Source organism: Paenibacillus sp. J31TS4, assembly GCF_018403265.1.
In the GTDB taxonomy this organism is placed as follows: Bacteria; Bacillota; Bacilli; order Paenibacillales; family NBRC-103111; genus J31TS4.
In genome coordinates this window covers 1-57,671 of record NZ_BOSI01000003.1, presented here as the reverse complement: position 1 = coordinate 57,671, position 57,671 = coordinate 1, and the positions used below count along the sequence as shown (strand labels likewise).

The window sequence follows — 57,671 nt, the reverse complement described above, 5'->3', positions numbered from 1 at the left end:
GGAGACTTTGAAGGGGTCTCAGCAAGATCGGTAAACACGACGCTTCCCAATAAATCAGGGATATCGTTTCCGTTATAGGCCTGAACCCCAGTGAGTGCAGTCCCTCCAAACTTGTTGGGACGAGGATCTTCATGATAATAATTCGTTAGCGGCGGAAGACGCAGCGCTGAAGTTTCCAGGGCTTCATGGAAATAGGAAATCGTTTTCTCATTCAAACCTGTATTTGCAGGACAGCCTCTTCCTACAGAAGTAGGGAAAGCACCTTCCCACCCTCGCCAGCCAAAGTTAATAAATCCTTCTTGGTCGGTCTCAGACCCCGCAATAGATGCTCGGATAAGCTGAGAAACCGGTATTGGCCTATAACGAACGAATGAAAAAATCGATTCTACCAGATCTTGTCCGACATTCCCTACGTATTTATTATAATGATTATGGTACCTCTGATAGGAAATGCCCGTTATATTGCGTACCCCTTTTGCAATGACCGTGAGCATGTTCTGAATAGAATCAGGTAGTTCATTAAACCGTGTAACCGCAGGCGGATGATCAATAAACGAATGCATGCCTACATCAATTTCAATTATTTTACCTGCGATTTCCATCATATCTTGACTTAAATTAAACGGGTCATATGCAGCTCCGCCATCCCCGGTCGTTAAAACAAGTTTTCCTGTTTCAGGCGAAAAGTTTAAGCTATTGACCCCATTGTGATTTAAAAAGGGCCTTCTTATATTTAGTAAGGTACGCCGTCTTTGAGGCTGTCCATTCGATCGTAGAATCCATTCTTCAACGGTATCGATATGATCATAGTTTCTTTCTCTATCGACCCACTTTAGGTTTAAAGTTCGGGGATCACACGGGTTAGGCTTAAAGGATTCCGAAAAAGCAACGGGACCTTGGGTTCCAGCTAATGAGTAATGAAGATAAAACAATCCGTTGTAGGAAAATTCGGGATGAAAAGCTAGCCCTATCAGCCCTCGTTCATCGTATCCGCCTCTTGAGCCACCCAGTTTTAAGATTCGCTGGCGAATATCTAAAAAAGTCCCTATAGCCCCGTTTCTAATAGAAAAGATCTCTCCGACCTGTGTTGCGATGATTATGCTTTCGATGGAATCACCCGGAAGGAATGTTGTTTTTAATACAGTAGGTAAGTTTATGTTACTCACAACAGGCCGTAGCCTAACTTTAACTTTACTCAACTAAATCCCACCCTGGTTGAAGTAATCTTTTTTAAACTATGATGAGGGTTGTTTTATTAGCACCAATTGAGGCTAGCATGTATACTTAAGATTGACTTTGCAATTAGAATGGGTGGGTCTTTATTCATGGGAAAACCAGACCGGAGAACATTTCATACACGGCTGAAGCGGATGGTGTCCGATCTGCGCAACCGCATCACCGCCGGCGAATATGCACAGGGAGACTTCCTTCCGTCCGAGCTGGCGCTGAAGGAGCAGTACGAGTTGAGCAAAAACTCCGTTCGCATCGGGCTCGACCAGCTGACCGCCGAGGGGCTGATCGTCAAGATCCCGCGCGTCGGCACGCAGGTGGCGGTGCAGGCGGAGCCACGAACGGTTATCCGGTTTGGCGTATACCCGTCGATGTTCGAGGAAGCCGAGATGGAGGAGCTCATCGCCAGGTTTCAGGAAAAGCATCCAGGCATTCGGGTGGAGACGCTGGTGCTCCCCTACACCCGAGCAGACGATATTGAAAAAATTCTGGCGCTCGGCATCGTCGATGCGTTCACAGTGAACCTATTCAATCTGTACCAACTTGAGGACCGGGGAAGCCTGCGGTTATTCGAGAAGCAAGAGACGAAAGAGGAGACCCATCCGTTCCTTAGGCGTCAGTTCGCTTGCGATGCGGCAGAGTCCGTTGCCCAGCCGTTCGCCTATTCGCCGGTCATTCTTTGCTATAACAAGGAGCATTTCCAGGAACGGCGCTTATTCGAGCCGGACAGCAGCTGGACGTGGAACGACTTATTCGATGCAGTTCGGAAGCTCAAGGCGCCGGGCCGGTTTGGGTTGGCATTCAATCTGTACTCCTTTAACCGCTGGCCGCTGTTCCTGCTTCATCATGAAACCCATTTCCTCCGGGGCGAGGATGGGGCGGTGAACTCGCTTTCGCCAGACGGACTCGGGCTGCTTCGGCGGGTTCGGGATACGCTTCGCGAGGAAGGCGTGTTTCCTCTCGCCTTGGCGAGTGTTGAGGGAGAGGCCGAGAAGCTGTTTGTGGAGCAGAAAGCTTCCGTGATCTTAACGACCTACTATTCGTTGAACCGGCTCAGGGAAGCGAAGTTTGCCTTCGATGTGGCGCAGCTGCCCGGCGAGGTCAACAATGACTCCCTGCTGCTCGCGACCGGCATCGCCGTCAACGCGCTATCGAAATGTAAGGAAACGGCGAGTCGCTTGGCTGACTTCCTGACTTCGGAGGAGGCCCAGTCCCTTGTGCGACGGCGGACGTACACCCTGCCGGCGAACAAATATGTATCCGAGACCATCGAACCGGAGCTGCCCCGAAAGCCGTCCCGGCTCGAGCTGCACCGCGAACTCATTCCGAAATACGCAACCTACCGCAAGCTAGGCATCTCCATGAACGAGCTCATGGCAATGGAAGATTGCGTGAAGCAATATATCGCTTCCCTCGTCGACGAACAAGGCTTCGTAGAGCTTCTGAACGCGAAGTTGAAATAAACGCGCCGGGTTCTGATGAACGGCGCTGCCTACGGGCAGCGCCGTTTTTATTTTTATGTTAAGAACCACGAAAGTACCAATTGACACCATTTTATAGCTGTGATACGGTCGAAGTTGTAAAATATTGGTTAGATAAGTACCACAAATGCGAAATGAATCATAATCAGGAGGTGAATAAGTACCAACCAAAGAACTAGATTCGACAATGATGTACTGCGGAAGTCGTAGGTTGTTGTTGAAATATGTCGCTTCGTTAAAACCATGGAAGGTGGAGTGAACTTGATACCATTTTTGAAGCATGGGAAGAAGGGGCTGGTACTTTGTCTCGCCTTCGCGATTTCGCTTGGAACGGCCGTTATGCAGCCAGAACAAGCGTCAGCCCGAGTCGATAAGACGTTCAGCGAACCGATCGAGGTCGGATCGCCGATTGAAAGTATCGCTATCTATGATGCAGCTTTCGGAAAAGAAGACGGCCGCGACGTCATGTACACGACAGCTTCGGGGAAGCCGGCCATTTTCCAAGTGATCGATTTGGCCAGTAAAGAGGTGCTTCGTAAGTTCCCGCTGACAGGAAGCGAAAGTTCTTGGACGCATATGACGATGCCGGATGGTACGGTTTATATCGGGGGGAACGGGACTCTGTACTCGTATTCGCCCGTGACGAAGCAGGTGACGACGCTCGGCGGCATCGGGGAAAGCGTCGTGTACGGACTGAGCCATGACGAGCAGGGGCGCGTCTACTTCGGCTCCTACCCGAATGCAAAGGTGGGGCGGTACGACCCGGCTACGCGTCAGATGAAGGATTACGGCAACGTAGCGCCCGGTGATAACTATTCTCGTGGAACCGCTTACTTGAATGGATACGTGTATGCGGGGATCGGCATTAAAGGCAGCCTCTCGAAGATCAATGTGGAGACCGGTGCAGTCGAACGGATCGCATTGCCGACCTATGGTGGCGCCGTCCAGCTGTCCGACGTCTACCAGTTGAACGCGGCAGGGAAATATATCGTAGCCGGGCTTGGCGGCGGCAATAAGGCGTTATTGTTCTATGATACGGAGACGGGGAAGTGGGCGGACCAATACTTCCTCGATAACAAGGGGATCCAATTGTCTTACGGCAAGCCCGGAAGCAACAAAGTGTATTTCGTGCAAAACAATCGCCTCATGGAGGTGGATTTGGGCACGTTGACGGCGGTGGACACCGGCGTGACGTTCGGAACGTACCTGCGCCATACCGCTTGGGTCGATGTGCCGAACGATCCGGATCTGCCGGGATCTTCGCTTGCGACGGTCATGTTCGGCGGCACTGTCGCTTATATGAACCTGGAAACGAAGGTAACGAAAACAGTTACCTTGCCGGTATCAGGCAATCCGATCCCGATTCAGGCGCTCGAGAAGGGTCCCGACGGCAAGCTGTATATGAGCGGATATCCGGGTGGCAAGGGCGCCGCGTATTCTCCGGAGACGGGGGCTATGCAATCGTTCGCGCTCAGCCAAGTCGAAGGGATGGGTTCCCTCGGCAACAAGCTGTATATGGGCGCGTATACGGGTGCGGTCATCTATGAGCTTGATGTGACGCAGCCGATTGTCGACAATAAGAACCCGAAAGTGTTCTACGATATCCCGCATGAGGACCGCCCGTTCATGATTACTTCAGGTGAAGGAAAGCTGTTTATCGGCACGATTCCGGATTATGGCGTGCTTGGCGGCGCGTTAACGGTATACGACCCTAGCTCGGGCACCGAACCGGTCGTCTATCCGAATGTCATCGACAAGCAATCCATCGTAGGTTTAGCGGTGCACAACGGCATGCTGTACGGATCGACGACGGTCGCCGGCGGATTGGGAATCGATCCGAGCGAACCTGCGGCGAAGATGTTCGTATGGGATATTGCTACGAACACCAAGGTCCGCGAGATTGTTCCGACCATCCCGGGTGTTACGGTCCAGCCGAAGATGATCAGCGGCCTCAGCTTCGGCCCCGACGGTCTCTTATGGGGGACGGCGGACGGCACGATTTTCGCCATGAATCCGCAGACGCTGGAGGTCGTGAAGAGCAAAAACATCTATCCGACGGTGACCGATTTCGGCAGATGGCGCCCAGTTTACATCCGCTGGGGCTCTGACGGACTGATGTATACGACGTTGGCCGGTAAGCTGACCGTCATCGACCCGAGTGATTTGGACTCCGTTGCGCTTGCGACGACGTCTCTGATGACGCTCGGCAACGACGGAAATATCTATTATGCTGCCGACACGAAGCTGATGAAGGTCGAAGTGGCGAAGGGCAGCGGTGAACTTCCAATCGACATCCAAGTTCCGATTCGGAACGGTTCCTTCGATATGGGGAAAGAAGACGGGACGATCCCGGGCTGGAGCTCCATGTTCGCCGTGACGCCGAATGTGTCCTACGGCATTAGCAGCGAGCGTTATGCTTCCGCTCCGAGCAGTCTTAAAATTACGGATGCAGCGACGACCGAGACGGTGGCCGTGTGGTCGGATCCGATTCCGGTGGTGCCGGGTACGGAATACACGGCGAACGCGCAATTGTACTTGCAGAGTGGACGTACGCTGGCTTCGTTCAACTTCTACGATGCGAACGGGAAGCAGCTTGACAGTGCTTCCCTGCAAATCACGACGGGTGCCGGCAAGTGGCAGCCGCTTACGATGACGAAGACGGCGCCGGCAGGAGCAGCTTACGCGAAGGTCGTCTTGTTCTGTTCCAACCTCTGGACGACGACCGCCTTCTACGATGACGTATCTGTGTCTTACATCGCGAAGTTCTCGCCAAGCGGCTTGTTGGCCGAAATCGAAGCGGCGGAGCAAATCGGCGGGCTTAGCCATTCGGTCGCCATGCAGTTGACGAACGCGGTTAAGCAGGGCATTCATCACAAGGAAGGCGGGCGTCAAGAGCAGGCCGTCAAGCATCTTGGCGACGCGCTGAAGCACCTGGAGCGGGCGAAATCGTCCGATGCGAGCGAAGCAGCTCGTTCGCTGATCTCGCAAATTCTTGCGGCTTTTATCGAAGAATGGTCTTAAGTGAATAAGCAAGGAAGCGGATCCCAAGAGTGATAGGCTCCCCTTCCAGTAGACAGGTTGAATCATAAACCTTCTGCTGGGAGGGGAGCTTTTTCCTATCTAATGTGCGTTATGGTTCATCAGAGTCAGAACCCTTCCAACATGGCGGAAGGGTTCCTTTGTTTGTATGGGGTATCCTCCACGTATATCAAAAAGATTAAGCCCTTATAGGTTTTTCATAGTTTTATTATAGAGAGCCACATGCTAACCTATACTAATGCAGATAGAGAGGGGACGGGGAGTCCGTTCCCGTTTTATGGTTTTTATCAATTCGAGATAGGTGAACATAATTGTTAACTAAGTCAGCGTTTCCCTTACTGCTCTTGAACATGTTTCTCGCCAATCTAAGTATAGGTCTTGTCATTCCGATCGTGCCGGAACTTCTCGAGGAGTTTACGGCAAGCGGACAGGCTGCGGGATATTTGGTTTCCTGCTTCGGCCTGACTCAGTTTCTATTCTCCCCCCTTGCAGGCAATTTGTCCGATCGATACGGCCGTAAACCAATGATTCTCATAGGGTTGGTCTTGTTCGCCATCTCCAACCTGCTCGCAGCGTTAGCAAGCGATCTCACTTTCTTGTTCGTCTCGCGATTGATTGGGGGAATAGGCTCAGCCGCCTTAATCCCGTCCATCATTGCGTATATTGCCGATATTACAGAAAATGATCAGCGCAGCAAGGCGATGTCATGGCTAGGTGCCTCGATGACATCTGGGTTTATTATAGGTCCGGGAGTCGGCGGATTGCTTGCGGAATGGGGCATCAAGATGCCATTCTACGTATCCGCCTGTGTAGGAGTGCTGGCGATGGTTTGCAGTCTGTGGGGATTGCCGGAATCGCTGTCGGCGAACATTCGCCAGATGCGTCGTCAAGTGAAGGAAAAGAGGGACAATGTGTTCCGGCAAATCGTGCTTTCGGTTCGGTCCCGCTATTTTGTCCTGCTGCTCATTGTTTTCGCCATGACCTTCGGGTTAACGCATTTTGAAGCGATTTTTCCGCTGTTTGTCGTACAGGGTTACGGGTTCACGACGCGTCAAATCGCTATCCTGCTTACCGTATGTTCACTCATCGGCACGTTGAATCAGCTGTTGTTGACGGAGCGGATGACACGCCGTTTCGGGGAAAAACCGGTACTTGTTGCCATGCTGCTGTTATCGGCGGTTTCTCTTGTCTTCTTATTATTCTCTGGCGATTTCTACTATGTCATGGTCATCACGATGCTATTCTTTACGTTCAATAATATTTTGCGCCCCACCATCAATACGCTGCTGTCCAAAGTGGCGGGGGATGAACAAGGGTTCGTAGCAGGGATGAATAATGCCTATACGAGTCTCGGTACGATATTTGGACCGATGCTGGCAGGGATTTTGTTTGAAGTCCATGTGAACTTGCCCTATCTGTTTGGTGGATTCGTCCTGCTAGTGAGCAGTATCTTCACGGGAATTCGATTGAGAACCAGGGAGTCTTCCGAACGTGGCTGATGGGATATACGAAAAACATATAGAAAACCAATTAATTATATATTTTTCATTTAGCTTTCTTGGTGGTAGCATCTTTCTTAAAAAAGATAAGGAGGATAAAGCTTATGAAAAAAGCTTCTACAAAGCTGGCTGCCCTGGTGCTGGCGGCGTCGCTGGGAGTAACGGCTCTTCCATTTGGCGCGTTGCAAGCAAATGCTGCCTCTCTGAAACTCTCGGCAGAAGAAATCCAGCAGGCTATCATCGAACTTTCCGGTCTCCGTGTCATGCAAGGGTATGAAGACGGCTCGCTGAGAGTTGGCAATCAGGTTAGTCGTGCAGAGCTGGCGAAAATGGTTGTAAAGACTTTCGATCTGCAAGGCGAAGCAGAAACGCCTGCCACTTTTCAGGATATCCAGCCTGGGGCATGGTACTATGAATATGCTGCGGATCTGGTTGGACTAGGTAATATGCTGGCGCAAGATGGACAATTTCATCCGTGGGACAGCGTGTCCAATACGGAACTCCTACAAATCCTATCTAGAGCATCCCATCTTGATGTCGATACGTTGAAATCCCTCGCAAGACACTTTTATGTGGAAGGCGGCCAAGCAGTGCGTGGGGAAGTTGCCTACCTGTTGAACAAGGTGCATAAAGCAGTTCACGCACCGAACGCCAAGCTCACCAAAGGTCAGAAAATGGCCGACATTCTGAGCAGCACAGACTGGCAGGGGACAAGAGTCTATGATAAGAATCATCAGGACCTGACGAAGGAAAATGCCAACTTCATTGGTCTGGCCAAATACGAGGCAAAAACCGGACGATATGAATTTTTCGATGCAAAAACCGGCGCAAGCCGTGGGGATAGAGGAACCTTCTTCGTTACAAACGATGGAGAGAAGAGAATCCTGATCTCGGAATCGATGAAATACCAAGCAGTTGTCGATATGACACAGCTGAATAAAAATATCTTCACCTATAAAAGAATGGGGAAGGATGCCGGGGGCAACGACGTGGAAGTATTCGTCGAGCATGTTCCGTATAAAGGAAAAGAACTTGCTTTCACAGAGCCGGATAAATCACTGAATACAACGACTGGCGATATTGTGAAAAACGTCGATGGAGATCAAATTTTGGGCAGTACGCTTTGGCATGGCACAAAGGTGCTGGACGAAAAAGGAAACGACGTCACGGCATTCAACACCAACTTTATCAGCCTGGCTAAATTTGATGACAAGACGAACAAATATGAGTTCTTCAATGTTAGTACGGGTGTAAGCCGTGGCGATTATGGTTACTTTGATGTGTTGCATGGCAACAAAATCAGAGCCCACGTTTCGATTGGAACGAACAAGTATGGGATCGCTGTTGAAATTACCGAGCTGAATAATCATAAATTTACGTATAAAAGAACGGGTAAAGACAAAGAGGGCAAAGAGATAACCGTATTCGTGGAGCATGAACCCTATAAAGACAAGTTTAACCCTTCCTTTACTTTTTAAAGAATTCCGTCCTATTCAAAAAGATCCCGGATCGTCATGAGCCGAGGGTCTTTTTGGTTTCCGTATTCCACAAAAAAATGAACTCCATACTACGGCTTAACTCCCATCAATCCATTTCCTTCTGCACACGATCCAGCAGATATCTTCCTTCTTTTTTGAATAAGTCAATAAAATTCTGGGCCGTATTGGATAAGCGGTGATTTTTTAGCCATATTAGCCCCAGTGGAGAAGACATCCCGACGGTAGGAGAAATTTTATACGCATGAATCGGAAACCCCTTATGCCGATGAAGCAATGTTTCCGGAACGATCGACGAACAAAAGTCCGTGGAAACCAAATCCATCAAAAGCATAATGTCGGAGCACTCACCGATAACAGGGGGATCCAGACCGAGCCTGGAATACGCTTCTAAAATGGAATAATGGACACCTAATCCCTGTGTGCTTGGCAATAAGAGCCGCTCATTCGTCATGTCCGCGAGCGTAACCTCCTGTTCCAACCGTTTCTGTTTCTGGGATGTAATTAAATAAAAGGGTTCGGTATACAGGTGAAGGACGGAAAAATCGTCCAATTCAAGCGGCAACCGGATGAAGGCTAATTCGATAGCCCGATCCCGGACTAACTGACAAAGATGAGCGGACTCATTTTGCTGGATTTTGTACGTCACCTTTGGATAGTGCTGTTGAAATTGAAGCAGGACTTCAGGCAGATCAGCAACCGAAAAGGTATTCACCCCCATCGTCAATTTGCCGTTTACCCCATTTCCGACCTCACTTACCTCCATTTTAGCCTCTTGCATTAATTGATCCATCTGCAAGGCATAGGAATATAACGTTTTTCCCGCATCCGTTACTTCCATATATTTTCCGCTTCTTTCTAGCAAGGTTACGCCCAGTTCCTCTTCCATTGCCCTCAATTGTTGGCTTAATGGCGGTTGAGAAAGATGAAGTCTTCTCGCCGCGGCCGATATGCTCCTTTCCTCCACGATCGCAATAAAATAGCGAAGCTGTCTGATATCCATCCTCTATAGACTCCTTTCTCCTATATGGGAAACGTATATATAACCTATTTAATATATATTTTTCGTTTGGTCGTCTTCATGTTAGCATAGTTGTAAAGAACGATAAAGGAGGCCCTGCGATGCCTCGTCTCTTGCTGATTGTCATGGTTGTCTTATTGGTTGGGTGTCAAGCCGATTCCGGCTCCTCGCAGCGTTTATCCAACGAATCCAAGTTTGATGAAAAGAGGGTGGAAGAGATGAACCAGGACCTTATTTCTTCAGCGGAAAAGGGCAATACCGATGACGTTCTGAAGCTGCTTCAAGACGGAGCGGACATCGATGCAACGGATGAACGCGGTAGAACGGCCGTCATGGCAGCAACTTATAACAATCAAGCAGATACGGTAAAGGCACTTATTGAAAAGGGTGCAGACATTAACATTCGCGACCACAGCCTAAATAATGTTCTCTTATATGCCGGAGCGGAAGGGTTTCTCGAAATCGTCAAGCTCGCGATTGATGCTGGTGCCGACACGAAACTGACGAACCGGTTCGGGGGAACGGCGCTGATTCCCGCTTCGGAACGCGGACATGTTGAGGTTGTTCAAGAACTGCTTAGTCGTTCGGACATCGACGTAAACCACATCAATAACCTGCACTGGACGGCATTACTCGAGGCGGTCATTCTAGGCAACGGCGGAGAGAAGCATCAACGAATCGTACAACTGCTAGTTGACCATGGAGCCGATGTGAAGATTGGGGATGGAGACGGGATCACCCCCCTCATGCATGCGCAGCAAAAAGGATACCAAGAAATTGCCGACATCTTAATCAAAGCGGGGGCGTAACTCCCTAACGCGAACAGCTGCAGCGAAGGAGGAGACGGAAGTGGCGGACAATGCTTGCTGGTTAACGAATGTGCGGTTGGAAACCGGCTACCATTATGAGAATGGTACCGTAACTGGGACAGCAACAGGGCTATTTCATGTACAGCTTTTAGATGGGAAAATCGGTGAAATCGTTCCAGCGGATCAACCTTTGGATACGAATCTGCCTAAACGGGATGCAAATGGATCTCTCATGCTCCCCTCTTTTCGCGATATGCACATTCATCTTGATAAAACGTACTACGGAGGTCCATGGAAAGCACCAACGATTGCCGTTAAGGGACTTCTGACAAGGCTGGAGGAAGAACAGGAATTGCTCCCGCGCTTGCTGCCCGTTGCCAAGGAAAGGGCGGAGAGCTTGCTGGACTTGCTGACCCGTGCCGGTTCGACCCGTATTCGTACCCATTGTAATGTCGACCCGATCGTGGGACTGAAGAACTTGGAAGCTACGCTTCAGGCCGTAGAAGCTTATAAAGAAAAGGCTTCGGTTGAAATTGTTGCGTTTCCGCAGCACGGATTATTACGCAGCCAATCCGTTTCCCTCGTAAGAGAGGCGTTGAAAAGCGGTGCTGCTCTGGTTGGCGGCGTGGACCCCGGAACGATTGATGGCAATATCGAGAAGTCGCTGCAAACGGTCATGGAGCTTGCGGTGGAAGCCGATGCGGATATCGATCTTCATATCCATGAACCCGGCCATCTTGGCATCTTTACCTTTCAACGATTGGCGGCGCTCACGGAGGAAGCCGGGTGGCAAGGAAGAGTCAACATCAGCCATGCTCTGGCGCTGGCGGATATTTCTCCGGAAGAGGCAGGTCAAGTGGCAGACCTGCTAGCAGGTCTGCGGATTACGATTACGTCCTCCGTTCCGCTTGGAAGGACCATTCCGATCCCGCTCTTAAGCGAAAAGGGTGTGCAAATATCCCTCGGGGACGACAGCATCACGGACCACTGGTCTCCATTCGGAAAAGGAGACAGTCTGGAAAAAGCGGGAACATTAGCAGAACGATTCGGCTTAAAGGATGAACGTTCCCTGGGACAAGCACTCAGGTATATTACGGGCGGCGTAACTCCGTTAAATCCTTTGGGCGAACGCATGTGGCCCCATGTCGGAGACGATGCCGATCTCGTTCTCGTGGATGCAAGCTGCTCCGCCGAAGCGGTTGCAAGAAGAGCAAGGAGGGTCGCGGTTTTCTTCCAGGGCAACCTGGTAGCCGGAGAACTTGACTCATAGCACTTTAGAAAGGATGGGTTTCTATGAATACTGCCTATTGGTTAACCAATGCCCTGTTGGAAACGGGTTTTGAGATGGACAACGGAGTGATTACGGGGACCAAAACCGAATGCCATCATCTCTTGATCCAGGACGGGAAAGTGGCGAAGATCGTCCCAGCGGTTGAGCCCGTTCCGGATGGACTCCCTACCAAGGATGCAAAACGGCTTCTGGTGCTGCCTTCCTTCATCGAAAGCCATTGTCATTTGGATAAAACATTGCTTGGTGACCGGTGGCGTGCGGTAACCCCTGCAAGCAATATTTTGGAACGGCTTGAAATCGAGAAGCAAGTCCTTCCTTCTTTGCAAACCCCGACGCAGAAACGTGCGGAACAGCTGCTTGAGATATATTTAAGGTCCGGTGTCTCGCATTTGCGTACTCATGTCGATGTTTATCCGGAGGTTGGACTGGAAAATTTGGAACAAGTAAAGCGAGCGCTGCAAACCTTTGAAGGGAAGCTGTCCTACGAAATCGTTGCTTTTCCCCAGCACGGGTTATTGCGTTCCAAGTCGAAACAGTTGGTCAGGGAGGCCCTTCGCCAAGGAGCAAGCTTCGTGGGCGGGGTCGACCCGGCCACGGTAGATGGGGATCTCGAAGCTTCCTTGCAGCAAATGGTGGAGCTGGCCGTAGAAGCAAATGCGGGCATTGACCTGCACTTGCATGACGCCGATCATCTTGGTGTGTTCACGATCAAACGATTGGCCCAGCTAACGAAGGAAGCGGGCTTGCAAGGTAAGGTTGCCGTCAGCCATGCCTTTGGGCTGGGGGACATCTCGCAAGCGCAAGCGGAAGGCATGGGAGAGCTTTTGGCGGGTGCCGGGATCTCCATCATTACCAGCGTGCCGATAAACCGAAAGTTTCCGCCAGTCGGTTTGTTACACAGGAAAGGTGTCCAAGTTGCCGTCGGCTGCGATAATATATTTGACGTTTGGTCGCCTTTTGGCAATGGGGATATTCTGGAACGCGCCGGTCGCTTGGCGGAAATATCCGGATGGGCCGATGAGCGGGCATTAGCCCGGACGCTGCAATTTATTACCGGCGGCAAGACACCGTTAACGGAACATGGCGAGAGAGCTTGGCCACAAGTCGGTGACGATGCGAATCTGGTGCTAGTCGAAGCTTCCTGTTCGGCAGAAGCGATCGCAAGACGTTCGATACGGGTCGCTACGATGTTCCGAGGCGATCTCGTGGCAGGTTCGGTTTAATGGGGATTGCTGCATTGCGTGGGCGCCGTCTTTCGGCGGTGTTGCTGACAAGCGTATTGTGATTTGTGATAGGCTAGATGAGTGAATTTAATGGTTATACTCTTGACGGCGAATCCGCCGAAGAAGGGGGGGAAACAATGGATTTTGAAATGGTGATGCAAGAGCTTGAAGCTCTCGGCAAGGAACGGCTCAAGAAGATGTATATCTCCAACGGCGCACGTGAACCGCTTTTTGGCGTGGCGACAGGCGAGATGAAGCCCATCTTCAAGAAAACAAAAATCAATCAACCTCTGGCCGAGCAGCTATACGCGACAGGAAACTACGACGCCATGTACTTTGCCGGCATCATTGCAGACCCCAACGCGATGACGGAGGCGGATTATGACCGTTGGATGGATGCGGCTTATTTTTACATGCTGTCCGATTATGTAGTGGCCGTAACGCTAGCGGAAGCAGATATCGCCCAACAGGTTGCGGATAAATGGATAGCAAGCGGCGAAGAGTTGAGAATGTCGGCGGGCTGGAGCTGTTACTGCTGGCTGTTAGGGAACCGTCCGGATGGGGAATTCTCCGAGGACAAACTTGCCGGTATGCTTGATCGGGTGGAACGCACGATTCATGATGCTCCCGAACGAGCGAAATACGCGATGAACAATTTTATATACACCGTGGCTGTCTCTTATGTGCCGCTCCATGATAAGGCCGTAGAGACGGCTAAGGCAGTAGGTCCGGTAGAAGTCAGGGGCAAGACCAAAAGCAAGAGTAAGCTCATCCACGCTTTTGACAATATTCAAAAGGCTGTAGATAAAGGGCAGATTGGTTTCAAGCGCAAGCATGTCAGGTGTTAGATTCAAGTGGGTTACACAGTATGCGGTGCATGTGTAGAGTGTTGCCCTTCTTGTACACGAATAAGAGCTATAGAAATGATATACCCCCCTTGATGAGCAAGGGGGGTATGATCTTTTTTATGCTCCGTTACGATATCGAAACGAACTACCGCTTTAACAGAATCTTAATCCTGATAAGTTTTGCCGAAGGCTAGCCGATGTTATTGTTTTTAGAGTCATGAAAATAAACGAACCTTGAGCCTACGTTCCGTTGGCTAGTTTATTTTTGAGATGTAGATATGGTAAACACTTGCGACTTGACGGAATTAACCCTCTGACTACAGAGAATCCGATAGCGGGCTGTACATGTATGTTGTTGGCGAGATAGTAGAATCTATACCGGATAAACATAGATATATAAGTAAAACAGAAGTACTTATTATTAAATCGGGGCTAAATAAGAGTTCAAGCCTTATTTCGACACTTGAATATCGTAAAGCAGGACATTTGTCATGTATGGTAGAATAGAGTGATGTGCTTAATGGACTATATGATGTAAGGAAATTATTGCCTTCACGCGCTTCGAGGGTGATGATGAGGCTGGTAAGCCTGGTCATGATGCAATTTCATATCTTTTACCCGAAAATTAACCCAATGAGGTGTTCAGACTAGTGAACAAGCAAATGTTGAAATGGATCCTAGGTGAGCTAGACGAGGCGGTACTTCTCAATCTTGCAGTAGTGACCGCAACGAAGGTCAAGGGCTTTCGGGAAATAAATAAAAGCAATATCAAACTAGTGAAACCACAAATCTTGAACGAACTGCAAAAGCCGACTAAAGCCGCAAGACTGAATGGTGGTCTGCGTCACTACATAATAAAAACACAACAAGAAGATGACATAAAGAGCTTGCGACAGAAGAATCAAGAGGAGCTAACAGAGCTCATTATGAGCAACACATATACTCTGTCAGACGTGCTGATCATGCTGATCACAGGGGATGATAAGGAATACCAACTAGAACTCGCTGAGCGGCTCTTTACTTCGATGTTCCAAGAGGGTAACAATTTAGTGCAAGTTGAATCCTCAATGGACGAAACTACAGACGGAAATGAGGACATATTTGCAGCTCAAGCCGAAATAGCAGCAGAAGCTGAGAAGAAGATACAGAAGTTAGAAGAGCAATTCTTGAAGGAGAAAGAAAAGAATAGGGATCTCCAAACCATCATCGACGAATTAAGAGCCAAGCGTAAGACTGAGTCGCAAGAATGGCGCAAAGAACGCAAAACGTATACAGACGAAATCAAAGGACTAAAATCGGAACTCGAAACGAAGGGTACAAAATTAGAACAACATGAAGTCCTAATAAATAGACTAAAAGGTGAAATCGATAGTCTCAACCAACAATTACTTCATAGTAGCATCCCCATACTTGACACTATTTTTGCACAAACCGAACAATTGCAACCACATAAGAAACCGAGAGTTATATTACTAGGAGAATTGATTCCATCTTCCATTATGAATACGCCAAAATTAAACATAGAATTAATCACAAACAGTCAGCTTGAGGATTTCCTCAAACAAGACGTACAGGCAGATGAAATCTGGATGCTCTCCTTCCAAATATCGCCTCAGAAGCAACGAAAAGTACGAAACGCAATTGAGCACAACAAATACATCGAATTTGCAACAATTCCGGAACTTCAAACATACATCAACAAAAGGTGAGGGAACACAGTATGAATAAGGATTGGAACGCCGACTTTGTAGGAATTCTAGCAACAGAAGAAGATGTACAGAAGCGCCCCATTATTATCAACTCTCAGAACTCTCTTCAATACTTTGTGAAGTTGATATCCGACACACCCTATGGCTTTCCGAATGTAAGTCTATTTACTTGTTATTCAAGTGATCTGGGGCGATATGGATTTGAAGACGATTATTTCCGGCCTGACGATGAACGGAAAGAGAAGCTTGAGCGATTCTTGAACGATTATTTACTAGTATTTCGTCCACAAAAGAGGGTACTTCCGAACCATAATGAGATTTACGTGGGTAAAGAAGTGAGACTCATTCGCAAATCCGATAGCTATTTGAGCGGCTCGACGTTTATCCCCGTTCCTGTGTTTAGCGAGGAGCAGCATGATATGGATTTCGATGAATTTATTAGTAAAATACTAGGCAACAAGTTTATCGGACGCATAGAAAATATATCTACGGAGACAAACGATACGCCACAATTCATTCTGTGGAAACAGCAAGATAGGTACAAGATTGTTGGAGAGTTTGATAAGCATCAATATGCGCATGGGGGCTACTGTTTGAACGTGGCCGGGAAATTAAAGGTACGTGAAATTGAGGATCAGTGGCTAGAGGACTGCTACGGGACTCCTGAGAATCAGACGCTTATGTTCGTACCGCTTACAATCTATCAAAATCTAAGTAGTAACTATATGACGGAAATGGATCAAGTAGAGAGCGCACAGACGGATGAACTTATCCAAGCCCGAGTTGCTATCCCACCGGAAGAGTCGCAAGTTCGGACGAAACAACCGGACCCAACTCCTGTTGTGGAGCCTGCTGAGGAGAAGGGGACTAGTCAAGACGAAGCAGATGTGCCGCTTCAAGCGGATTCTGAAGAGAATCGGTTTATGGACCATTTTTTACAAGTAACAAGAGAGATGGGACTGCAGTATTACGAGAAGGATTTGTTCAACTTTCACACAGCGGTGAAGTCCAATATTCTCAACATTATTGCTGGGATGAGCGGTACGGGAAAGTCTAGACTGGTCCAAGCCTATGCGCGTGCACTTGGGCTCGACGACGATCAGTTCGTGATTATTCCTGTGCGTCCGTCTTGGACGGATGATTCCGACCTAATAGGATACGTGGATGCTATGAACATGGTATATCGACCAGGAGACTCTGGGCTGATTAATACGCTCATACAGGCGCAGAAGGAAGAGAATCGCAAGAGTAAGCTATATCTAATTTGCTTTGAAGAGATGAACTTAGCGCGTGTGGAGCACTATTTTTCCCAATTCCTATCTGTCCTAGAGATGGATCCACAGCGTCGTTTTCTGCGACTGTATAACGATGATTTAACGGGCCGATTGTACAATACTGCACAATATGAGCCAGTGATTACGATCCCAGAAAATATTATGTTCGTAGGTACCGTAAATATTGATGAATCAACTTATCATTTCTCAGATAAAGTACTAGACCGGGCGAATATCATTACGCTAGACGTGTTGCCTTATGCAGGATTAAAGCACTTAGGTCAAAAAGAGCGCAAACAGTCACGTGAGCTTCAAGGTCGGAAGTCCTCCTATTCCTTCGAGGAATTCAACAAGTTCCGCCAGCCGGAAGGCTTCTCGCTAAGCGACCGTGAGGCTGAATTCTTCTGGGAGTTGCACCGTACGCTGAAAGAGGAAGTTAAAAATCTTGGTGTAGGCCCGCGGGTTGTAAAGCAGATTGAGGTGTATATTCGCAATCTACCGGAAAATCCTCACACCTCGAGGAGAGAAGCACTTGACATTCAAGTGGTGCAACGTATCCTAACGAAGCTAAGAGGACCAGAGGGACTTCTTAAAGATTTAATCGGCAAGGTGGATGCAAGTGGGGAAGTAGTAGGCAGTAAGTTGGTTGATCGATTGAACGAGTTTAACGATATCTCTGATTTCACCGAAACGAGAAAGATGCTGACTCATAAAGCGAAAGAGTTGAAGATCAATGGTTACACCATCTAACCCGTTGCCGTTCACCTTATCTTTTCAAGTGGGTCATACACTAGAGACGGTTGAGTGGTTCTACGAGGAAGAACAGGACTTCTATGCACATATCGAAGAACCATCCGTCGTCCTAATCGAAAATCTAGAGATTGTCGTTAACTTTACGTCATCAGATGATAATGCAAGGATGTATATGTATGGGCTCGAGACAATTCCGTTCCGTGGAGTGGAAATTGATGACAAAGGTGAGGCTTATATTTTCCCAAATGAGGGTGCGGTACATTTATTCAATAAAAATTATTACCCACTAATTCCGGGTACGTATCAGATCCGAGTCGAGATTGGAAACCAGGTGTGGTATGCTCCTTACGTCATTCGGCCCAAACAGCTCTCCACATTGCAACTTGATCTAATGAAGGAACAACTGGAGGAGACCATTCGCGGGCTCGCTCTTGATTTCATAAATAAGCAGATTGCCAAGGGACAGACTCTCGGGAAAGCTTTGCCACCAAGATTGTTGATGCAATTCATGATTATTTCGAAGCATTTCTCCAACGTCATGACTGCGCTAAGTGATCTGTACACAAAGGTGAATTTCCATACTCGTAAGGAGTATGAAACCGTCCGTTCCGATCGGGCCAACGTTGTGGATGAGGTTACGATCCGCAATCGCTTGAAGCACCCAGAACTAAAGGGTTTTCTGAAAGTTCCTGTGCGAACTATCAATTACGATCTGCCGGAAAATGTCTGGATTAAGCACATTGTAAAACGACTGATTACGGTATTAAATAATTTCGTTGTCTCTGTAGAACAGTACGCGGCAGACTTACAGGAGGAAATCAATCAACTCAAGCAGTTTGAGTATCAAGATAGCACCAAGATCGTTTTGAAGCAAAAGGCGAAGGTATACGAAGAGTTACTGGAGTATGTGGAGATGGTGCAGCGGATGAAGATCGGGTTTCAGCTCATCACCTCCGCGCATTGGTACGAACAGGTGCAAGAAAAGCCTTTGATTACTGTACCGTATGTACTGACGAAGGACTCCCGGTACCGATCCATATACATGCTGTATCGTGAGCTTCAGGACGACGAGCTGGAAATTACGCTAGATTCCCTATACTCGTATCAATGGAAGCGGACAGATAAGCTCTATGAGATGTGGGGCTATGTGGAGTTGCTACGGATTCTAGAGGATCTGCTGCATTTTAACCCGGTTCGAGGATGGATCTACAACCTACACTTCAACGGGGATGGGATGCTCATTCCTTCTCTGCCTCCGGGGGAACGAGTGATCCTCGAAAAAGGCGAAATTCAGTTGCATTTTATCTACGATGGTGTCGTACCTCTAACCAGTAAAGAGACTGAGATGTTTATACACCCTCTCTACGTGCGTCAGCAATACAATCGCCCAGACGCTCGGCTCGATGTGTATAAGAACGGCGTCTATTATGGGTCTATTATGATGGACTTCAAATATCGACCTCGCCAAAATTTCTGGGAGAAGGACCGGATCAACACGATTGCACGTACCCGAGAGATGAACCAACTAATCGCCTATAGTGACAGCCGCTCTAATTATCTCTATGGAGAGGACAGACCTAGCACCACTGCATTCCAACGGCTCAGTCCTGTTGCAGAGGTGTGGGCATTTTATCCTGTGAAGGAAGGTCGCCAGGTACGACCAACTTCATCCGCTGACCATAATTTGAGATTGATCCCATTTAGTCCTGGGGTAGGGAATGATCATGTATTGCATGAGTTTGAGCGTATCCTTGAGCAACTGTTTCAAGATAGTGCAGGGTTCGTGGGGAGTTTGTAACATAAGAAGGGGAAAGATTTCCCAGATGATATTTGATTCCGAAGGCTACAGGGAAACGTGAAAATTAGGTATTTACCTGTTAAAACAAAGGGTGCTACTGTTACAGACGACGAAAAAGGTCTTTACTCATTCACAATAACGTTGTAAATGCGAGCTAACATTACGTTCTAAGGCGATTAAATTGATTCAAAAGGCTATAGATAAAGGGCAGCTTGGCTTCAAGCGCAAACATGTAAGGTGTTAATCCAAGTGCGTTTCACTCAGCAGGCGGTGCGTGTGGAGTGCTGTGCTCTACTAGTAAGGAACGATTAAAAAAAGGATGACTCAGTAATAGCTCCTCAAATGAGGGGCTTCTTTCATTTAGGAAGCAAATGTAGGGCGTAATTATTTATAGATTTGGCGCTGTAGATTATGGACAAAATTCAAGGCAAAGATTATTACAGCTCTATATCGTGGAGCTGATAAATACAATTCGCCTTTTCGCCCCAAGTCTGTACCAGATCGCTTCTCGTCTAAAACGGAAACTAATGATAATATAAAAGTATAAATTTGGTAGATCTAACGGAGGCCCTTCACCATGTCATTACCGATCGAGCTCTCCTCGATATTTCGAAACAAACAGAAATCCTATAAGATGGTCCTTATTTTATCGATGATCGACGAATACCGCGAGACCCAACGACCATCGATGCCGTTCAGCCAAGTGGCAGAACGGTTTTTGTCGTATTTTCGGAAGAACGATGAGGAGTCTCATCCAATAGACGAGCCCCCTACCGGGTTAGCTCCTAATTGGGCACAATTTTCATTAAGTCAAACCAAGTCTTTACTCAAAACACCCATGGATGCTTTATCAGCGATCCTGGCCTGGAATTCTCAACAACAGACCCTTTCGTTCAAGCCCGCCATCTGGAACTCCCTCGATGAAGAGGGAATCGAAGAGCTTAGGCAATATGCATTGACCGAATTAGAACAATATAACAGCCAACTGCTCACAGGGTTTTCGCTTCAACAAACTCTTGCTCAAGTCATGGACACCTATCTTGAGGCTAAGAGAGAGCCGCTTACGAATCATCCGTTAGGCACGTTGTTCAGACAAGTGCTTCCAAGAGAGCTTATGAAGCTACCGTTCCTTGACGACAGCTACAAGATTCAAGGATCGATTGGTCAAGGGAATTGGGCAACAATCCCCTGGATTGCGATCCTGGACAAGAGGCTCACGCATACTACGCAGCACGGTGAATATATCGTCTATTTATTTGCGGAGGACATGAGCCGGGTCTATCTGACCTTGAATCAAGGAGTCACACTACCTCTTCGTGACCGAGGGAGAAAAGAGGGCTATCAGTATCTAGAGCAAAAGGTTCGCGAAATGCGGGATGTGTTGCCTTTAGACGATATGCAAAAGGATGACAATATCCAACTCACTTCCAGTGGCCTTGGTCGGGATTATCAGGTGTCCACGGTAGCCTATATCTGTTATGAAAAAGGCAAGCTACCGGACAATGACCAACTGTTAGCGGACTTGGAGAATATGATGACGAACTATAAACTTTATGCCGATGAACTGCAGAGGGATAAAGAACCTGAAGGCAAGCCAACTTTTAAGTATACGATGGCTCATCTCCATTTGGGACATGGCGTCCTTGCCTATCTAACCAACATGCACCCGTCTCTAGTTCCACTAGACGAGCTTGTGGCCCATTCGTCTGAAGTTTTGTACTCAGGCGATCAGGTGAAAAATCCGAGAGACCGGATTCAGCTTGTAGCTAGAGCGATGCACGAGCTGGGACTACTATCTTTTCAAGAGGAAGGACTTGGCTTGACGTCATTGGGGGTGGCTTATGTTGAAGCGTTTGAAAGCAACCTTTGGTTGTTAAGCCCGCAGCAAGCAGAGCTCCTACGTAAGCAAATAGATCAAGCAGACCGCCATTCCACCAATCTCCTTCAGGTCCTTCAATCGGCTGCTTCTATCGCTCAAGAGCTGGGCTCTTTTTCGATGGAGCAATTTTGTAGTCACTTTGTCCCCGCGATGGATCTGCAGGAGCAATGGGGGCAGGTAACCCAAGAAAGCCGATCGAGGTTTATGCTGAATTGGCTACAACAGCTTCGCTATATTAGCAAGTCCGGAGACCTTTACAGCTTTCAACAAGAGGAGAGGGAAGACGTGGAGGAGTTGTCCGTTCAAGAGCGTCTAAAGGCGATCAAGTCCTACATCCAACTGCGAGGCTTCCATTATCCTGGCTCTTTGATAGAGAATCTTTATTTGTCGTTAAAGACCAAGCCATTCGTTATTTTGGCGGGTGTATCGGGTACCGGGAAGACCAAGCTCATTAAACTATTTGCTGAGGCGTTAGGGGCGACCAGCCAGAATCGTCAATTTACTCTTATTCCCGTCCGACCGGATTGGAGTGATCCCTCGGACCTTTTGGGCTATAAGGATTTGGCAGGAGTGTTTCGGCCGGGACAGCTGGCCGAGGTTTTGGTTGAGGCTGCTAAGCCAGGAAACCGGCACAGGCCGTATTTTGTTTGCCTAGATGAGATGAATCTTGCCCGAGTCGAGCATTACTTTAGCGATCTGCTCAGCATCATAGAGACGACGGAATGGCGGCAAGGGCGCATCGTGACGTCTCCCCTTATTCAGGGAGAGTCACTGGGAGAGACCGATCGCCAGGTTTATGGAGATTTATCTCTTCCGGATAATGTCTACCTAGTGGGAACGGTCAATATGGATGAAACGACGCACCCCTTCTCCAAGAAAGTGCTCGACCGTGCTAATACGATCGAATTTAACTATATCAATCTGCAGCAATACCCTAGTGGAGAGGTGAGTGAGCGAGCAGAACCTGTTCGTGCGGTCTCTAACTCCTTCTTGCGAAGTGAGTACTTGCAACTCATTGATGGATACCAGGACTACCAGGAGCTCGTTCATAAGACCACGGAGAAGCTCGTGAAGATCAATTCAATTTTGGAGCAGATTCATGCTCATGTTGGGTTCCGGATTCGGGATGCCATTTGCTTCTATATGATCTACAATCAGCGGTTCCAGCTACTGGATGAGGATGAGGCGTTTGATTTGCAATTGCTCCAAAAGCTGCTCCCCCGGGTGCAAGGGAGCAATCAATCTGTAAAACGAGTCTTGCTGCAATTGATGCAAGGGGCATTAGGCAAATCGTTGTCCATTAATGAGCTTCTAGAGGATGCTTCTGAGCTGTATCAAAAATGGACAGGGGCGAACTCGCAGGAAGCCAAATATCCCCAGAGTGCGCGCAAGATTGCCTTTATGCTACGGAGGTTAGAGGAAGATGGATATACCTCATACTGGCTCTCTTAATCAAAGCGTGGAATTGCTCCGAGTGGAGACCAACCTGTTCAATTTGTATATACAGGGAAAACCTTTCCATCCTACTGTAGAGTCCTTGCAGTTACATCGATCAGAAGAAAGCGGAGGGATACAGGCCCTATTACAGGTACGCGCTCTCTCCCCGTCACTGATTATTGAATCTATGGCCACTTTTTCGTCGGAGAGTGGCCAATTAGAGGAATGGGAAGGGGAGCCCCTTTGCTCTCCTCTCTTTTATGAAACACAGACTTATCTACTAGTTATAGAAAAGAGGCAAGACTTGCCCCTCGTGTTTCACCATGACAACCTACATCTGCGGCAGGCGGTGAAGCCTTTAGGAAAGTATATCCTGTCAGGAAATTTGAACTTCCAGAATGAGGTGGGCTTAACCGAGCTTGAGCTACGTATGCATGGACAAGTGATCCTTCGTATGGAGCTAGAAATCTTCCCATCCAAGATGGATTATAAAAGCGATTATCAAGCCATTCTGAATGACGTGAATCAGCAGATTTACAACTTGTCCTTTGATTTTATGAGGAAGACTTATCATTTGACTGGACTACGTGAGACACGTAGTCAAAGCTTAACCGAGTTTTTTACTTTATTGCAGCATGTGTTCGAGCAATTGACGCAAGCTGTCGAGCGTATCAAAAATGCCCCTCATGCGAGCATGCAGGCGGATCATCGAGTAGTAGATACTGCGCGAGTGAAACGGGCGGGGAAGGGAAACATTCCCTTTCTCATAAAACATCCTCATTTGTTATTGCGCGATGACCAGCATGGCTATCTGTCTATCCAAGGGCAACGTTACTCCCCTTCACACGTGTTGGAGACCAAACGACATATAGATTTCAACACGCATGAGAACCGCTTCGTTCGTTGGGTGCTTCTTCGGATTACCAGCAGGCTTGTCCAGCTGAGCTCTCGTCTTGTAAAACAGGGGCGCCCGAAAGATCCTCTCTTGGTCAAGAGGATCAAGGAGATGCAAGGGCAGCTTCAAAGAATATTGAAGTATGATTTTTTACAGGTGGGGGAGATGAGGCACCTGTCCATCACCCTCGTTCTTCAGATGGCTACAGGGTATCGGGAGGTCTATCGCTATTACCTGCTCTTGATGAAAGGACTATCTATCCAAAACGACCTAATGCGATTGTCTATGAAAGATGTAGCTCAGCTATACGAATACTGGTGTTTCCTTAAGATTCATGATTTGTTGAGCCGGAAATATGAGTTACTAAAGCAGGACCTGATCAAGGTGAACCGAAGCGGCTTGTTCGCCACCCTAGACAAATCTCAGCAAGCCAAGATGGTGTACCGCAATCCGGCCAACGGAGAAGTGTTTACCCTTTATTATAATGCTCTGCCTAGAGGAGATCGCAGCCCAACGTTATCCCAGAGGCCAGACAATGTCCTCACTTTGAAGAAAAACGATGCAGCGACAGAATATAAGTACATTTTTGATGCTAAGTATCGCTTGAACCCAGCTTATGAAGGGACCACTTATTACTATAAATATACTACTCCGGGGCCTGAGGAAGAGGATATTAACACAATGCATCGATATCGAGATGCCATTGTGTATATGGACGAACAGGATCGAGATTATGAACGCAGCATGTTTGGTGCTTATGTTCTGTTCCCCTACCAAAATGAGGAGCAATATGAGAACCATCGGTTTTACAAGAGCATCGAGCTAGTGAATGTGGGGGCATTCCCCTTCTTGCCTAACGCGACCCGCTTGTTGGAAACATTTCTAGATGAGCTCATCTTGGATAGTCCAGAAAAGGCCTACGAACGTTCCACCCAGCCCCGGGGAACCAAAGATTATTATCGTAACAAATGGAGTGGGAAAAATGTCCTCGTAGGCTCGCTAAGAGGGGCCTCTCAGTTAGAGGCCATTCTTGAGCATGGATTCTATCATATGCCCCTAGCGAATATTACCGACCATCGCCTGCTTACTCAATTGGAGTATGTAGCATTGTATCAGTCGAGAACAAAATTCTCGTCCACAGGACAGCCGGGGATTCATTGGTATGGGCGGATCTCGGAATGGAAGGTCTTGAGGCGGAAAGAGATCGAGGAGCTTCCTCCTAAAGCAGGGACGGAGGAGAAACTATATGTCAAATTTAGCATTAATCAATGGGAGAGAAGGAAGGCGCCCATTGTCCCTGGGGGACGTGGGATTTATACGGCGCTGTACACTTCAAAGTATATGTTTGACCGTGCGCGCGAGATTGCTGAACTTAAGCTGGAAACCGAAGAGGATTTGATGAAATGGCGCGAACAGCGTAGGGTTGGACGTGTTCAGGTAGAGTTGGATCATGAGCAAGTAGACCTGGCTAGACACGTGTTGGGTGTTCATTTGAAGAAATGAGATAGGTGGAGATATTTCATTAGAGGCAGAATTTGTAGGGGTATTAACAAAGCTTAATGTTCCGGTTGTTTCTATTGTGTTTATGTTGTGCCCTTAGGCCAGGCTCCTACTTTGTAGGAGCTTTTCCTTTTATGTGTAACACCTTTGTCCATCTAACTGATATACAAGAAATTTTCAGACGTATCAGCAGGCACGCTTAGGCTGTGGCAAGACTAAGCAGCGAAGCACACCTCAAAAAGATTTTCTCAAATCCCAACTATTTATACCGCCTCCTGCGTCTTGCACTTGTCGAACACGAACTCAACAGGAGAATGCTTCATACAGAAGAGCGTGCAGAACGCGAAATGAAGGAGGAGAGGAAGACTGGAGACGGATCAATCTGTAACTCGGTACGAAGGTCACTTGAAAGATGAGGAGGCTGCAATCTATGCTTCGCTTATAGCGGAAGCCATTCAACAGGGGGAGCAATGAGATGTGGGAATGAAGAACAACCGTGCGATGTTAGAGCAGTTTATAGTGGATTACAAAGAAAATATATACCGGCTGGCGTACAGCTATGTTCATAACAAGGCAGACGCTCTGGATATTGTGCAAGAATCGATCTACAAAGCGATGAAAACAAAGTCGAGCCTCCAAGATCCGGGAGCTATGAAAAGCTGGTTTTACCGCATTGTCGTTCATACGGCGCTTGACCTGCTCAGAAAGCAGAAGAAAGTCCAGCCCATGGAAGAAGAACAGCTTCATGCTTTCATGTACCAATCGGAGGATGCCTACGCGGATGTAGATATTCAGCAAACACTGGAACAACTTCCGGAAAAATATAGAGCCGTCCTTGTACTGCGGTTTTTCGAGGACTTAACGTTTGAAGAAGTGGCGGATGTGCTGCGTGAAAACATCAACACAGTGAAGACAAGATTATACCAGGCGCTCAAGTTGTTAAGGATTCAAATGGAATCCACCGCCCCCGAGAGGAGAAGAGAGAATGGATCGACGTCTTGAACAGCTCAAGCAGGAATATTCACAGGTCCCTATCCCGGAAGAATTGGATTTCGTCGTACGCGAAGCCCTAAACCAAACAAGGAGAAGAAAACCGGTATTCCGAAAATACATGGCCGGAGTGGGTGCTGCGGCTATTGTATTGGTAGCAGGCATTAATATGAGCCCAGCCTTAGCTCAACCCTTATCGGAAGTACCTGTCGTGGGATCGATTGTCAAAGTGCTTACGTTCCGAGAATATAAGATCGATAATGGAACCACCCAAGCCAATATCCAAGTGCCCGCCATTACGAATTTGGAAAACAAAACGCTGGAACAAACATTGAACAACAAATATTTGGAAGAAAGTAAGAAGTTGTATGATGATTTTATCGTAGAGATGAACGAGCTGAAGCAAAAGGGCGGAGGCCACATGGGTGTAGATAGTGGCTACGTTGTCAAAACGGATACGGATCGCATTCTCGCCGTAGGCCGATATGTCGTCAACACGGTTGGTTCTTCTTCCACTACCTTTAAATACGACACGATTGACAAGGAAAATCAGGTGTTGCTCACCCTTCCGGGTCTTTTCCGAGACGACCAGTATATCAACCTAATCAGCGAAACTATTAAAGAACAGATGAGGGAGCAGATGAAGGCGGACCCGCAAAAGATCTACTGGGTGGAGGGAACGGGGAATGAGATGCCTGAGTCCAATTTTAAAGCCATTGCTCCGGATCAATCGTTCTACATTAACAAGGACGGAAAGCTGGTCATTGTATTTGATAAATATGAAGTCGCTCCAGGTTATATGGGCGTAGTGGAATTCACCATTCTGACCTCAGCGCTCGCCGATGTGCTGGTCAGTAATGAATATATAAAATAATTGGACATAACACCGACGGGCTAACGGCGGAGTTGTTAATGAGATACGACGGCAAGAGAATACGTGATCCTATCAATCCGAGCTATACACCCAGCAATCAATTCGTCCACTGGCATGTCCGTGAGGTTTTCCGGGGCCCGGCCAGATATCGAACACGATAGGCAAGTGTAACTAGATCAAGGATTGCCCGTTACCCTTTCCCGCCAGGGAAGGGGTTTTCTGCATGCGTAAAGGCAAGAATAGGGGATCTCGCTCTCCACCAGTCCTTACCCCCTCCTCGCCACCCATACCGTCCAGGCATCCTTCTCCACAATGGGGCCGTCCAAACTTCGATCAACTAGCTGATTTGGCAAATATCCACCGTTACCTCCAGCCATCATTTCAATACTAGAATAATACCTATCCTATATATGTATTTACTCTTGAACATCTCTGCTTTACAATCTTATTATCAAGCAGTCATCGACGAAAAAACTAATCGGGTTAACAAACAGGCCGCCAAGCAGGCTGGTTATGAGGTGAGAGGAAATGGCAAAAGCAGCTGCAATGAGATTTTGTTGCGCGAGCGAGGTTATAACTCCGGATCATCCTGTCTTTATGCATGGCTTCGGGGCGAGAGAACAAAAGAGCGAGGGCGTTCACGATGACTTGTATGTGAAGGCAGTGTTATTGGAGGCGAATAAGCAGCTGCTTATTCTCACGATCGATGCGTTAGGGGCGGACCGCAGCTTCGTGGATGGCATCAAGGATGCACTGCTAGAAGCATTTGGGCTGGGGCACGATGAGGTGCTGATTAATTTCTCCCATACGCATCATTCGGTCTTTTTTACAGGCCTCGACGCCGGCAAAAGGCGGGGTGCCTACAGCATCGCGCAGGACAGATGGCCCGAGAGCGAGGCTGAGGTAGATTATACCGCGGATGAGGAGTTGTTCCGCTCCATGCGGGATACCATTATCCGGATGACCAACTATTGCCGCAGCAACCTGATCGAGGGAGAGCTTTTCGTCGGGCGTTCGATCTCCGATTTTGCCGTGAGCAGGCGCAAGCCGGATTCGGACGGGAAGATCGAATGGAGGCCTTACCATGAGGCGGAAATCGATAAAGAGCTGCTAGTTTTGAAGCTGACTGACTTGTCTGGCACGGTAAAAGGCATTTTGTATAATTACGGGTGCCATACGACGGCGATGGGTGCTCAGCTGAAGCTTTCTAACGATTTTGCGGGCACCACGTCCCGTGTCTTGGAGGAAGCCTACCCGGAGGCAACTGCTCTCTTCCTGCAAGGCTGTGCCGGGGAGCTGAAGCCGCTGAGGAGCGCGGATGGCGACAGGTTCAAGGCGTTGTCCTATGAGGAGATGGAGGAAGCCGGAACCGATCTGGCGAACGATGTGCTGAGGCTGCTTGCCGATGGGGCTTTTGAGAAAATTCAATGCGAGTTTCGGACGGTGCTGGCGGATCCGCTGCTTTACACCGAGCAGACGCCAGCCGCCTTCTATGAGTCGATCGCGAGCGAGTCGACTTCCCTGTTTTACCGGAATGCAGCGAAAAGGACGATAGAAGCAATTCAGGACGGGTCGATCAAGGACCGGCTGCCGCATTATATCTGCCTCTGGCATCTGGACGCCAACACGCGCCTGGTCGCTATGGAAGGAGAAGTCTCCACCGAATACTCGTTACTGATCAAGAAGCTGCTCCGTCCTCATACAACGTTAACGCTGGGTTATACGAATGGGGTATACTGCTACATCCCGACGCGGAAAATGATTAGGGAGGGCGGCTACGAGGCAAGCTGTAACTTCTTCTTTAATCTGAGGGGCCCGTGGGTTCCGGAAATCGAAGACATTATTATCGGGCAAATCGCTAAAGCGGAGATGACACTGTCCCAACCGAGCATGGCTTAAGGTCGCCGCCATCTTGATATGCGCGGCTTGAATGGGATGAGCCTTGCCGGATAGGGAACGGCCTCTACGCTGTTGAAGCTGGCCTGTGATTAATTTGGCATCCGATGGATTAGGTTGAAAAGTAGATCCTGCACGCGAATTCGTGTAAAGTAAAGAATACCTTGTTTTCCCGGCAGGAAAACAGCTGGATGTTGGCGGGGCCTCGGGCAAAGGACACTTTGCACCGCAGGCCTTTTCCGGCCTTTTCGTGATTCCGCTGAGCGGTTTGCCGCTCGGTGGGACAACCCGGGGGAAGATCAAATTCGGAATAGAGAGGACGAGAGCATGAAGCTGCCTGAGGAGTTTTTGGACCGGATGAAAGGGATGCTCGGAGAGGAGTACGACGCATTCGTTAGCAGCTATGCGGAGCCGAGCGAGCATGGGCTGCGGGTGAATAGGCTGAAGCTGTCGGCGGAGGAGTTTCGGGCGATTAGTCCGGTCGCGCTCGAGCCGATTCCTTGGGTGCGGGACGGCTTCTTCTATAAGGAGGGCCGGCCGGGCAAGCACCCGTACCACGAAGCCGGCCTCTATTATATCCAGGAGCCGAGCGCGATGGCGGTCGGCGAGCTGGTCGGGGCTAAGCCAGGCGAAAGGGTGCTCGATCTGTGCGCCGCGCCGGGGGGCAAGACGACGCATCTGGCGGCCGGGATGCAGCAGCAGGGGCTGCTGCTGGCCAATGAGCCGCATCCGGCTAGAGCCCGCATCCTGTCGCAAAATGTCGAGAGGATGGGCATTCGCAACGCGGTGGTGACGAATGAAATGCCGGACCGCCTGGCGGAACGCTTCCCGGCTTTTTTCGACCGGGTGCTGGTGGACGCTCCCTGCTCGGGGGAAGGGATGTTCCGAAAGGACCCGGAGGCGTGCGAGCAGTGGAGCCCGGAACACGTCACCCTCTGCGCGTCGAGGCAGCAGGACATTCTGCGGCATGCCGCCGTTATGCTGAAGCCGGGCGGGGTGCTTGTCTACTCGACGTGCACCTTCGCGCCGGAGGAGAACGAGGGCGTGATCAGCCGGTTTCTGCAGGAGGAAGACCAGTTTGAGCTGGTCGAGCCTCCCGTCCACGAAGGCTTTGGCGAAGGCCAACCCGATTGGGTGGCTGGCGAAGCGGCTGACGTGGAGAAGACGGTCCGGCTGTGGCCGCATCGGCTGCGGGGCGAAGGGCATTACGTCGCAGTGCTCCGCAAGACGGACGGCGAGACGCCGCCGATCAAGCGGCCGGGGGAGGAGCGGCTGACGGACCGCAAGCTGCTGAAGGAGTATGAGGCGTTCGCGCGCGAATCGCTGACGGAGACGCCGGCCGGCGACTTTCTCCTGTTCGGGGACCAGCTGTATATGCTGCCCGACGGCATGCTGTCGCTGAGAGGGCTCAAGGTGCCACGGCCGGGCTGGCATCTGGGGACGGTGAAGAAGAATCGGTTTGAGCCGTCCCACGCTCTGGCGTTATCCCTGAAAAAGGGACAGGCTGTGCGAAGCTGGAGTCTGGCCCCGGATTCGCCCGAGGCGCAGGCGTACCTGCGCGGGGAGTCGCTCGCCGCGGAAGGGCCGAAGGGATGGTGTGTGGTGGACGTTAGCGGCTATCCGCTCGGTTGGGGCAAGCTTGCGGACGGCTTGCTTAAGAACCATTTTCCGAAGGGGCTGCGCTGGATGTAGCTGGCTCCGAAGTGACGGCAACGGGGGATGCGGTAGGGCAGCGAACAGGGGGTTGCGCAAAAGGTCCAGCAGCCAGCCCCCTTGCTCTTCTCCCCTCGGCGGGCTATTCTCGGATAGAGAGGCGCGGAGACTTGTCTGCGACCATCCCACCAGAGGAGGAACCATCATGGACGACCAATTGATCTTTCAACAGCTGAAGCTGAACCGCTCCCGGACGCTGGAGGCGGCCGCGTCGGTTACCGAAGAGGAAGCCGACCGCATCCCGAACGGTTTCAATAACAACATCCGCTGGCAGCTCGGCCACATCCTGACGACCCAGGAGCGGATGGCGTTTCGCTTCATCGGCGAGCCGCTGGGGCTGCCTGAGGAGCTGACCGGCCTGTTCGTCAACGGCACGAAGCCCGCCGACTGGACGAGCGCGCCGCCCGATCTCGCGACGCTCCGCCGTCTGCTGGAGGAGCAGCCAGAGCGGATCCGCGAGCGGCTGCAGGGCCGGCTCCAGACGCCACTGACGCTGCCGTTCAAAGACTTCACTGCGCTAGAGGAGGCACTCGTCTTCAGCATCGGTCACGAGGCGATGCACGCGGGCTTCCTGAAGGCGCTTCACCGTATAACAGCGGCCGCGCAGTGACCCGACAACCGAACAAAGCCCGAAGGCGTACAGACGCTCGCTTTCGGGCTTTTTGTTGTTTTCTTAATAAACCGAGATTATTTCCAAGGCAGCAGGCGGTTCTCCAGCCATTGCAGGCCCCGGTTGAATAGAAGGCCGAGCAGCGACAGCACGACGACGCCGACCATCAGCTTGGTGGTGAGCATCAGGTTGCCGTAATGCAGCACCATGGAGCCGATCCCTTGCTTGGCCGCGATCATCTCGGCGGCGACGAGCAGGAGCAGGGACGTCCCGGCTGCGAGCTTGAGTCCGGCGAAAATAACCGGCAGCGCGCCGGGCAGGATGACCTTGCGGATGACGCTCATGTGGCTTGCGCCGAAGCTGACCGCTGCTTTGATCAGAATGGCGTCGACGTTCTTGACGCCCGAGTACGTGTTGATGACGACCGGGAAAAACACGCCGAGCGCGATGATCGTAATCTTCGGCAGCTCACCGATCCCGAGCCAGAGCACGATAAGCGGCAGCAGGGCGATCTTCGGGATCGTGTAGAGCGAGTAGACGATCGGGCTGCCGATCGCTTCCGCCCACCGCGAGAACCCGAGTGCGAGGCCGATGGCGATGCCGACAGAAGCACCGAGCAGGAAGCCGAGCACGATGCGGTACAGGCTGGCCCCTACGTTTTGGAGCAGGTCGCCTTGGGTGATCATTTCCCAGCCGGTCGTCAGAATGGCGGTCGGGGCAGGCAAGAAGAGCGGGGAGACCCACTCGAGCCGGCAGATCAGCTCCCAGAGCAGCAGGATGACGGCGATCCCGAGAAGCGATGCATAGCCGGGCACCTTGGTCTCCAGGAAGGCGACTTTGTTCTTGATATATTTCTTGGATGGTTCCGCCACTTGCTAGCCCTCCTTGAGCGCATCCTCGGCTTCTTGCCGGATGAGGTTCCAGATTTGCTTGACATAATCGTCGAACGGAACGCGAAACTCCTCGCTGTCCCGTCCCGCTTTGGGCAGGTCGATCGGGATGATCTCCTTGATCCGCCCGGGATGGCGCGACAGCACGACCACGCGGTCGGCGAGATAGACGGCCTCCGAAATGTTGTGCGTAACGTACAGCGTGCTGAGACGGGTGCGGCTCCAGATGGTGAGCAGCTCCTCTTGCATGAGCGTCCGCGTCTGCGCGTCGAGCGCGGAGAACGGTTCGTCCATGAGCAGCAGATCGGGCTCGATGGCGAGCGCCCGGGCGATGCCCGCCCGCTGCCGCATGCCGCCGGACAGCTGCTTCGGATACGCCTGCTCGAACCCGGTCAGTCCGACCATGTCGAGGTAGACCTTGGCCTTCTCGAGCCGCTCCTTTTTGCCGACGCCCATCTCCTCCAGCCCGAAGGCGATGTTGTCGATGACGGTGCGCCATGGGAACAGAGCGATCTCTTGGAAGACGATGCCGAGCCGCGGATCGTCCTGCTTAGCGGACAGGCCTTCGAAGTAGACGCCGCCTTCCGTTGGAGAGAGCAGCCCTCCGACAATGTTGAGCAGCGTGGATTTGCCGCAGCCGCTCGGACCGACCAGGACGACGAATTCTTCCTTGTTGATGGCGAAGTCGATCTGGCTGAGCGCCGTCACTTCCTTGCCTTTCTTGTCACGAAACGTCTTGCTGACTCCGTCGACCACTACTCTCATAGCGGCCTCACTTCCCCAGCGCCTTGAGCGCTTCGTCCAGCAGTTCGGTGTTGACGATCGACTTGGCGTCGACGGCCTTCTCGATCATTTGATTCTTGAAATACCAGTCCACCTGGGTTTTGATGTCATCGGCGAACAGCTTGCCGTCGCGGTCCATGTACGGCAGGCCGAGCTTGATGTTCTCCGCCGGCTGGTCCGTGTACTTGGCGATGATGTTGATGACTTCGTCGTAGTTGGCTCCCGGTGCGGGCTTGCCATCCTTCTGTACGAGTACGGCGTCATAGTAGTAGCGGGACGCTTTGGCGTACGCCTTCATGAACCGGACGGCGGCGTCGCGGTTGTCCGCGAACTTCTGCGAGAAAAAGACGCCCGATGTCTGGTAGTCGATCTCGTCGCCCACCTGGGAAATAACCTTGCCGTAGCCTTCCTTCACGACGGCCGTAATGTTCGGCTCGTTCAGCAGCACGGCGTCGACCTGCTTGCTCTTGAGCGTCTCCATCATGGCGTTCACTTTGCCGAGCGGCACGAGCTCGACGTCGGCGAGCGACAGTCCGTACTTCTCCAGCAGGCGGCCAGCCATGTAGTGGAACGTGGAACCGGTCTGGGTGATGCCGATCTTCTTGCCCTTAAGATCCTTGACGGATGCGATCGAGGAATCCTTATGGACGAGGAGGGCGGAGGACGAGAAGCCCTTTTGCTCCCGACCTTTGTCGGCGACGATCAGCAGCTTTTGGCCGCCGGCGATCATATTGAACAGGCTCGCGGTAATGCCGGTCGCTCCGACGTCGACGCTTCCCGAAGCGGTGGCGACGGCGATCGGCTGGGCCGCATCGAACCATTTCACGTCGGCTTCGATTCCTTCATCTTTGAAAAAGCCTTTCTCCAGCGCGATGAACAGTGGCGCGGAGCTGGTCAACTTGAGCATGCCGATCTCCAGCTTTACGGGCTTGGCCGTGGTACCCGAGCCGGAGGCTCCCTCGGCGGATTTGTCCTTGTTACCGCAGGCGCTTAGCACAGTAGCCAAGACCAGCAGAACAGCAAGCAATAATGTGGTGTTCTTCTTCATTCCTAACCCTCCATGATGCGATATGTACTGCTAAACCTACACAATTCGACAGAAATGGGCAAAATCCTTTTAGAAAATTTAAACAGCGTATAATTTTCGCGAGAAAAGTCTTAGGCAGCTGCTAACCAGAAGCCCCGGCAAAATAAAGACGCCCGGCACGTGCCGGGCGTCTCGTTCGTTTATGGTGCAGCAAAGCTGGCCGATCGCCGAATACAGGGGACCGCAAGGTTCGTTTTTTGGTCTAGCTAAGTCTCGGCCGATTCAACGATGCTGGCCCGCGGCATATCCCAACCACGTCGGCCAATCGCTTACCTACTCGGCCTTCAGCAGCTCGCGAATCTTCTCCGCATCCGAGCGGATGCCGTCCCGATTGCGGAGAACGTCGCCGTACCACCGATCGATCTCGGCGTGATCGTCCGCCGACAGCGGGATTCCTTCGGATACCTTTTTCACGATTTCCGTTACGCTGCCTACCCGGCTGCGCAGCCGGGGGACCTGCTGTCTGTACCGATCCTCAGCCGTTGGGTCGAAATGCTTGCCCCAATGGACGAGCCCCTGGTTGATGTGTTCCTCCGCATAGAGCGTCGAGGCGGCGACGATGAGCATGGGCTCGAAGCGCGCGCCGGGTGTGATCATCTCCTCGTAGCGGTCCAGTGCCGGCTCCAGCTCGTCCAAGATGGCAAGCAGCCGCGTCTCCGCTTCGAGCGTAAGCGGGCGTGCTGGATCAAAGTCACGCAGCAGCGGAGTCAGTGTGTCGAGCGATGCGGTCAAACTTTGGCGGGCTTCCTCGGACGGCTCGTACTCCAGCATTTCCTGGATGCGCTCCGAGACGAACAGTCTCTGGAGGTAGCCGTACAGGAGGACCATGCCATTGTATTTTCTGGCTTGGCGGGTCATCATGGCGTTCTCTCCTTTCCCAGTCAATGGACGCACTCTTCACTATTTAACCGGATGCGCACCCATTCAGCCAGCTTTGGGGAGGAGAGGAGGAGTTTTTTTGTTAGGCCAGTCGCTCCAGCAATCGGCATGGCCGTACAGCAGAAGAGGGGGCCGCGCTTTTTTTCCCGAGAGGAAGATAAGATAGCGTGTCAAACCGTTCAAATGGAAAGCTCAACGCCTCGAATGGACTGGCTATGCTCGCCATTCTGCCGGATAATAGTGACAAGATCTGTCATGATTCTAGAGAACAATCAAAGGAGAACCAGTATGCCCAAATCGCAGCGGCTTGTGGAGATGATGCTCACCGTCAATCGGAAGCGTACCTTTACGGTAAAGGAGCTAGCGCGGGAATTCGGGGTGTCGTCCAGAACGATCCTGCGAGACCTGCAGGAGCTGAGCGAGTTAGGGGTGCCTTTGTATGCGGAGGTAGGTCCTCACGGCGGGTACCGGGTTTTGAACCGAAGGCTTCTGCCGCCTATCGCCTTCACCGAGAAAGAAGCGGCCGCCGTCTTTTTTGCCATTCATGCTCTGCGTCCTTATTCCTCGCTCCCCTTTGAAGCGGAAGCATCGTCGGTCTTGAACAAATTTTATGCTTATCTGCCGGAGGATGTCAGAAGCCGGATCGATCTGATGAAGGACCGCGTGGAGTTCGTTACGCCTGCCCGGCGGGCCAGCTCGCCGCATTTGTCCCTGCTGCTGGACGCGGCCGTCGAGCAAAAGGTGCTGCTCATCGAGTATGAGACAAAGGAAGGCCGGACGGAGCGGGAAATCCAGCCGATTGGAATCTATACAAGGAATGGCCTTTGGTACTGTCCCGCCTATTCGTTCGAGCGCAGAGAGATGCGTGTGTTCCGGTGCGACCGCATCCGGGAAGTTAAGCATGCGGCCACAGAACCGCTGGATCTTCGGCATTTGCACCTGGGCAATCGGAATGAGAGCCGGTCGAAAGCCCTGGACACCATCCGGCTCGTGGTCGAGCTGACCCCAGCGGGGGTCGAGGTTTGCGAGGCGGAGCCTTGGCAGGAGCCCAGGCTCCATATCCGCGAGGATGGTACCGGCTGGCTCGAAGGCACCGTCTCGAGACAGGATCTCCCGTTCTTCGCCCGGTTCTTCCTCCGCCTGGGGAAGGACGTGACGGTCAACGGACCGCCGGAGCTGCTGGGGGCAATCCGGCAGGAACTAACTGAGCTGGCGGCCCACTACGGTTCCTCTTGATGGCCGGTGTAATCCGAAAGGGACACCGGCATTACGCTTGGTGTGGCTAGTTGCTCGGTGGGCCGGTCCGGCGCCGAACTCTTGTGCGGCCCGCCGCTTGCGACCGTTCCCGGCTCCGTTAGTCCGACCCTCCCGGCTATTTTTCTCCATTCTGTTTCGCGGCTCCGTATCTGCTCCATACTAATAGAGAGAGATAGAAAGCAGGGGCGAAAGGAGCGAATGAGGCGTCCTTGTCCCTAGACGGGCAGTCTCGGAGCCGAGGCGGCTGCCTGCATGGAGGAGGCTGGCAATGATCGAATTCGAACGGGTGGTCAAGCGCTATCCCGGGCAGGAACCGGCCTTGCATGCGCTGGATTTGAAGATAGAAGAGGGCGAGTTCTTCGTTCTGATCGGGCCGAGCGGCTGCGGTAAGACGACGACGCTCAAGCTGATCAACCGGCTCATTCCCCGCACGGAGGGCGAGCTGCGGATTGCGGGCCGTTCCGTCGACGAATACGACGTATACGAGCTCCGCTGGAACATTGGGTATGTGCTCCAGCAAATCGCGCTTTTCCCCCATCTGACCATCGGGGAGAATATTGCTATAGTCCCGGAGCTGAAGGGCTGGGACAAGCGCCGCATTCGAGCACGGGTGGACGAGCTGCTCGCCATGGTCGGCCTCGAGCCGTCGGACTACCGGACGCGCCGGCCGGCGGAGCTGTCGGGCGGCCAGCAGCAGCGAGTCGGTGTCGCCCGGGCGCTGGCGGCTGACCCGCAAATTTTGCTGATGGACGAGCCGTTCAGCGCGCTCGACCCGCTCAGCCGGGAAAAGCTGCAGAACGACCTCGTCGACTTGCAGAGGACGATCCGTAAGACGATTGTCTTCGTTACGCACGATATGCAGGAAGCGCTTAAGCTGGGGGACCGGATTTGCCTGATGAACGAAGGCCGCGTCGTGCAGGTCGACACCCCGGCGGGCTTCCGGACCCGCCCGGCGAACGCCTTTGCCGAGCGGTTCGTCGGCGCCGGACCGGGTGCCGTGGCCGGAAGCCTCTCCATCGGCGAGGTGCTCCGGCGGCTCCCCGCGGCAGGGGACGCGATGAGCGGCGGAGAGGCGCCGGCCGCGACCGGACAAGTGTCCGACGGCAGGGGCACCGCACGCTCCGTTCGCGTCGTCTCGGCGGAGCTGCCGCTCCGGGACGCGCTTGAGCTGCTCGCCGAGGAGGAAGAGCTGGCAGTGCACGAGGACGATCGCTGCCTCGGGACGATCTCGAGGCGGGAGCTGCTCCGCTTCCTCGCGGACCGGTTGCGGGAGGAGGAGAGCCGATGAACGTGCTGCTGGACGTGCTGCAGGAGCGCCAATCCCAGCTGGCCGGGGCGATTGCCGCCCATCTGGTGCTGTCGTTCCTTGCTCTTGTATTCGCCGTGCTGCTCGCGCTGCCGCTCGGCATCTGGCTGTCGAGACGGCCGCGGGCGGCAGAAGCCGTTATCGGGGTGGCCTCCGTACTCCAGACGATTCCGTCTCTCGCACTGCTCGGCATGATGATCCCGCTGCTCGGCATCGGCAAGCTGCCGGCGGTCATCGCGCTCGTGCTCTATGCGCTGCTGCCGATATTGCGCAACACGTACACCGGCATCCGCGAGGTGGATCCCGCTCTGATCGAGGCGGCGGAGGCGATGGGCATGAACAGCCGTAAACGGCTGTTCAAAGTCGAGCTGCCACTCGCCGCCTCGGTTATTCTCGCCGGCATCCGGACCGCCACCGTGCTCATCATCAGCACGGCGACGCTCGCTGCCCTTATCGGCGCGGGCGGTCTCGGCGACCTCATCCTGCTCGGCATCGACCGGAACGACACGGCGCTCCTTTTGCTCGGGGCGATTCCGGCCGCGCTGCTTGCGCTTCTGTTCGATCTGCTGCTGCGGGGGCTGGGCCGGCTCGGTGTTCGGCGGCTTGTGCCTGGGGCCGCCGCGGCAGTGCTGCTGGTTGCGGTGATCGCCGCGGCTCCGCTCCTGGGCGGGTCGAAAGACAACCGGCTTGTCGTGGCCGGCAAGCTGGGTGCAGAGCCGGAGATCCTGATTCAGATGTACCGATTGTTGATCGAGGAGAACACCGACCTTCGGGTTGAGTTGAAGCCGGGGCTCGGCAAAACGTCGTTTCTGTTCAAAGCGCTGCAGAGTGGCGACATCGACCTGTACCCCGAATTTACGGGGACGGCGATCTCGGAATTTCTGAAGGAGCCGCCCATCAGTACCGACCGAAAGCAGGTGTACGAGCAGGCGCGGGCGGGTATGGCGGAACGGTTCGGCATGGAGCTGCTGGCCCCGATGGCCTACAACAACACATACGCGCTGGCCATGCCGGCCGCGTTTGCCGAAGCGCAAGGGCTCCGAACGATCTCGGATCTGAAGAAGGTGCAAAGCACGATAGCGGCGGGCTTCACACTGGAATTCGCTGACCGCGAGGACGGCTACCGGGGCATCCAAAAGCGATACGGCATCGAGCTGGCCCGAATCGCCAAGATGGAGCCAAAGATCCGCTACCAGGCGATCCAGTCTGGCGACATCCAACTCGTGGACGCTTACTCCACCGACAGCGAACTGCAGCAGTACGGGCTCAAGATGCTGGAGGACGACCGGGGCCTGTTCCCGCCTTACCAGGGAGCGCCGCTGCTTCGCAAGGAGACGTTGGAGCGGCATCCCGAGCTGCGGGACGTGCTGGGCCGGCTGGCCGGCCTCATCACCGACGAGGAGATGCGCGGAATGAACTACAAGGTGAATGTGGAGGGCGCGTCTGCGGAAGAGACCGCGCGGACGTATTTGTGGGAGGCAGGGCTGCTGCCTTGAGTGGCAGTCCTTCGGCTCGTGGGCCCCGGACTCTCTTCCTCCGCACGTACAAGGCAGGAGCGACAACTCGCTCACTGCCTGGGTGCCCCGCTCACCCGCCAGCTCGCGATACCCCGCCCACTGCCCGCGAGCGGCAGCCCCCTCACCGCCTACAAGTGGTAATCGCCCACCGCCCACGTGAGGTGCCCGCTCACCATCAGCGTGAGGTGATCCCTCACCGCCTACATGCGATACCCCGCCCACTGCCCGCAAGAGGCAGCCCTCTCACCGCCTGCTTGTGGCCCCCCGCCCACCGCCCACGAGCGTGCCCGCTCACCTGCCTACGTACGGTACCCCCCTCACCGCCTACATGCGATACCCCGTCCGCACAGGCCGCTTCGCCGCCATGCAAAAAAAGCCGTCCAGGGCCGGACGGCTTTCGACTATTCCTCGAATTCCTCCACGAGATCGATAATCTCGCGAATGTCGCTGATGCCGAGAGCATCGGCGATTTTTTCGATATGGGAGAAATTGATGCTGCTGCGCTTTCCGTTGGCCAGCTCGCTGAGCGCCGCATGGCGCACGTCCGAGAGCCGGGACAGCTCGCGCAGCGAGATGTTGTGCTGACGGGTCAGCCGGGATATATTCACGATCACTTTTTTGGCCATAGGGACCTTTGTATTACGCCTTCGCGTACCATAGCACTATCCATTATATGGTACCGTTTTTTGTAGAGTCAATTATGCGAGAAGCGAGGAGGGAGACAATTGGATAATTGGATCACCGAGGCGATTGTGAGGCGATATGATAATTTGGCGGCGGATTCCGAGAGATGGAAGCCGCTTGGGGCAGGGAAGACAGGGACGGAGGAGCTGGCGGCTTTGCTGGCGGAGGAAGAGCTGCGGCTGTACCGGGAATGGCTGGCGATGCAGGGCGAGCAGGAGGACCGGCAAAACCAATGGTTTTACTACAAAGGGGTGCAGGACGGTATGCGGCTCCTGCGCTATCTGCAGGCGAATCGCTAGTACGCGAAGCAAAGTGGAGCCAGCGGCTGCGTAAGCTCCAATGCTCTCCCCGGTTGTAAGGCGGGGCGGATTGGTGTAAGGTGGTTCTACACAGCGGGAGCGCGCGGCCGCTCTCGAATGAAGGAGTTCGCTTGCGATGAATAATCTGCTGGTTACCGGGTATCGAGCCCACGAGCTGAATATTTTTGACGACAAGCATCCCGGCATCCGCTACATCAAGAAGGCGATTCAGTCCCGGCTGCGTCCTCTGCTGGACGAGGGGCTCGAATGGGTGCTGACGCCCGGGCAGTACGGGGTCGATTTGTGGGCGTGCGAAGCGGCCCTGGAGTTGAAGGCAGACTACCCGCATCTGAAGGTCTCCATCCTGTCGGCCTATGCGAACCCGGAGGAGAAGTGGAAGGAGGAGAAGCAGGAGTATTACCGGAATCTAACCCGCCGGGTCGACTTCTACGGCCTCGTCAGCAAGCAGCCGTACAGCGGCGTCTGGCAGCTGCGGGCGCGGGACGAGCTGCTGCTTCGCAAGTCTGAGGGCGCTCTTCTCGTCTACGACGAGGAGGCGGCGGAGGGAAGCCCCAAGTATATGAAGGCCGCCGCCTTGAAGAAGCAGGCGGAGGGCGATTACCGCTATATAGCGATCACGCTCGAGGAGATTCAGAGTATCGCCGACGAGGAAGCGATGGAGGCGTATGAGTAGCGGAACAAACGAATAACATAGGGATGTTTCGTTACAAGGCCGCTTCGTTTTGCACAGCCGCAGGCAGGGTGTGAAGCCTCCCTTTCCAAGCCCTAGTCGAACTGGGGCTTTTTTGCGTTTCTTCCTTTCCCTCTCCTGCCTGCCAATTTTTGACCGTGTCGGAGGGGCCGAGATCTTCTATCATAGGCTTAGAAGCAACGACCACCTGCCGTGAGAGAGAAAGAGAGGGAGTCACCATGCTAACGAAAGCCCGGCGGCTGCTCGTCCGCCTGTTCCGCTCCTCGAGCATTCCCCAGCGGCTGCTGCTCTGCTTTCTGCTCCTGTCGATCGTGCCGCTCGTCATTATTGGAACCGCTTCCTACCGGCAGTCGAACGCCGCGATGCAGGACAAGATTGGGACATATTCGAACGAGATTCTCCACCAGCTGCAGAAAACCGTGCGCGGCGAAGCCAAAAAAATCGAAACGCTCACCGACCAGATCGTGTACCAGCCGGCCGTTCAGAACGCACTCGTCCACTTCGGCGAGCTGATGGAATGGCAGAAGGCGTCCACGTCCTGGGAGATCGACAAGCTGGTGTCCGAGAAAGGCTCCATTCTGGAGCATATCAAGTCGATGCGCATCTATACGATGAAGGGGGAGCTGCTGTACGATCTCGGCTACGACGGACTGCAGGACAAGGAGGTTAGCCGCGCGCTCAGCCGGATCGAGGACGACGAGGCCCGCGACATCTGGACCTACACCAAGACGCTGCGGGGCAGCGACTGCGTGCTGTACGCCCGGGAGTTCAACCGGCTGTCCGACGGCAATCCGCCCCTAGGCTACGTCTTCATCGCCATCGACCACGCCTACTTCAACTCGGCGTTCGAGAATATTGACATGGGCGAGGGCGCGGCGCTCTCGCTGCTGGACAGCGACGGCACGATGCTGTACGCGAGCCGGCCGGACGCCGCGCTCGGTCAGCTGCCGGAGGAACGCGGCCTGCTGCAGGAGATGACCGCGCACCGCGACGAGGAGCGCAGCGCGTTCCCGATCCGGACCGAGACGGGACGATATCTGATCGCTTACTCCTACGACCTGATCAGCGACTGGTACCTGGTCGGCCGCATTCCGTTCACTTATCTGAATGCGGAGTCCAACCGGCTCAAATGGACGATCACGGCCATCGGTCTCGCTCTCATTCTCGTTTGCATCGCCGTCGCCTACCTGGTGGCGTCGACGATTTCGCAGCCGCTGCGGCGGCTCGTCGGCGGCATGAAGGAGGTGACCCGCGGCAATCTGGAGGTCGACGTCGCGGAGGAACACAAGGACGAGCTCGGCTATCTGTCCCGCACGTTCCAGCGGATGCTGGCGGAGACGCGCCGGCTGATCGCCCAGATTACGCGGGTGCAGCAGAGGAAGCGGGAGGCGGAGCTGCAGATGCTGCAGGCGCAGATCAACCCGCATTTTCTGTTCAACACGCTCAATTCGCTCCGGTTCACCGCCATGCTGAGCCAGGCGGACAACGTCAGCCGGGGACTGGGCGCGCTCGCCGAGCTGCTGCGCTCGACGATCGTGGACCAGGTGGAGCTCGTGCCGCTCCGCCAGGAGATACGCAACGTGGACAACTATTTGACGATCCAGCGGATCCGGTACGGCAACGCCTTCGAGCTCGTCATCGACATTCCCGAGCCGCTCGAGGACTGCCTGGTGCTCAAGTTCATGCTCCAGCCGATCGTGGAGAACGCCCTGCTGCACGGGCTCGAAGGCCAGGAGGGCAAAGGGCTGATCACGATTGCCGCCCAGAAGGAGGACGACCTGCTTCTCTTGACGGTGACGGACAATGGCAAAGGAATGGACGAGGCGACCCGGGAAGGGCTGCTCAGCGAGAAAGCGGACCGGCGTCTGGCCGGCATCGGGGTGAGCAACGTCGACGAGCGGCTGCGGCTGCATTACGGGGAAGCGTACGGATTAAACATACAGAGCGAGCAGGGGAGAGGGACCGAGGTCACGGCGAGGATTCCCTGCATGTGGAAGGAGGAGGAGACGGATGCATAAAGTGCTGGTAGTCGACGACGAGGCGATCGTCCGGATTACGCTGAAGACGATCGTGCCGTGGGAGCGGCACGGCTTTGCCTTCCTGGGCTCGGCCTCCAACGGAGCGGAGGCGCTCGCCCTCTTCGATAAGGAGGCTCCGGATATCGTCATCTCGGACCTCAAGATGCCGGTCATGGACGGATTGGAGCTGCTTCGCCGGCTTAAGGAGAGGGGCTTTTCGGGCAAGACAATTGTCCTGAGCAGCTACGGCGAATACGAACTCGTCCGGGAGGCGATGAAGCTCGGCGCCATGGATTACCTGCTCAAGGTAACGCTGGAGCCGGAGGAGCTGATCGGCCTGCTGGCCAAGGTCGCTGAGCAGCTCAAGGAGGAGAGGAGCGAGCAGGAGAAGCAGTGGCAGCTGCAGGCCCATTGGCGGGAGACCCGCCGGCTGGCCGTCAACCAGTATTACCGTCAGCTGCTCCTTGAGGAGCTGCCGCCGGACCGGCTGCGGCGCGAGGCGGAGAGGCTCGGCGTTGCGTTGGACGGATCGGACGGGGGCTATCTGTTATATTTGTACATCGAGCAGTACGAGGCGGCGCTACGGCAGGGCAAGATCAAGGACAAGCAGCTGCTCGGCTTCTCGATCCATAACATCGTGGCGGAGCTGGCGAACGACCCATCGGGCGTCTCCGTAGCGGAGCTGTCTCCCCGGCAGTTCGTGGTCGTCTACCGGACCGCGGGGAACGAAGACCGGGAGCGGCAGCTTGCGTTCGCCGAGCGTATCGTTTCCATGCTGAAGCTCTATCTCAACCTTAGCGTCAGCGCCGCGGTGAGCGGCCGGTTCGGAACGGCTGAGGAGCTGGGGGCTGCTTACCGGCAGTGCCTGCGGCTCATGAAACAGCGGTTCTACCGGGAGACCGGCAGTGTCTACCATGCCGCCGAGGCGGAGGAAGGGCGCCGGGAAATGCTGGACGGTATCCCCGCCGTCATGGAGGAGGTGCGCCATGCTCTCGACGGCGGCCGGCCGGACGAGGCCGAGGAGACGCTGCTTTCACTTTGGGAGCGGGCCCGCCGGGAGCGGCTTGACCCGGAGGCCGTCAAGCAGATGGGCACTCTCCTTCTCGCGGACTGGCAGAAGCTCCTCATGGAGTGGGGGGACGCCTCATTCGAGAACCGGGAGACGACGGAGCGGCTGGCACGGACCGAGACGCTCGCCCAGGTCGGCGAGCTGCTTGCCGAAGCGGTCCGCGAGGCCGCCGGCCGGCTGGAGGCGGCCAAGCGCTCCAGCTACCGCAAGGAGATCAACCAGGTGATCGCCTTCCTCAAGGAGCGGATTGGAGAGAAGGTGACGCTGGCCATGCTGGCAGCCGAGGTGAACATGAACGAGAGCTATCTGTCCCGGCTGTTCAAGCAGGAGACGGGCAAGACGATTGTGGAATCCATGCATCAGCTGAAGCTGGAGAAGGCGCGCACGCTGCTCCGCGACCCGGACCGGACGGTCAAGGAGATCGCCGAGGAGGTCGGGATCGACGATCCGTTTTATTTCAACCGGCTGTTCAACCGCTATTACGGACAGAGTCCGACAGACTACCGCAAAAGCCTGCGGAAGTAAAAATCGTCCAGACTTGCGTCAAGGCTCTTCATGGTCCGAAAGGCCCGCCTCCCTTACGATGTAGAGGAGAGACACAAGGAAGGGAAAGTGGGGGTCACGATGAAACATCCACTGGTCAAATGGAGCTCCAGACTCGGACTGACGGTGCTGGCGGTCGGACTCGCGGCCGGCTGCGGCAGCAAGGCGCCGGAGCAGAACGGTTCCACCGGAGCGGCTGCAGGCGACGGCAAATTTACGAACAAGCAGTTGAAGGTAGCCGTGTTTGAAGGCGGTTACGGCAAAGCGTATTGGGAAGAAGTCGTGAAGAAATTCGAGGCCGATTATCCAGGAGTGAAGGTGGAGATGACCTCGAATCCGAAGATCATGGACGTCGTGAAGCCGCAGCTCGTGGCGGGCAATCCGCCGGACGTCATCTATGCGCCGGAGAGCGAGCCGTCCGGGACGGTACGTTCGCTCATCTCCGACAAGGCGATCATGGATTTGACGGATGTGTTCGAGAGCAAAGCGCTGGACAAGGACGTTCCGCTCAAGGATGTTATCACGGACGGCCTGTTGGAATATACGAAGCCCTATGGGGACGGCAAGATCTACTACGCCCCACTGTATGTGACGACCCAGGGCATGTGGTACAACAAGACGCTGTTCGAGCAGAAAGGCTGGAAGGTGCCGGAGACGTGGGACGAGTTCCTTGCGCTCGGCGAAACGGCCAAGAAGGAAGGACGCTCCCTCTATGCTTACCAAGGGACGTCGCCCGGCTATAACGAATCGATCCTCTGGCCGGCTATCGCATCGGTGAGCGGGATGGAGCAGATCGACAAGATTACGAATTACGAGGAAGGGTCCTTCAAGAACGAGAACGTCCGCAAGGTGCTGAACATCTTCGAGCAGATCTCGCAAAAAGGTTACCTGATGCCGGGCACCGTCGCGCTCAACCATACGCAGGCGCAGACCGAGTTTCTGAAGGGCAAGGCGCTTTTCATCACGAACGGCAACTGGTTCGAGGGCGAGATGAAGGATGCGCCGCGGGAAGAAGGCTTCCAATACGGATTCATGGCACCGCCGGTGTTCGCCAAGGGCGAGCAAAAATACACAATGACCGGCTTCGAATCGATGTACATTCCCAAAAAGTCGAAGAACCCCGATCTCGCCAAGGAATTCATCAAGTACATGTACAAGGAAGACAACGTGAAGCTGAACTCCGAGAAGTCTACCGGCATTGTGGCGGTCAAGAACGGAGCGGAATATGCGAAGGAGTTCGTTCCGAAATCGGTGTACGACTCGGTGAAGATTTTCGACCAGGGCGTTAAGCCCCTCAACTTCCAATGGAAGGTGACCCCCAAGACGGAGGTCAAGATACAGGAAGAGGTGTTCCAGCCGATCAGCTCGGTCATGAACAAGAACATGACGGTCGATCAGTGGGTGGAGCGCGTCGAGAAAGCGTTCGGCAAGCTCCGGGACGTCTTGGCGAAATCAGGTCAATAGGCTAACGATCGATTCCGGTGGGGGCCCTTCTCCACCGGATTCTTATTCCTTGGATAGGGAGTGATACGCAAGTGAAATCCGGCGAACGGTCGTTCATCTGGGTCTGCACGCTGCCGGCCCTCCTCTTGGCTGCGGTCTTTGTCTTTTATCCGTTTGCACAGGCTCTTCTCATGTCCTTCTACAGCTGGAGCGGCATCTCCGACGAGAAGGTGTTCATCGGGCTCGATAACTTCCGCACGATGCTCGGCGACGAGATCGTCTGGAAGGCGCTGAAGAACAATCTGTTCCTGCTGCTGACGGTTCCGGTGCTCACGATGGGTCTGGCGGTTCTCTTCTCGGTGCTGCTGACGCGCAAAAAGCTCAAGGAGCGCAATTTTTACCGCACGGTATTCTTCTTCCCGAACGTGCTGGCCCTCGTCGTCATCTCGATTCTGTGGTCGTTCATCTACCACCCGACGTTCGGCATCGTCAACTCGCTATTGAACGCGGTCGGACTCGAGCAGTGGACGCACGCCTGGCTCGGCGAGCAGGGCACCGTCATGTGGGCGCTCGTCTTCCCGATGGTGTGGCAGGCGGTCGGCTACTACATGATCATCTACATCGCGGCAATCGAAGGCATCCCGACCGATCTGTACGAGGTCGCCCACCTCGAGGGAGCGTCCGAATGGCAGCAGTTCCGCCTCATTACGCTGCCGCTCATCTGGACGGTTATGCGGGTGACGCTGATTCTGTTCCTGATCAACGTCTTCAACCAAAGCTTCACCTACGTCAACGTCATGACGGCCGGCGGACCGGACAACGGCTCGCAGATTCTGATGACCTACATGTACGGGCAAGGCTTCGCCAACGGCAACTTCGGCTATGCGATGGCGATAGGCGTGCTGATGCTGGGCATTACCATCGCCCTGTCCCTCCTCAGCGAGCTACTCACCAAGAGAGAGACCATTCAATATTAGCCGAAGGGGGCATAGACATGAAGACGAAAGCATGGTCGAATTGGCCGGTCCGTATTCTTCTGCTGATTTACAGTGTCATCGTCATTTATCCGCTGTTCTGGACGGTCACCACTTCGTTCAAGACAACCAACGAATTTTACGACAATCCGTGGTCGCTGCCCACGAGCTTCAGCATCGCCAACTACGTCAACGCCTTCGAGAAAGCGAACATCGGGAGTTACTTTTTCAACTCCATAGTCGTGACGATCGGGGCGCTGGCGATCTGTATCACGATTTCGTTCATGGCGGCCTATGTCATTACGCGGTATGACACCCGCTGGCTGCGGGGCCTGCGCAAGCTGTACATGCTCGCGCTGTTCTTCCCGATCGCCTTCAAAATCGTGCCGCTGTTCATGCTGCTGAACCAGCTGCATCTGCTCGACAACCGGTTCGGGCTCATCCTCGTCTACGCGGCGACGTCGATCCCGTTCACCGTCTTTCTCATGATCGGCTTCCTGTCGACCATCTCGAAGGATTACGAGGAAGCCGCGATGATCGACGGCTGCTCGCGGTACGGCATCCTGTTCCGCATCATCTTGCCGATGGCGCAGTCCGGCCTGATCACCGTCGTCATCTTCAACTTCATGTCGTACTGGAACGAGTACATCATGGCGCTGTCGTTCATCACGACGGAGGGCAAGCGGACGCTGACGCTCGGCATCGCCTATCTGATGGAGGTGCAGCGCTACGCCACCGACTGGGGCGCCCTGTTCGCCGCGCTGGTCATCGTTATGGTGCCGACGCTGCTGCTCTACTCGCTTCTGCAGCGCAAGATTACGTCGGGCCTGAATATGGGCGGCCTGAAAGGATAAATCCGCTGTCCGGCGAATGGGATAGGGGACAGAAAAATCTCGAATGCTCGAATACAAAAGGAGAGTGCAGAGAATGACCACGTTCGCATGGGAAGGCAAGCAATTCGTCCGGGACGGGAAGCCCGTCACGGTGCTGTCCGGAGCTATCCACTATTTTCGGATCGTGCCGGCGTATTGGCGCGACCGGCTGCTCAAGCTGAAGGCGTGCGGGTTCAACACGGTGGAGACGTATGTCGCCTGGAACTTGCATGAGCCGAAGGAGGGGCAGTTCTGCTTCGAGGGGATGGCGGACCTCGTCGGCTTTATCGAAACGGCGGCGGAGGTTGGACTGGACGTGATCGTCCGGCCGAGCCCTTACATATGCGCCGAGTGGGAGTTCGGCGGGCTGCCGGCGTGGCTGCTCGGCTATCCGGAGATGCGGCTGCGCTGCTCGGATCCCGCCTTCCTGGCCAAGGTGGATGCCTATTACGACGAGCTTATTCCCAGACTGATTCCGCTGCTGTGCACGAACGGCGGCCCGATAATTGCCATGCAGATCGAGAACGAATACGGCAGCTACGGCAACGATACGGCCTACCTGGATTACCTGCGCCAAGGGCTGATCCGCCGCGGCGTTGACGTCCTCCTGTTCACGTCGGACGGCCCGACGGACCAGATGCTGCAGGGCGGGACGGTGCCGGGAGTGCTGGCAACCGTTAACTTCGGCTCGCGGGCCGCGGAATCGTTCGCCAAGTTCCGCGAATACCGCCCGGACGAGCCGCTCATGTGCATGGAGTACTGGAACGGCTGGTTCGACCACTGGACGGAGGAGCATCATACGCGGGACGCGGCGGATGCGGCCGCCGTCTTCGCGGAGATGCTGGACGCGGGGGCTTCGGTCAACTTTTATATGTTCCACGGCGGCACGAACTTCGGCTTCACCAGCGGCGCGAACCATAGCAAGACGTATGAGCCGACGATCACGAGCTACGACTACGACGCTCCGCTCACCGAGTGGGGAGACGTGACCGAGAAGTACAAGCTCATCCGAAGCGTCATCGAGAAACGGTTCGGCCCGGTCGAGGCGCCTCTGCCGGAGCCGGTCACCCGCCGCCGCTACGGAACCGTCCGGTTGACGGAGCGGGCCGGCTTGTTCGGTCAGCTCGGCAGCCTCTCGACCCGGTTCGAGCGCGTCTGCCCCGAGCCGATGGAGAGGCTCGGGCAGAACGACGGCTTCATCGTCTATACCACCTTCGTATCGGGGCCGCGCCGCAAGCAGCAGCTGGTCCTGCAGGACGTGCGCGACCGGGCCCAGGTGTTCCTGAACGGCAAGCCGGCCGGGGTGGTGGAGCGCTGGAATCCTCAGCCGCTCGAGATCAGTATCCCTGAAGGAGGGGCCACGCTCACACTGCTCGTCGAGAACATGGGCCGGGTCAATTACGGGCCTCTTCTCCGGGACCCCAAAGGCATTACCGAAGGCGTGCGGCTCGACAACCAGTTTCTGTTCCACTGGACGATTGACACGCTGCCGCTCGATTCGCTGGAGCCCATCAAGTTTGAGGCGCGCGAGGAAGGGGAGGCGGTCGACGGTCCGGCGTTCTACCGGGGCCGGTTCGACGTGGAAGAGGCGGCGGATACGTTCCTGCGGCTTGACGGCTGGACCAAGGGCGTTGCCTTCGTCAACGGCTTCAACCTCGGCCGCTATTGGGAGCGGGGCCCGCAAAAGACGCTTTATGTGCCAGGCCCGCTCCTCAAGCAGGGCGAGAACGAGCTTGTGCTGCTGGAGCTGCACGGCGCGCGGGAGGCGGCTGTTCTGCTGGACGACCGGCCTGACCTGGGCGCGGGAGCCGGCGTCGATCCGAGCGTACTCCAGTTCGTGGAAGAGGAAGCGTAGGGAGAAGGGAGTGGGGAAGCGATGGCCGAGCATCCGAATCTGCTGCTGATCACCGTCGACCAGATGAGGGCCGACTGCCTCAGCTATTGGAACCACCCGGTCGTCGAGACGCCGAATCTCGACCAGCTCGCCCGGACGGGAGCCGCCTTCCGGCATGCGTACTCGGCTACGCCGACGTGCGTACCGGCGCGGGCGGCGATTTTCACCGGTATGAGCCAGCGGTCGCACGGCCGAGTCGGCTACCAGGAGAAGGTGCCGTGGACGTACGAGCATACGCTGCCGGGCGAGCTGTCCCGCGCGGGCTACCACACGCAGTGCGTCGGCAAAATGCACGTCTACCCGGCGCGCAGCCTGTGCGGCTTCCATAACGTCGTGCTGCATGACGGGTATTTGCACCACAACCGGTACCGCCACACGAATACGGTCGCCGAATCGTTCGACAGCTGCGACGACTATCTACCCTGGCTGCGCGAGCGGGCCGGCGCCGATGCCGACCTGCTCGACCTCGGTCTCGACTGCAACGCTTCGACGGTCGCCCGCCCTTGGCATCTGCCTGAGCAGCTGCATCCGACGAACTGGACCGTTACGCAGTCGATCGACTTCCTCCGCCGCCGCGACCCGGCCAAGCCGTTCTTCCTGTGGATGTCGTTCGTGCGGCCGCATTCTCCGCTCGATCCGCCGTCGGCTTACCTCGATTTGTATGACGGAGTGGACTTTCCGGACCCGGTCGTCGGCGAATGGGCGGACCATGACGATGAGGCGCGCAGCGGCCTGAACCCGGTGACCAAGGAAGGCATCGTGCCTCGGCGTCGTCTGCGCAAAGCGATGGCGGCCTATTATGCGCTCATTACGCATATCGATCACCAGATCGGCCGCTTCCTGAACGCGTTGGAGGAGTACGGGCTCAGCCGGAATACGGTCATTCTATTCGCCTCGGATCACGGCGAGCTGCTGGGCGACCACCATCTCTTCCGCAAATCGCTTCCGTACGAGGGCAGCACCAAAGTGCCGTTCCTCGTCAGCGATCCGGGTGGCTGCCTCGACATCCGTCACGGGACGGTCGAGGATCGGGTCGTCGAGCTGCGGGACATCATGCCGACGCTGCTCGACGCGGCCGGCGTTCCGGTGCCGGACTCGGTGGACGGCCGGAGCGTGCTGCCGTTGCTGCGCGCTGATGCAGCGGGGGGGCCAGCGGCAGGCGGATGGCGCGACGCGATCCACGGCGAGCATGAAGCGGGTCCGCTGTCGCACCATTACGTTACCGACGGCCGGACCAAGTATATCTGGTTCTCGCAGTCCGGCCGGGAGCAGCTGTTCGATCTTGCCGCCGATCCCAGCGAGACGATCGACCGGATCGCCGACCCCGCCTATGCGGAGCAGGCGGCCCGCTGGCGCAGCCGGCTCGTCGAGGAGCTGGCTGGCCGGGAGGAGGGGTATACGGACGGCCGCGTCCTCATCCCGGGCCGGCCGCCCCGGACGATTTTGAGCCATCTTGCTTCGCCTTGACCCGCTTGGGGGTTGCGCGTCCGGCTCGTTGAGGAGCTGGACGAGCGGAAGAGGGGTATACGGACAGCGCGTCCACATTCCGAGTCGGCCGCCCGGACGGTTATCAGCTAGCTGCCGCGCTCTGATCGGCTGGCTGACGGCGCTGAGCCGGCCGCATACGGAGACCGAGGGCCCGTTGCAATCTTGTATGAAAGTCCCTTGTAGACAAGCAAAAAAGAAGCCATCCTTGGCCAAGGATGGCTTCTTTTTGTTCCGGTTGGTAATCCGGTGTCTCTGCTCCGTATAGGACCTGCCGATGGCCGCCGATCCCCTAGTCGGCAAGCCGCCCCGGATCAGCCGATGTCTATCTGCCTAGTGGGCAAGCCACCTCGAATCAGCCAATCTCTGTCTGAATCAGCTCGAATTTCGTCACATCCGCGATGCCGCGGTTCGTAATTCGCAGCTCGGGAATGACCGGCAGCGCGATCAGCGAGAACGTCATGAACGGCGCGTTGAGCGGGCAGCCGATCTCTTTCCACGCTTCGGCCAGCCGGTTGACCTCGGCCACCACTTCCTCAAGCGGCTTGTCCGACATGAGGCCTGCGATCACCATCGGCACCTGGGCGATGACCTGTCCTTGGTTCACGACAATCATGCCGCCTCCTAGCTTCGCCAGCTCGTTCGCCGCCAACGCCATATCCGCCTCGTCCGTTCCCATCACAAGCAGATTGTGGCTGTCATGCGCTACGGTAGAGGCGACGGCGCCCGACTTCAGCTGGAAGCCGTGGCAGAAGCCGAGCGAGATCTGGCCGGTGCCGCGGTGCCGCTCGATGCAGGCGAGCCGGACAATATCCTGTGCCGGATCCGGCTGGATGATACCTCCCGCGACCGATAGGACTGCTTCCATCTTCTCGGTCCGCGCGCTGTTCTCGATGACCTTGATGACGTTCACGCGCGTCTCTCCCTGGCGCTGGCTGAGCAGTCGAAAATCCTCGGGGGAGAGCGGCCGTTTCAAGTGCACGGATTGACGGATTTCTTCCGGATAAGTGAACTTCGGGAAGACATCGGCCAGGCGGCCGTTCTCGTAAACGACCTCGCCGTCGGTCAGAACCACGGAGACCGTCATCGCCTTCAAGTCGTCCAGCAGCACGAGGTCGGCGTATTTGCCCGGCGCTACGCTGCCGAGATCGCGTTCCATGCCGAAGTAGCGGGCGACGTTCAGGGTGACCAGCTTTATTGCCGTCACCGGGTCGACGCCTTCCTCGATGGCGCGGCGCACGACGTGGTTCAGATGGCCCTTCTCCACGAGCGTCTGCGGGTACACGTCGTCGGTGACGAGCGAGATGTTGTCGGTGGCGACTTTGTCCTCGGTAATGACCTTAATCACTTCCTTGACGTCATGCCAGGCCGACCCTTCGCGGATCATGAGGTGCATGCCGAGCCGCAGCTTTTGCAGCCCCTGCTCCCTCGTCACCGTCTCGTGGTCCGACGAAACGCCGGAGGCGAGGTAGGCCTGCAGCTCCCGCTCGTCCTCGCTCGGGAAGTGGCCGGTCACCGTCTTGCCCGCTTTGATCGTTTCGGCGATTTCGCCGCTCATCTTGGGGTCGCCGTAGATGACGCCCGGGAAGTTCATCACCTCGCCAAGGCCGGCCACATTCGGCCAGGTCAAGCCTTCGCGGATGTCCTCCACCTCGAGCGACGCGCCGGCGTCCTCCAGATCGCTCGTGGCCGGCACGCACGACGGGAACGTGGTGAACACCTTCAGCGGCAGCTGCTGTCCCTCCTCGTGCATGAGGCGAACGCCCTTCGAGCCGAACACGTTGGCGATTTCATGCGGGTCCATGAAGATGCCGGTCGTTCCTTTGGCCAGCGCCGCCTTGGAGAACTCGGTGACCGCGAGCATCGTGCTTTCGACGTGCATATGCCCGTCGAGGAAGCCGGGGGCGATATAGCGTCCGTTCGCGTCGACAACGCGCGTTTGGTCGCCGATCGTGTGATCGGCTTGTCCTATGTAGGCGATCCGCCCTTCGGCAATCGCGACATCCATTCCTTCCAGCAGCTCGCCGGTATATACGTTTACCACGACGCCGTTTTTGATCACGACGTCCGCTTTTGCTTGCCCGAGCGCAACCTGACTCAGTGTCCGGCTGACCGCGTAGAGCGGGTTTCGTTTTCTTTCCGTCATCTTGCTCTCCCCTTTGGCGTTGTCCAGAATCTAGATAGCAAAGCTCTCCAAATTATCTCCTTCTTGCAGAGAAATAGCAACGAGCGAGCCTTCCCAACAAAAACCAAAATGAGGCCCTCCACCGGACACTTACGTCCGGTAAAGAGCCTCTTTTTTGCTTCTTCCGGCTAGCTGCCGGCCGGCTGCTTCTCCAGCGCCTGCTCCACGGGCAGGTAGGAGAGGCCGAGGTCCCTCGCCACCGCTTCATAGGTGACGGAGCCCGCAGCTGTGTTCACACCGAGCTTGAGGGCGGGATTGCGCTTGACCGCTTCGTGCACGCCATATTTGGCAAGCTGCAGCGCATAAGGCATCGTCGCGTTGGTAAGGGCGAATGTGGATGTCCGCGGCACGGCTCCCGGCATGTTGGCGACGGCGTAATGGACGACGCCATGCTTTGTATAGGTAGGATCGTCGTGCGTCGTGATCCGGTCGACCGTCTCAAAGATGCCGCCCTGATCCACGGCGACGTCCACGATGACCGATCCGGGCTTCATTGCCCGGATCATCTCTTCCGTGACGAGCTTCGGCGCCTTGGCACCGGGGATTAGCACGGCACCGATGACGAGATCCGACGCCGCGACTTCTTCCGCGAGATGGAACGGATCGGAGACGACTGTTTTCAAAGCAGGACCGAACACATCGTTCAGCTGGCGCAGCCGGTCGGCGTTGACGTCCATAATGGTGACGTCCGCTCCCAGGCCAAGGGCGATTTTCGCAGCGTTGGTGCCGACCGTGCCTCCGCCGACGATCGTCACCTTGCCCGGTTTGACCCCCGGGACGCCGCCGAGCAAAATCCCTTTGCCTCCATACGGCTTCTCAAGGAACTGGGCTCCTATCTGAGGCGCCATGCGGCCGGCCACCTCGCTCATCGGAGTGAGCAGCGGAAGGGTACGGTTCACCTCTACCGTTTCATAAGCGATGCCGGTCACCTTGGCCGCAGTCAGCGCGCGGGCGAGCTTGGGTTCCGCAGCAAGATGCAGATAGGTGAACAGGACGAGCCCCTCGCGGAAAAACCCGTATTCCTCCGGCAGCGGCTCCTTGACCTTCATGACGAGCTCGGCCCGGTCCCAGGCTTCGGCGGCCGTGCCGACGATCTCCGCTCCGGCGCGAGCATAATCCTCGTCGGGAAAGCCGCTCCCTGCGCCGGCTCCCGCCTCGACGAGCACGCGGTGCCCAGCATTGGTGAACGCGACCGCCCCGGCGGGCGTCAGCGATACGCGATTTTCGTTGTTCTTGATTTCCTTCGGAATGCCTATGATCATGGCGGTTCGCCTCCTCAGCTTGACTAATCCAAGTATAAAAGTGAGACCGCTTTTTCGCATTGGGAAGAAAGTAAAACGCGAAGCGCTTTTTTTGTGGCATTTCACAAAACCTAGTATGCCCGGCAAGCGCTTATTTGCTTCTCTTCAGGAAGGCCTCCGCCTGCAGATCCAGGTAGAGCGTCACCTTCTGATCCATGCTGTCCAGCCGGATGCGGCCGATCTCGGCGATCCGCTTGAGACGATAATTCAGCGAGTTGGCGTGCAGATGCAGCGCCTCGGCCGCCTCCTTGCCGTTGCAATCCTTGGCGAGGAATACGGCGAGCGTCTCAAGCAGCGAGCTGTGGTGCTCCGCATCGTAGGCCCGCAGCCGTTCCAGGCAGGGATTCGTGTAGCGGGCTTGCCGGTTTTGCTCGGCGAGATAGGGCAGCCAGCGGTAATGCCCGAGATCGTCGTAGGCGAACAGCGGGCCCACCTGCTCGGGGAAGCCGGCTTTCAGCTGCAGCACGGTTTGCGCTTCCCGGTATCCCGAGCCAAGCTGGCTGTAGTCCGACGACGCCGTGCTGAGCGCCGCACTCATGCCTCCCTGCAGGCCGTATCGATCCGCCAAGGAACGCAGACATGCGGCGGTGGCATCCGCGGCCGCAGCCGTCCGGATCTGCTCCGTCTCCTCCAGCAGCCAAATCCATTCCCGGCCGCCGGAAGCGCTGAGAGGAGCACGGGCTTTCCATAGAGAAGGCAGCGCCTCGTTTAATTGTTTACCGAGCACCTCCTCCAAACGGGTGGCTCCTTGCACGATCGCGATGCGGTAAGTGCCCGGCAGCGTGACGCCCAGCTTTTCGGCTTCCGCACGCACCCTTTCATCCGGACGAGACTCGCCGGTCAGCAGCTGCCAAAAAAAATCCTGCCGCCGCTCCAGCTCCTTGCGCTTCTTAGTATAGTGCCGCTCCAGCTTGCCTGCCGCCGCTCCGGCCGCCTGCTTGAGACTGGCCAGTCCCGATTCGTCGAGCGTCCTGGATTCCTCCAGCACCCAAATGTACCCGAGCAGCGTGCTGTTCTTGCGGATCGCGATGGCGGTTCTCCTTCCCAGCCCGATCGACGGGATGGCGGGGATGCGGACCGGTTCGTCGCTCTGCGCCAGCCGGCTCATGATGCCTTCCTGAGAGAGCGAGCCGATCACCTGCTCCGGTACCCTGCGGCTGATGATGGTGGCGATGCGGGCGGAGTCCGTGCTGCCCGAATGCGTGCTGTAGGCAAGCAGCCGATTGCCGGCATCCTCGATCGTGACGGGGCAGCCGAGCCGTTCGCTGACTCCGTCGGCCAGCTCCTCCAGACTGTCGTAGCGGTCGTCCCACCCGTCCTGTTTTCGATTGTTCTTCAATCTCCCACACCCTCGGTTTTGATCTTCGTTACTTCCCATTATAAATGAGAATGCCTGCTTTCTCCCAGTTTCCTCTGGAAACGGCATATTCTCGGAAAGGCGCGAGGGTGGGTTTACGAGCCGTTCGGCGGTCCGGTATGATGAACAATACGCGTCGTGCGGACTCGAGGGGTAGGTCTCTCTTTATCTTCTATCCCCGCGAATGCCGCCGGCGAAACCAGAAGGAAGCAGAGGGAGCCGTCATGGACTTTTCCATTCAATATTTATCGTTTTTCGTCATTCAGGCCGAAGACGCCGGGGGGCAGGCCGACAAGCGCTGCAAGCATTACCAGACGCTTGGCCGGGAGGAGTACGAGGAGAGCGAGTTGAAGCCGTTTCTGGACGGGGAGTTTACGCGGACCGCCAAACGCAAGGTGGAACGCAACCCGAATACGGAGAACGCGCCGACCAAGATCGGCCGGTTCGTGGTCGAACCCGGCTATGACGCCGGAAGCAATCCCAACTACAATATGTTTCAGCGCATCCGGTTCGCAGAGTCCAAGGAAGAGTTCCTCGGGCATTGCGACGAGCTGGCCCGAAGTTATATGGAGACTCCGGCAGTGAGGGGAGGAGCGCTCATCGTGGCGAGCGCCAAGCTCAATGCTTACTTTGACGAACCTTTTGTGTTTGTGATGAAGTGCGATTTCGAACCCAAAATCGCCCGGATCTCGGACGAGAAGACGCTGATCTCCCAAGTGGACATGGCCATAAGCGCGAGGAATATGAAGTCGATTCAATATCCGCATATGCCCGAGCCGGGAATGCTGGAGGAAGAGGAGCTCAAGATCCACCAGGCTTCGCATGCCCGCTATTTTGAGGATTTTCTCAGCTATGTTTCCTATGAGAAGGCGCTCCCGGAGATTATGAACGAGCATGTCGTGACCATGGTCCATCAATATATGGAGACGCAATATGAGGGGCAGCCCGAGGAAGAGAGGACGCTCGAGGATCGGCGGGAACAGCAGGAACGGGTGGAGGCATGGGCGGCGACGGAGAAACGGGAGAGGCTTCAGGAGACGTGGGGACACGAGCAGGTTATGGAGGCGGCGTCTGTGCTGGTCGAGCATAAGCCGGATGTCGAGCTCAAATTCAAGCTGGACGGGGTCGGCATCCGAGCGCTGCTTTCCGATTATGGGGACAAGATTCATTTGGCTCGTTTGGGGGACCGATACGTCGTACTGATTGAGGGGGAGACGTTTCAGTTCGAAAAAGGAGTCTCGCCGGTCGAGCTGCTGCAGCCGGAGGAACTGGAGAGCGTTCTGCAGCGGATAGCCGAGAAGCCGGGCCGTACGGCGGAGAACGCCGAACGGGCGGACGAGACACCGCCATGGGAATAAGTCGGGCGCCCCGCGGGGCGCTTTGTTTCTATAGGATACCCCAGCTCGATAAAATTATTGCTTGCAATGTGTCTTCGTCCATGGTAAAGTAATTCGTGCTGCTGCTGAGGTGCACATGCACACGAAGCCGATGAACATCATCGAAACAGTTGGAAGAAAAAACTACTTGCCAAGTTAATAATAAACGTGGTAAAGTAATTCTCGGCCGTTACGACGGCGACTGCAAAGCAAGCAAGCTTCATTAGAAAGAACATTGATTCTCACTGAGAAACAAAAAACCTTCTAAAAAAAACTGCTTGCAAAGCGGGCGAGAATATGATATAATGAAATTCCTGCCGCGTTAGACAAGCGGTCGGAACGAAAGAACAAATGCCCTTTGAAAACTGAACAACGAGTGAGTAATTTAAGCCAGCGCAGTGCGGTTTTCGAACCCATTGCAACTGTTTGAACAAATGAGCGAATCGCTCTTTCTTTAAAACGTTTCAAGATCCTC

At 54.6% G+C, this 57,671-nt stretch carries 42 protein-coding genes and 2 pseudogenes (1 of these 44 running past the window's edge); 33 read left to right on the top strand and 11 right to left on the bottom strand.

The window, feature by feature from the left end; translation table 11 throughout:
- A protein-coding gene (locus tag KJS47_RS15220) for a PQQ-dependent sugar dehydrogenase (RefSeq protein WP_213525933.1) crosses the window boundary here: on the bottom strand, positions 1 to 1,199 show its 5' portion. Its footprint begins 214 nt before the window's first position; only the first 1,199 of its 1,413 coding nucleotides appear in the window; it begins with the start codon at positions 1,197 to 1,199; its stop codon lies beyond the left edge, outside the window.
- Between the two features lie 126 nt (positions 1,200 to 1,325).
- Between KJS47_RS15220 and KJS47_RS15215 the strand changes: the two genes are divergently transcribed.
- The 5 genes and pseudogenes from KJS47_RS15215 to KJS47_RS15190 all read left to right on the top strand — a co-directional run bounded on the left by KJS47_RS15215 (position 1,326) and on the right by KJS47_RS15190 (position 8,727).
- The gene (locus tag KJS47_RS15215) at positions 1,326 to 2,693 is read left to right on the top strand and encodes an extracellular solute-binding protein (protein WP_213525932.1); all 1,368 of its coding nucleotides are present in this window, start codon (positions 1,326 to 1,328) and stop codon (positions 2,691 to 2,693) included.
- Positions 2,694 to 2,972: 279 nt separating this feature from the next.
- Positions 2,973 to 5,732, top strand: a complete 2,760-nt coding sequence (locus KJS47_RS15210; protein ID WP_213525931.1) for an FIMAH domain-containing protein — start codon at positions 2,973 to 2,975, stop codon at positions 5,730 to 5,732.
- A gap of 329 nt (positions 5,733 to 6,061) precedes the next feature.
- A complete protein-coding gene (locus tag KJS47_RS15205) occupies positions 6,062 to 7,249 on the top strand; it encodes an MFS transporter (protein WP_213525930.1) in 1,188 nt (395 codons plus the stop codon).
- Positions 7,250 to 7,353: 104 nt separating this feature from the next.
- A pseudogene (locus KJS47_RS24265) lies at positions 7,354 to 7,563 on the top strand (S-layer homology domain-containing protein); the annotation flags it as partial.
- Positions 7,564 to 7,794: 231 nt separating this feature from the next.
- Complete coding sequence (locus tag KJS47_RS15190) at positions 7,795 to 8,727, top strand: DUF4822 domain-containing protein (RefSeq protein ID WP_249716479.1); 933 nt, start codon at positions 7,795 to 7,797, stop codon at positions 8,725 to 8,727.
- 106 nt (positions 8,728 to 8,833) lie between these two features.
- Here KJS47_RS15190 and KJS47_RS15185 read toward each other — a convergent pair whose 3' ends face one another.
- On the bottom strand, positions 8,834 to 9,748 hold the full coding sequence (locus KJS47_RS15185) for a LysR family transcriptional regulator (RefSeq protein WP_213525929.1): 915 nt from the start codon (positions 9,746 to 9,748) through the stop codon (positions 8,834 to 8,836).
- 236 nt (positions 9,749 to 9,984) lie between these two features.
- Here KJS47_RS15185 and KJS47_RS15180 point away from each other — a divergent pair, with 236 nt between their 5' ends.
- The 15 genes and pseudogenes from KJS47_RS15180 (at position 9,985) to KJS47_RS15115 (ending at position 31,265) form a co-directional block, all read left to right on the top strand.
- Positions 9,985 to 10,575: an ankyrin repeat domain-containing protein gene (locus tag KJS47_RS15180; protein ID WP_249716478.1), complete on the top strand. Its 591-nt coding sequence runs from the start codon at positions 9,985 to 9,987 to the stop codon at positions 10,573 to 10,575.
- Between the two features lie 40 nt (positions 10,576 to 10,615).
- Positions 10,616 to 11,845, top strand: coding sequence for an amidohydrolase family protein (locus KJS47_RS15175; protein WP_213525927.1), 1,230 nt, complete (start codon positions 10,616 to 10,618; stop codon positions 11,843 to 11,845).
- Positions 11,846 to 11,868: 23 nt separating this feature from the next.
- Complete coding sequence (locus tag KJS47_RS15170; protein WP_213525926.1) at positions 11,869 to 13,089, top strand: amidohydrolase; 1,221 nt, start codon at positions 11,869 to 11,871, stop codon at positions 13,087 to 13,089.
- Positions 13,090 to 13,226: 137 nt separating this feature from the next.
- Positions 13,227 to 13,937, top strand: coding sequence for a DNA alkylation repair protein (locus tag KJS47_RS15165; RefSeq protein ID WP_213526318.1), 711 nt, complete (start codon positions 13,227 to 13,229; stop codon positions 13,935 to 13,937).
- Positions 13,938 to 14,587: 650 nt separating this feature from the next.
- A complete protein-coding gene (locus tag KJS47_RS15160) occupies positions 14,588 to 15,646 on the top strand; it encodes a hypothetical protein (protein ID WP_213525925.1) in 1,059 nt (352 codons plus the stop codon).
- 11 nt (positions 15,647 to 15,657) lie between these two features.
- On the top strand, positions 15,658 to 17,670 hold the full coding sequence (locus tag KJS47_RS15155; RefSeq protein ID WP_213525924.1) for an McrB family protein: 2,013 nt from the start codon (positions 15,658 to 15,660) through the stop codon (positions 17,668 to 17,670).
- Positions 17,654 to 19,471: a DUF2357 domain-containing protein gene (locus tag KJS47_RS15150; protein ID WP_213525923.1), complete on the top strand. Its 1,818-nt coding sequence runs from the start codon at positions 17,654 to 17,656 to the stop codon at positions 19,469 to 19,471. Before KJS47_RS15155 ends, KJS47_RS15150 begins: the two co-directional genes overlap by 17 nt.
- A 577-nt stretch (positions 19,472 to 20,048) precedes the next feature.
- A complete protein-coding gene (locus KJS47_RS15145) occupies positions 20,049 to 22,802 on the top strand; it encodes an MrcB family domain-containing protein (RefSeq protein ID WP_213525922.1) in 2,754 nt (917 codons plus the stop codon).
- Entirely contained in the window at positions 22,774 to 25,185 is a 2,412-nt protein-coding gene (locus KJS47_RS15140; RefSeq protein WP_213525921.1) for a restriction endonuclease-like protein, read from the top strand. Before KJS47_RS15145 ends, KJS47_RS15140 begins: the two co-directional genes overlap by 29 nt.
- A gap of 480 nt (positions 25,186 to 25,665) precedes the next feature.
- The gene (locus tag KJS47_RS15135; protein ID WP_213525920.1) at positions 25,666 to 26,184 is read left to right on the top strand and encodes an RNA polymerase sigma factor SigV; all 519 of its coding nucleotides are present in this window, start codon (positions 25,666 to 25,668) and stop codon (positions 26,182 to 26,184) included.
- Positions 26,168 to 27,046, top strand: a complete 879-nt coding sequence (gene rsiV / locus KJS47_RS15130; RefSeq protein WP_213525919.1) for an anti-sigma-V factor RsiV — start codon at positions 26,168 to 26,170, stop codon at positions 27,044 to 27,046. The genes KJS47_RS15135 and rsiV overlap by 17 nt, the downstream gene beginning before the upstream one ends.
- Before the next feature lie 5 nt (positions 27,047 to 27,051).
- Positions 27,052 to 27,207, top strand: a pseudogene (locus tag KJS47_RS24410) (phosphorothioated DNA-binding restriction endonuclease); the annotation flags it as partial.
- Positions 27,208 to 27,574: 367 nt separating this feature from the next.
- Positions 27,575 to 28,945, top strand: a complete 1,371-nt coding sequence (locus tag KJS47_RS15125) for a neutral/alkaline non-lysosomal ceramidase N-terminal domain-containing protein (RefSeq protein WP_306433032.1) — start codon at positions 27,575 to 27,577, stop codon at positions 28,943 to 28,945.
- 324 nt (positions 28,946 to 29,269) lie between these two features.
- Positions 29,270 to 30,634: an RsmF rRNA methyltransferase first C-terminal domain-containing protein gene (locus KJS47_RS15120; protein WP_213525917.1), complete on the top strand. Its 1,365-nt coding sequence runs from the start codon at positions 29,270 to 29,272 to the stop codon at positions 30,632 to 30,634.
- A 166-nt stretch (positions 30,635 to 30,800) separates the two neighbouring features.
- Positions 30,801 to 31,265 carry a DinB family protein gene (locus KJS47_RS15115; RefSeq protein ID WP_213525916.1) on the top strand — a complete coding sequence of 155 codons (465 nt, stop codon included), beginning with the start codon at positions 30,801 to 30,803 and terminating at the stop codon, positions 31,263 to 31,265.
- A gap of 77 nt (positions 31,266 to 31,342) precedes the next feature.
- Here KJS47_RS15115 and KJS47_RS15110 read toward each other — a convergent pair whose 3' ends face one another.
- The 4 genes from KJS47_RS15110 to KJS47_RS15095 form a co-directional block, all read right to left on the bottom strand.
- The gene (locus KJS47_RS15110; protein ID WP_213525915.1) at positions 31,343 to 32,137 is read right to left on the bottom strand and encodes an ABC transporter permease; all 795 of its coding nucleotides are present in this window, start codon (positions 32,135 to 32,137) and stop codon (positions 31,343 to 31,345) included.
- A 3-nt stretch (positions 32,138 to 32,140) separates the two neighbouring features.
- Positions 32,141 to 32,920 (bottom strand): ABC transporter ATP-binding protein, encoded by a 780-nt coding sequence (locus KJS47_RS15105; RefSeq protein ID WP_213525914.1) that lies wholly within the window; start codon positions 32,918 to 32,920, stop codon positions 32,141 to 32,143.
- Between the two features lie 7 nt (positions 32,921 to 32,927).
- Positions 32,928 to 33,986: an ABC transporter substrate-binding protein gene (locus KJS47_RS15100; RefSeq protein ID WP_213525913.1), complete on the bottom strand. Its 1,059-nt coding sequence runs from the start codon at positions 33,984 to 33,986 to the stop codon at positions 32,928 to 32,930.
- 312 nt (positions 33,987 to 34,298) lie between these two features.
- Complete coding sequence (locus tag KJS47_RS15095) at positions 34,299 to 34,886, bottom strand: hypothetical protein (protein WP_213525912.1); 588 nt, start codon at positions 34,884 to 34,886, stop codon at positions 34,299 to 34,301.
- A gap of 306 nt (positions 34,887 to 35,192) precedes the next feature.
- On the opposite strand from KJS47_RS15095, the gene KJS47_RS15090 reads away from it, so the two are divergent.
- From KJS47_RS15090 to KJS47_RS15080, 3 genes are all read left to right on the top strand, one after another.
- Entirely contained in the window at positions 35,193 to 36,140 is a 948-nt protein-coding gene (locus tag KJS47_RS15090) for a helix-turn-helix transcriptional regulator (RefSeq protein ID WP_213525911.1), read from the top strand.
- A gap of 289 nt (positions 36,141 to 36,429) precedes the next feature.
- Positions 36,430 to 37,449: an ABC transporter ATP-binding protein gene (locus tag KJS47_RS15085; RefSeq protein ID WP_213525910.1), complete on the top strand. Its 1,020-nt coding sequence runs from the start codon at positions 36,430 to 36,432 to the stop codon at positions 37,447 to 37,449.
- The gene (locus KJS47_RS15080) at positions 37,446 to 38,963 is read left to right on the top strand and encodes an ABC transporter permease/substrate-binding protein (protein ID WP_213525909.1); all 1,518 of its coding nucleotides are present in this window, start codon (positions 37,446 to 37,448) and stop codon (positions 38,961 to 38,963) included. The genes KJS47_RS15085 and KJS47_RS15080 overlap by 4 nt, the downstream gene beginning before the upstream one ends.
- 422 nt (positions 38,964 to 39,385) lie before the next feature.
- Here KJS47_RS15080 and KJS47_RS15075 read toward each other — a convergent pair whose 3' ends face one another.
- Positions 39,386 to 39,610 carry a helix-turn-helix domain-containing protein gene (locus KJS47_RS15075; RefSeq protein ID WP_213525908.1) on the bottom strand — a complete coding sequence of 75 codons (225 nt, stop codon included), beginning with the start codon at positions 39,608 to 39,610 and terminating at the stop codon, positions 39,386 to 39,388.
- Between the two features lie 99 nt (positions 39,611 to 39,709).
- On the opposite strand from KJS47_RS15075, the gene KJS47_RS15070 reads away from it, so the two are divergent.
- The 9 genes from KJS47_RS15070 (at position 39,710) to KJS47_RS15030 (ending at position 50,959) form a co-directional block, all read left to right on the top strand.
- Positions 39,710 to 39,967, top strand: a complete 258-nt coding sequence (locus KJS47_RS15070) for a hypothetical protein (RefSeq protein ID WP_213525907.1) — start codon at positions 39,710 to 39,712, stop codon at positions 39,965 to 39,967.
- 136 nt (positions 39,968 to 40,103) lie between these two features.
- Positions 40,104 to 40,661, top strand: coding sequence for an SLOG family protein (locus KJS47_RS15065; RefSeq protein WP_213525906.1), 558 nt, complete (start codon positions 40,104 to 40,106; stop codon positions 40,659 to 40,661).
- A 236-nt stretch (positions 40,662 to 40,897) separates the two neighbouring features.
- Positions 40,898 to 42,697 (top strand): cache domain-containing sensor histidine kinase, encoded by a 1,800-nt coding sequence (locus KJS47_RS15060; RefSeq protein WP_213525905.1) that lies wholly within the window; start codon positions 40,898 to 40,900, stop codon positions 42,695 to 42,697.
- A complete protein-coding gene (locus KJS47_RS15055) occupies positions 42,690 to 44,291 on the top strand; it encodes a response regulator transcription factor (protein ID WP_213525904.1) in 1,602 nt (533 codons plus the stop codon). The genes KJS47_RS15060 and KJS47_RS15055 overlap by 8 nt, the downstream gene beginning before the upstream one ends.
- 99 nt (positions 44,292 to 44,390) lie before the next feature.
- Positions 44,391 to 45,773 carry a carbohydrate ABC transporter substrate-binding protein gene (locus KJS47_RS15050; protein ID WP_213525903.1) on the top strand — a complete coding sequence of 461 codons (1,383 nt, stop codon included), beginning with the start codon at positions 44,391 to 44,393 and terminating at the stop codon, positions 45,771 to 45,773.
- Positions 45,774 to 45,844: 71 nt separating this feature from the next.
- Positions 45,845 to 46,729, top strand: coding sequence for a carbohydrate ABC transporter permease (locus KJS47_RS15045; protein WP_213525902.1), 885 nt, complete (start codon positions 45,845 to 45,847; stop codon positions 46,727 to 46,729).
- 17 nt (positions 46,730 to 46,746) lie between these two features.
- A complete protein-coding gene (locus KJS47_RS15040; protein ID WP_213525901.1) occupies positions 46,747 to 47,580 on the top strand; it encodes a carbohydrate ABC transporter permease in 834 nt (277 codons plus the stop codon).
- A 73-nt stretch (positions 47,581 to 47,653) separates the two neighbouring features.
- Positions 47,654 to 49,453: a glycoside hydrolase family 35 protein gene (locus KJS47_RS15035; protein ID WP_213525900.1), complete on the top strand. Its 1,800-nt coding sequence runs from the start codon at positions 47,654 to 47,656 to the stop codon at positions 49,451 to 49,453.
- A gap of 21 nt (positions 49,454 to 49,474) precedes the next feature.
- Positions 49,475 to 50,959: an arylsulfatase gene (locus KJS47_RS15030; protein WP_213525899.1), complete on the top strand. Its 1,485-nt coding sequence runs from the start codon at positions 49,475 to 49,477 to the stop codon at positions 50,957 to 50,959.
- Positions 50,960 to 51,332: 373 nt separating this feature from the next.
- Here KJS47_RS15030 and ade read toward each other — a convergent pair whose 3' ends face one another.
- The 3 genes from ade to KJS47_RS15015 form a co-directional block, all read right to left on the bottom strand.
- On the bottom strand, positions 51,333 to 53,123 hold the full coding sequence (gene ade, locus KJS47_RS15025) for an adenine deaminase (protein WP_213525898.1): 1,791 nt from the start codon (positions 53,121 to 53,123) through the stop codon (positions 51,333 to 51,335).
- A 167-nt stretch (positions 53,124 to 53,290) separates the two neighbouring features.
- A complete protein-coding gene (ald, locus tag KJS47_RS15020) occupies positions 53,291 to 54,424 on the bottom strand; it encodes an alanine dehydrogenase (protein WP_213525897.1) in 1,134 nt (377 codons plus the stop codon).
- 130 nt (positions 54,425 to 54,554) lie between these two features.
- Positions 54,555 to 55,802 (bottom strand): PucR family transcriptional regulator, encoded by a 1,248-nt coding sequence (locus KJS47_RS15015; RefSeq protein WP_249716416.1) that lies wholly within the window; start codon positions 55,800 to 55,802, stop codon positions 54,555 to 54,557.
- Positions 55,803 to 56,044: 242 nt separating this feature from the next.
- Here KJS47_RS15015 and KJS47_RS15010 point away from each other — a divergent pair, with 242 nt between their 5' ends.
- Positions 56,045 to 57,178: a DUF3900 domain-containing protein gene (locus KJS47_RS15010; protein WP_213525895.1), complete on the top strand. Its 1,134-nt coding sequence runs from the start codon at positions 56,045 to 56,047 to the stop codon at positions 57,176 to 57,178.
- Between the two features lie 282 nt (positions 57,179 to 57,460).
- Here KJS47_RS15010 and KJS47_RS15005 read toward each other — a convergent pair.
- The coding region (locus KJS47_RS15005) for a hypothetical protein (RefSeq protein ID WP_213525894.1) at positions 57,461 to 57,671 on the bottom strand (211 nt) is incomplete at its 5' end.

Bases quoted from the DNA above. Each gene is read 5' to 3' on its own strand.
- KJS47_RS15215 (WP_213525932.1), top strand. From the start codon at position 1,326: ATGGGAAAACCAGACCGGAGAACATTTCATACACGGCTGAAGCGGATG.
- KJS47_RS15185 (WP_213525929.1), bottom strand. From the start codon at position 9,748: ATGGATATCAGACAGCTTCGCTATTTTATTGCGATCGTGGAGGAAAGG.
- KJS47_RS15180 (WP_249716478.1), top strand. From the start codon at position 9,985: ATGAACCAGGACCTTATTTCTTCAGCGGAAAAGGGCAATACCGATGAC.
- KJS47_RS15170 (WP_213525926.1), top strand. From the start codon at position 11,869: ATGAATACTGCCTATTGGTTAACCAATGCCCTGTTGGAAACGGGTTTT.
- KJS47_RS15165 (WP_213526318.1), top strand. From the start codon at position 13,227: ATGGATTTTGAAATGGTGATGCAAGAGCTTGAAGCTCTCGGCAAGGAA.
- KJS47_RS15155 (WP_213525924.1), top strand. From the start codon at position 15,658: ATGAATAAGGATTGGAACGCCGACTTTGTAGGAATTCTAGCAACAGAA.
- KJS47_RS15150 (WP_213525923.1), top strand. From the start codon at position 17,654: ATGGTTACACCATCTAACCCGTTGCCGTTCACCTTATCTTTTCAAGTG.
- KJS47_RS15145 (WP_213525922.1), top strand. From the start codon at position 20,049: ATGTCATTACCGATCGAGCTCTCCTCGATATTTCGAAACAAACAGAAA.
- KJS47_RS15140 (WP_213525921.1), top strand. From the start codon at position 22,774: ATGGATATACCTCATACTGGCTCTCTTAATCAAAGCGTGGAATTGCTC.
- KJS47_RS15135 (WP_213525920.1), top strand. From the start codon at position 25,666: ATGAAGAACAACCGTGCGATGTTAGAGCAGTTTATAGTGGATTACAAA.
- rsiV (WP_213525919.1), top strand. From the start codon at position 26,168: ATGGATCGACGTCTTGAACAGCTCAAGCAGGAATATTCACAGGTCCCT.
- KJS47_RS15125 (WP_306433032.1), top strand. From the start codon at position 27,575: ATGGCAAAAGCAGCTGCAATGAGATTTTGTTGCGCGAGCGAGGTTATA.
- KJS47_RS15120 (WP_213525917.1), top strand. From the start codon at position 29,270: ATGAAGCTGCCTGAGGAGTTTTTGGACCGGATGAAAGGGATGCTCGGA.
- KJS47_RS15115 (WP_213525916.1), top strand. From the start codon at position 30,801: ATGGACGACCAATTGATCTTTCAACAGCTGAAGCTGAACCGCTCCCGG.
- KJS47_RS15105 (WP_213525914.1), bottom strand. From the start codon at position 32,920: ATGAGAGTAGTGGTCGACGGAGTCAGCAAGACGTTTCGTGACAAGAAA.
- KJS47_RS15100 (WP_213525913.1), bottom strand. From the start codon at position 33,986: ATGAAGAAGAACACCACATTATTGCTTGCTGTTCTGCTGGTCTTGGCT.
- KJS47_RS15095 (WP_213525912.1), bottom strand. From the start codon at position 34,886: ATGATGACCCGCCAAGCCAGAAAATACAATGGCATGGTCCTCCTGTAC.
- KJS47_RS15090 (WP_213525911.1), top strand. From the start codon at position 35,193: ATGCCCAAATCGCAGCGGCTTGTGGAGATGATGCTCACCGTCAATCGG.
- KJS47_RS15085 (WP_213525910.1), top strand. From the start codon at position 36,430: ATGATCGAATTCGAACGGGTGGTCAAGCGCTATCCCGGGCAGGAACCG.
- KJS47_RS15080 (WP_213525909.1), top strand. From the start codon at position 37,446: ATGAACGTGCTGCTGGACGTGCTGCAGGAGCGCCAATCCCAGCTGGCC.
- KJS47_RS15075 (WP_213525908.1), bottom strand. From the start codon at position 39,610: ATGGCCAAAAAAGTGATCGTGAATATATCCCGGCTGACCCGTCAGCAC.
- KJS47_RS15065 (WP_213525906.1), top strand. From the start codon at position 40,104: ATGAATAATCTGCTGGTTACCGGGTATCGAGCCCACGAGCTGAATATT.
- KJS47_RS15060 (WP_213525905.1), top strand. From the start codon at position 40,898: ATGCTAACGAAAGCCCGGCGGCTGCTCGTCCGCCTGTTCCGCTCCTCG.
- KJS47_RS15055 (WP_213525904.1), top strand. From the start codon at position 42,690: ATGCATAAAGTGCTGGTAGTCGACGACGAGGCGATCGTCCGGATTACG.
- KJS47_RS15050 (WP_213525903.1), top strand. From the start codon at position 44,391: ATGAAACATCCACTGGTCAAATGGAGCTCCAGACTCGGACTGACGGTG.
- KJS47_RS15040 (WP_213525901.1), top strand. From the start codon at position 46,747: ATGAAGACGAAAGCATGGTCGAATTGGCCGGTCCGTATTCTTCTGCTG.
- KJS47_RS15035 (WP_213525900.1), top strand. From the start codon at position 47,654: ATGACCACGTTCGCATGGGAAGGCAAGCAATTCGTCCGGGACGGGAAG.
- KJS47_RS15030 (WP_213525899.1), top strand. From the start codon at position 49,475: ATGGCCGAGCATCCGAATCTGCTGCTGATCACCGTCGACCAGATGAGG.
- ade (WP_213525898.1), bottom strand. From the start codon at position 53,123: ATGACGGAAAGAAAACGAAACCCGCTCTACGCGGTCAGCCGGACACTG.
- ald (WP_213525897.1), bottom strand. From the start codon at position 54,424: ATGATCATAGGCATTCCGAAGGAAATCAAGAACAACGAAAATCGCGTA.
- KJS47_RS15010 (WP_213525895.1), top strand. From the start codon at position 56,045: ATGGACTTTTCCATTCAATATTTATCGTTTTTCGTCATTCAGGCCGAA.